The 57,671-nt window shown below is 61.8% G+C and carries 43 protein-coding genes and 11 pseudogenes (2 of these 54 only partly in view); 22 read left to right on the forward strand and 32 right to left on the reverse strand.

Annotated elements, in window-relative coordinates; genetic code table 11:
• Together KZO24_RS29995 and KZO24_RS30000 are read right to left on the reverse strand one after the other, a co-directional pair.
• Window positions 1–205, reverse strand: the 5' end (the start) of a protein-coding gene (locus KZO24_RS29995) for a S41 family peptidase (protein WP_486487990.1). Its footprint begins 860 nt before the window's first position; the window shows 205 of its 1,065 coding nt (coding positions 1–205); the start codon lies at window positions 203–205; its stop codon lies off the left edge, out of view.
• 230 nt (window positions 206–435) lie between these two features.
• Complete coding sequence (locus KZO24_RS30000) at window positions 436–1,362, reverse strand: hypothetical protein (protein WP_486487991.1); 927 nt, start codon at window positions 1,360–1,362, stop codon at window positions 436–438.
• A 153-nt stretch (window positions 1,363–1,515) separates the two neighbouring features.
• Here KZO24_RS30000 and KZO24_RS30005 point away from each other — a divergent pair, with 153 nt between their 5' ends.
• From KZO24_RS30005 to KZO24_RS30025, 5 genes are read left to right on the forward strand one after another with little or no spacing between them, the layout of a single operon-like run.
• A complete protein-coding gene (locus tag KZO24_RS30005) occupies window positions 1,516–2,547 on the forward strand; it encodes a tyrosine-type recombinase/integrase (protein WP_486487992.1) in 1,032 nt (343 codons plus the stop codon).
• Between the two features lie 19 nt (window positions 2,548–2,566).
• Window positions 2,567–2,788 (forward strand): hypothetical protein, encoded by a 222-nt coding sequence (locus KZO24_RS30010; RefSeq protein ID WP_486487993.1) that lies wholly within the window; start codon window positions 2,567–2,569, stop codon window positions 2,786–2,788.
• Window positions 2,789–2,806: 18 nt separating this feature from the next.
• On the forward strand, window positions 2,807–4,975 hold the full coding sequence (locus KZO24_RS30015; protein WP_486487994.1) for an SWIM zinc finger family protein: 2,169 nt from the start codon (window positions 2,807–2,809) through the stop codon (window positions 4,973–4,975).
• The gene (locus KZO24_RS30020; RefSeq protein ID WP_486487995.1) at window positions 4,894–5,529 is read left to right on the forward strand and encodes an SNF2-related protein; all 636 of its coding nucleotides are present in this window, start codon (window positions 4,894–4,896) and stop codon (window positions 5,527–5,529) included. The genes KZO24_RS30015 and KZO24_RS30020 overlap by 82 nt, the downstream gene beginning before the upstream one ends.
• A gap of 26 nt (window positions 5,530–5,555) precedes the next feature.
• Complete coding sequence (locus KZO24_RS30025; RefSeq protein WP_486487996.1) at window positions 5,556–6,203, forward strand: DEAD/DEAH box helicase; 648 nt, start codon at window positions 5,556–5,558, stop codon at window positions 6,201–6,203.
• A 328-nt stretch (window positions 6,204–6,531) separates the two neighbouring features.
• Here the strand turns inward: KZO24_RS30025 and KZO24_RS30030 are convergent, their stop codons facing one another.
• Window positions 6,532–7,011 carry a UPF0149 family protein gene (locus tag KZO24_RS30030; protein WP_486488450.1) on the reverse strand — a complete coding sequence of 160 codons (480 nt, stop codon included), beginning with the start codon at window positions 7,009–7,011 and terminating at the stop codon, window positions 6,532–6,534.
• A 97-nt stretch (window positions 7,012–7,108) separates the two neighbouring features.
• Window positions 7,109–7,342 (reverse strand): annotated as a pseudogene (locus KZO24_RS30035) (transposase domain-containing protein); the annotation flags it as partial.
• Window positions 7,343–7,654: 312 nt separating this feature from the next.
• Between KZO24_RS30035 and KZO24_RS30040 the strand changes: the two are divergent.
• On the forward strand, window positions 7,655–7,837 hold the full coding sequence (locus KZO24_RS30040) for a hypothetical protein (protein WP_271184078.1): 183 nt from the start codon (window positions 7,655–7,657) through the stop codon (window positions 7,835–7,837).
• A pseudogene (locus tag KZO24_RS30045) lies at window positions 7,824–9,892 on the forward strand (recombinase family protein). The gene KZO24_RS30040 and the pseudogene KZO24_RS30045 overlap by 14 nt, the downstream one beginning before the upstream one ends.
• Here KZO24_RS30045 and tnpC read toward each other — a convergent pair.
• The 4 genes from tnpC to KZO24_RS30065 all read right to left on the reverse strand — a co-directional run bounded on the left by tnpC (window position 9,889) and on the right by KZO24_RS30065 (window position 12,300).
• On the reverse strand, window positions 9,889–11,247 hold the full coding sequence (tnpC, locus tag KZO24_RS30050; protein ID WP_486487997.1) for an IS66 family transposase: 1,359 nt from the start codon (window positions 11,245–11,247) through the stop codon (window positions 9,889–9,891). The pseudogene KZO24_RS30045 and the gene tnpC sit on opposite strands and share 4 nt — an antisense overlap.
• A 49-nt stretch (window positions 11,248–11,296) precedes the next feature.
• Window positions 11,297–11,572, reverse strand: a complete 276-nt coding sequence (tnpB, locus tag KZO24_RS30055) for an IS66 family insertion sequence element accessory protein TnpB (protein WP_486487998.1) — start codon at window positions 11,570–11,572, stop codon at window positions 11,297–11,299.
• A 7-nt stretch (window positions 11,573–11,579) separates the two neighbouring features.
• Window positions 11,580–11,924: a hypothetical protein gene (locus KZO24_RS30060; protein ID WP_486487999.1), complete on the reverse strand. Its 345-nt coding sequence runs from the start codon at window positions 11,922–11,924 to the stop codon at window positions 11,580–11,582.
• 73 nt (window positions 11,925–11,997) lie between these two features.
• The gene (locus KZO24_RS30065) at window positions 11,998–12,300 is read right to left on the reverse strand and encodes a hypothetical protein (protein ID WP_486488000.1); all 303 of its coding nucleotides are present in this window, start codon (window positions 12,298–12,300) and stop codon (window positions 11,998–12,000) included.
• 816 nt (window positions 12,301–13,116) lie between these two features.
• Between KZO24_RS30065 and KZO24_RS30070 the strand changes: the two genes are divergently transcribed.
• A complete protein-coding gene (locus KZO24_RS30070) occupies window positions 13,117–14,115 on the forward strand; it encodes an ROK family transcriptional regulator (protein ID WP_486488001.1) in 999 nt (332 codons plus the stop codon).
• 734 nt (window positions 14,116–14,849) lie between these two features.
• Here the strand turns inward: KZO24_RS30070 and KZO24_RS30075 are convergent.
• Window positions 14,850–16,028 (reverse strand): annotated as a pseudogene (locus KZO24_RS30075) (IS256 family transposase).
• Between the two features lie 312 nt (window positions 16,029–16,340).
• Between KZO24_RS30075 and KZO24_RS30080 the strand changes: the two are divergent.
• The 5 genes and pseudogenes from KZO24_RS30080 (at window position 16,341) to KZO24_RS30100 (ending at window position 25,435) form a co-directional block, all read left to right on the forward strand.
• A complete protein-coding gene (locus tag KZO24_RS30080; RefSeq protein ID WP_486488002.1) occupies window positions 16,341–19,211 on the forward strand; it encodes a TonB-dependent receptor in 2,871 nt (956 codons plus the stop codon).
• A 157-nt stretch (window positions 19,212–19,368) separates the two neighbouring features.
• Window positions 19,369–20,257 (forward strand): annotated as a pseudogene (locus KZO24_RS30085) (ROK family protein).
• Window positions 20,258–20,329: 72 nt separating this feature from the next.
• Window positions 20,330–21,601: a sugar porter family MFS transporter gene (locus KZO24_RS30090; protein WP_486488451.1), complete on the forward strand. Its 1,272-nt coding sequence runs from the start codon at window positions 20,330–20,332 to the stop codon at window positions 21,599–21,601.
• Complete coding sequence (locus KZO24_RS30095) at window positions 21,598–23,097, forward strand: glycoside hydrolase family 32 protein (protein WP_486488003.1); 1,500 nt, start codon at window positions 21,598–21,600, stop codon at window positions 23,095–23,097. Before KZO24_RS30090 ends, KZO24_RS30095 begins: the two co-directional genes overlap by 4 nt.
• A gap of 58 nt (window positions 23,098–23,155) precedes the next feature.
• Complete coding sequence (locus tag KZO24_RS30100) at window positions 23,156–25,435, forward strand: LamG-like jellyroll fold domain-containing protein (RefSeq protein ID WP_486488004.1); 2,280 nt, start codon at window positions 23,156–23,158, stop codon at window positions 25,433–25,435.
• Between the two features lie 63 nt (window positions 25,436–25,498).
• Here the strand turns inward: KZO24_RS30100 and KZO24_RS30105 are convergent, their stop codons facing one another.
• From KZO24_RS30105 to KZO24_RS30115, 3 genes are read right to left on the reverse strand one after another with little or no spacing between them, the layout of a single operon-like run.
• Window positions 25,499–26,701, reverse strand: a complete 1,203-nt coding sequence (locus KZO24_RS30105; RefSeq protein WP_486488005.1) for a PepSY-associated TM helix domain-containing protein — start codon at window positions 26,699–26,701, stop codon at window positions 25,499–25,501.
• Between the two features lie 2 nt (window positions 26,702–26,703).
• Window positions 26,704–28,248, reverse strand: coding sequence for a TonB-dependent siderophore receptor (locus KZO24_RS30110; RefSeq protein ID WP_486488006.1), 1,545 nt, complete (start codon window positions 28,246–28,248; stop codon window positions 26,704–26,706).
• Window positions 28,245–28,808: a TonB-dependent receptor plug domain-containing protein gene (locus tag KZO24_RS30115; RefSeq protein ID WP_486488007.1), complete on the reverse strand. Its 564-nt coding sequence runs from the start codon at window positions 28,806–28,808 to the stop codon at window positions 28,245–28,247. The genes KZO24_RS30110 and KZO24_RS30115 overlap by 4 nt, the downstream gene beginning before the upstream one ends.
• A gap of 244 nt (window positions 28,809–29,052) precedes the next feature.
• On the opposite strand from KZO24_RS30115, the pseudogene KZO24_RS30120 reads away from it, so the two are divergent.
• Window positions 29,053–29,290, forward strand: a pseudogene (locus KZO24_RS30120) (hypothetical protein); the annotation flags it as partial.
• Here KZO24_RS30120 and KZO24_RS30125 read toward each other — a convergent pair.
• Entirely contained in the window at window positions 29,277–30,227 is a 951-nt protein-coding gene (locus KZO24_RS30125) for a histone deacetylase family protein (protein ID WP_486488008.1), read from the reverse strand. The pseudogene KZO24_RS30120 and the gene KZO24_RS30125 sit on opposite strands and share 14 nt — an antisense overlap.
• Window positions 30,228–30,458: 231 nt before the next feature.
• Here KZO24_RS30125 and KZO24_RS30130 point away from each other — a divergent pair, with 231 nt between their 5' ends.
• The gene (locus KZO24_RS30130; RefSeq protein WP_486488009.1) at window positions 30,459–31,061 is read left to right on the forward strand and encodes a hypothetical protein; all 603 of its coding nucleotides are present in this window, start codon (window positions 30,459–30,461) and stop codon (window positions 31,059–31,061) included.
• A gap of 80 nt (window positions 31,062–31,141) precedes the next feature.
• Window positions 31,142–32,770, forward strand: coding sequence for a putative bifunctional diguanylate cyclase/phosphodiesterase (locus KZO24_RS30135; protein ID WP_486488010.1), 1,629 nt, complete (start codon window positions 31,142–31,144; stop codon window positions 32,768–32,770).
• Between the two features lie 36 nt (window positions 32,771–32,806).
• Here the strand turns inward: KZO24_RS30135 and fabZ are convergent.
• The 8 genes and pseudogenes from fabZ to KZO24_RS30175 all read right to left on the reverse strand — a co-directional run bounded on the left by fabZ (window position 32,807) and on the right by KZO24_RS30175 (window position 39,990).
• Window positions 32,807–33,246, reverse strand: a pseudogene (fabZ, locus tag KZO24_RS30140) (3-hydroxyacyl-ACP dehydratase FabZ).
• Between the two features lie 13 nt (window positions 33,247–33,259).
• Window positions 33,260–33,556, reverse strand: a complete 297-nt coding sequence (locus tag KZO24_RS30145) for a hypothetical protein (RefSeq protein WP_486488011.1) — start codon at window positions 33,554–33,556, stop codon at window positions 33,260–33,262.
• A 43-nt stretch (window positions 33,557–33,599) separates the two neighbouring features.
• On the reverse strand, window positions 33,600–34,403 hold the full coding sequence (locus KZO24_RS30150; protein WP_486488012.1) for an oxidoreductase: 804 nt from the start codon (window positions 34,401–34,403) through the stop codon (window positions 33,600–33,602).
• Window positions 34,404–34,431: 28 nt separating this feature from the next.
• Window positions 34,432–34,815: a winged helix-turn-helix transcriptional regulator gene (locus tag KZO24_RS30155; protein WP_486488013.1), complete on the reverse strand. Its 384-nt coding sequence runs from the start codon at window positions 34,813–34,815 to the stop codon at window positions 34,432–34,434.
• The gene (locus KZO24_RS30160; RefSeq protein ID WP_486488014.1) at window positions 34,812–35,018 is read right to left on the reverse strand and encodes a hypothetical protein; all 207 of its coding nucleotides are present in this window, start codon (window positions 35,016–35,018) and stop codon (window positions 34,812–34,814) included. Before KZO24_RS30160 ends, KZO24_RS30155 begins: the two co-directional genes overlap by 4 nt.
• Before the next feature lie 34 nt (window positions 35,019–35,052).
• Window positions 35,053–38,217 carry an efflux RND transporter permease subunit gene (locus KZO24_RS30165; RefSeq protein WP_486488015.1) on the reverse strand — a complete coding sequence of 1,055 codons (3,165 nt, stop codon included), beginning with the start codon at window positions 38,215–38,217 and terminating at the stop codon, window positions 35,053–35,055.
• Window positions 38,214–39,302, reverse strand: a complete 1,089-nt coding sequence (locus KZO24_RS30170; RefSeq protein WP_486488016.1) for an efflux RND transporter periplasmic adaptor subunit — start codon at window positions 39,300–39,302, stop codon at window positions 38,214–38,216. Before KZO24_RS30170 ends, KZO24_RS30165 begins: the two co-directional genes overlap by 4 nt.
• A 74-nt stretch (window positions 39,303–39,376) precedes the next feature.
• Window positions 39,377–39,990 (reverse strand): annotated as a pseudogene (locus KZO24_RS30175) (TetR/AcrR family transcriptional regulator).
• A 90-nt stretch (window positions 39,991–40,080) separates the two neighbouring features.
• Here KZO24_RS30175 and KZO24_RS30180 point away from each other — a divergent pair.
• The 4 genes and pseudogenes from KZO24_RS30180 to tnpB (KZO24_RS30195) all read left to right on the forward strand — a co-directional run bounded on the left by KZO24_RS30180 (window position 40,081) and on the right by tnpB (KZO24_RS30195) (window position 42,636).
• The gene (locus tag KZO24_RS30180) at window positions 40,081–41,529 is read left to right on the forward strand and encodes an efflux transporter outer membrane subunit (RefSeq protein ID WP_486488017.1); all 1,449 of its coding nucleotides are present in this window, start codon (window positions 40,081–40,083) and stop codon (window positions 41,527–41,529) included.
• A gap of 259 nt (window positions 41,530–41,788) precedes the next feature.
• Window positions 41,789–41,890 (forward strand): annotated as a pseudogene (locus KZO24_RS30185) (ATP-binding protein); the annotation flags it as partial.
• Between the two features lie 172 nt (window positions 41,891–42,062).
• A complete protein-coding gene (tnpA, locus tag KZO24_RS30190; protein WP_486488018.1) occupies window positions 42,063–42,422 on the forward strand; it encodes an IS66-like element accessory protein TnpA in 360 nt (119 codons plus the stop codon).
• Window positions 42,406–42,636, forward strand: a complete 231-nt coding sequence (tnpB, locus tag KZO24_RS30195; protein ID WP_486488019.1) for an IS66 family insertion sequence element accessory protein TnpB — start codon at window positions 42,406–42,408, stop codon at window positions 42,634–42,636. Before tnpA ends, tnpB (KZO24_RS30195) begins: the two co-directional genes overlap by 17 nt.
• Here tnpB (KZO24_RS30195) and KZO24_RS30200 read toward each other — a convergent pair.
• Complete coding sequence (locus KZO24_RS30200) at window positions 42,540–42,824, reverse strand: hypothetical protein (protein WP_486488459.1); 285 nt, start codon at window positions 42,822–42,824, stop codon at window positions 42,540–42,542. The genes tnpB (KZO24_RS30195) and KZO24_RS30200 overlap by 97 nt on opposite strands.
• A gap of 447 nt (window positions 42,825–43,271) precedes the next feature.
• Window positions 43,272–43,840 (reverse strand): annotated as a pseudogene (locus KZO24_RS30205) (opacity protein).
• 733 nt (window positions 43,841–44,573) lie between these two features.
• On the opposite strand from KZO24_RS30205, the gene KZO24_RS30210 reads away from it, so the two are divergent.
• Window positions 44,574–45,122: a hypothetical protein gene (locus KZO24_RS30210; protein ID WP_486488020.1), complete on the forward strand. Its 549-nt coding sequence runs from the start codon at window positions 44,574–44,576 to the stop codon at window positions 45,120–45,122.
• A 979-nt stretch (window positions 45,123–46,101) separates the two neighbouring features.
• On the opposite strand, the gene KZO24_RS30215 is transcribed toward KZO24_RS30210, so the two are convergent.
• The 4 genes from KZO24_RS30215 to KZO24_RS30230 all read right to left on the reverse strand — a co-directional run bounded on the left by KZO24_RS30215 (window position 46,102) and on the right by KZO24_RS30230 (window position 49,233).
• Window positions 46,102–46,608 carry a hypothetical protein gene (locus KZO24_RS30215; protein WP_486488021.1) on the reverse strand — a complete coding sequence of 169 codons (507 nt, stop codon included), beginning with the start codon at window positions 46,606–46,608 and terminating at the stop codon, window positions 46,102–46,104.
• 202 nt (window positions 46,609–46,810) lie between these two features.
• A complete protein-coding gene (locus tag KZO24_RS30220; RefSeq protein WP_486488022.1) occupies window positions 46,811–47,734 on the reverse strand; it encodes a GNAT family N-acetyltransferase in 924 nt (307 codons plus the stop codon).
• Entirely contained in the window at window positions 47,731–48,654 is a 924-nt protein-coding gene (ku, locus tag KZO24_RS30225; protein ID WP_486488023.1) for a non-homologous end joining protein Ku, read from the reverse strand. The genes KZO24_RS30220 and ku overlap by 4 nt, the downstream gene beginning before the upstream one ends.
• A 294-nt stretch (window positions 48,655–48,948) precedes the next feature.
• On the reverse strand, window positions 48,949–49,233 hold the full coding sequence (locus KZO24_RS30230) for a hypothetical protein (RefSeq protein ID WP_036528601.1): 285 nt from the start codon (window positions 49,231–49,233) through the stop codon (window positions 48,949–48,951).
• 105 nt (window positions 49,234–49,338) lie between these two features.
• Between KZO24_RS30230 and KZO24_RS30235 the strand changes: the two genes are divergently transcribed.
• Entirely contained in the window at window positions 49,339–50,715 is a 1,377-nt protein-coding gene (locus KZO24_RS30235; protein ID WP_486487109.1) for an IS701 family transposase, read from the forward strand.
• Window positions 50,716–50,850: 135 nt separating this feature from the next.
• Here the strand turns inward: KZO24_RS30235 and KZO24_RS30240 are convergent.
• From KZO24_RS30240 to KZO24_RS30260, 5 genes and pseudogenes are all read right to left on the reverse strand, one after another.
• A pseudogene (locus tag KZO24_RS30240) lies at window positions 50,851–53,136 on the reverse strand (FdhF/YdeP family oxidoreductase); the annotation flags it as partial.
• Window positions 53,137–53,323: 187 nt separating this feature from the next.
• Window positions 53,324–53,524 (reverse strand): hypothetical protein, encoded by a 201-nt coding sequence (locus KZO24_RS30245; RefSeq protein WP_486488024.1) that lies wholly within the window; start codon window positions 53,522–53,524, stop codon window positions 53,324–53,326.
• A gap of 714 nt (window positions 53,525–54,238) precedes the next feature.
• On the reverse strand, window positions 54,239–54,952 hold the full coding sequence (locus KZO24_RS30250; RefSeq protein ID WP_486488025.1) for a DUF4336 domain-containing protein: 714 nt from the start codon (window positions 54,950–54,952) through the stop codon (window positions 54,239–54,241).
• Window positions 54,953–55,116: 164 nt separating this feature from the next.
• Window positions 55,117–57,318: pseudogene (locus KZO24_RS30255) on the reverse strand (xanthine dehydrogenase family protein molybdopterin-binding subunit).
• Window positions 57,315–57,671, reverse strand: the 3' end of a protein-coding gene (locus KZO24_RS30260; protein ID WP_486488026.1) for an FAD binding domain-containing protein. Its footprint extends 624 nt past the window's final position; the window shows 357 of its 981 coding nt (coding positions 625–981); the start codon falls outside the window, past its right edge; the stop codon is at window positions 57,315–57,317. The pseudogene KZO24_RS30255 and the gene KZO24_RS30260 overlap by 4 nt, the downstream one beginning before the upstream one ends.

Consider the following 57,671-nt stretch of genomic DNA (forward strand, 5'->3'; position numbering starts at 1 on the left):
CAAGGATGGCGGCTCCATCGACCCCCGGTCGATCGAAGTAGCCGTAATTCTCATGCAGCAATTTTTCGAAGGACGACCAAGCCGCAGAGGCGTCGAAGGATGGACGAGCCGCATCCACCGATTGCGCGTTCGCTTCCGTGGTCGTGAGGAGAGCCAGAGCCAGCACGGCAAAAAGACGATTAAATCCCATGTCTCCGTCATTCAACAGAACAAGCTGCACAGCAAGAGTAGGCCGGTGATGGCGGTATTTAGTTCGAGCCTTCGATGCCCCTTTGGTGGCAAAAGTCTCATCAGTGCTGCCTCCGGAAAGCTGTTGCGGCTCTCGTGATCAGAGCCACATTCGGCTCCTCCTTCCCGATCGGCATTCAACCTACGTAGACTGTTCGATTGCAGTTACCTTGCTGGCTGTCGGAGGCAGAGCGCGGGCTATCGCCCTTAGGAAATGATGACCCGTAAGCCTTCGTGCCGCCCGACCGGAGCGATCAGGCCGACTGCCGCTAACCCCTCGGCTGCTTGTGAGGCAGTGCGTTTGGTCACGCCGAGGGCGCGGGCGATTTCGGCGCGGGTGAGGGGGCCGAGCCCGGCAAGCAGCAACCAGGTGTCGCGCATGCGCGAGGAGCGGTTGGCTTTCGCCAGCCTGGCCTTGCCGAGGTCCACCGCTGCCCGCGAACCGATGATGTCGGTGCGCACGGCGCCCGCGCCGGCGAGCAAGGCCTCGGCGAGGATCGCGGGGATCGAGCGCTCGCGCAGAGCCTGGAAGGCTTCGCGCGGGACCAGGCCGGCAAGCGCGAGCGGCGCAGCCCCCAGCGCGAACAGCTGCGGGCGCAGGGCGACGCCAAGCGAGACCGCCCAGGCGCCGCCGCGCGCAGGCGGGCGGCTGAAGGCGCGTCCGGCGGCGAGGTACGTTTCCGAGCCGCCCTCGAGAAACGCGGTTTCCTGTTCGGTCAGCTGCCCGATGAGGTCGACCAGCGCGCCAAGCGGATCCTCGGCAGGCAGGAGAGTATCGAGCCGGTCGAGGGCAAGGTCGGCAATCGCGTAGGCGCGCGCGAAGGATTGCGGGGCGCCCTTGGCGGCGAGCACCGTGCAGGCCGCCTCGGCAAGGGCCGGCGCGGCGCGGCGACCGATCCACGACAGGAAGGCGTCGCGCTCGGCGGCGTAAGGACTGCGCACCAGCTCGGCCGCGTCCAGCCCCGGGTCGTGATCGCGGCCCAGGTTTTCAAAGGGATAGGCGTGGACGTGGTGCGCCCACAGGCGTCGTAGCGAGCGGCGGGCGAGGAGAGTGGCTTCGGGCTCGGAGAGCAGCGTCAGCGCGCCGTCGATGCGGGCCAGTTCGAGCTGCCAGGGGCGAGGCGCGGATGTCACGCGGGCCAAAGTATAGAAAATCGCAAAAAGGTAAACTCTGCTGTGAGGGTTTGCAGACTGTCCGATAAGTGTCCTTCACGGACAGGTTGAATTGGGCTACTGGAGCCCGGGTTTTCCGTGTGAAAGCACGAATAGGCGGCAGGAGGGATGCGAGTGAACCAGCAGAGCGGCGAGGGGGCAGAGGGCTCAGGAATCTTCGGTCCGACGAGCGTGTTGGTCCTCGCGGGCGACCTTTCTGCGGCTTCAGTCCCCGAACTCGTCGCTGAGGTCGAAGCGGCCCGGGCTTATCGCCTGCGCGCGCGCAGCGCCAACACCCTGCGCGCCTACGCCAGCGACTGGCGCCAGTTCCAGGACTGGTGCTGGGGCAGGGGGCTCGAGCCGCTCCCCGCACTCCCCGCGGTCGTTGCCACCTATCTGGCCTCGCTCGCCCGCGCGGGCCGCGCTGACAGCACCATTACCCGCCACCTCGCGGCGATCACCTGGCAGCACCGCCACGAAGGCCTGCCGCCCCCGAGCGCCCGCGACACCCACCAGCTGATCGCCGATACCCTCTCGGGCATCCGCCGCGAGCAGCGCGCACGGCCCACGCGCAAGAAAGCGGCGATTGGCGCGAAGGATCTCGCGGGCATGATCGCGGGGGCGGACGGGCTGAGCACGCGGGCCGTGCGCGATCGGGCGATCCTGGCGCTGGGGCTCGCCGCGGCGCTACGCCGCTCCGAACTGGTGGCGCTTCAGCTGGCGGACGTCGAACTGGTCGATGCCGGGGTGACGGTGCGCGTGGGCCAATCCAAGACTGATCAGGAAGGCGAGGGGGCCACGATCGCGGTGCCGACAGGAAAGACCCTGAGACCCGTCGCGCATCTCAACGCCTGGCTTGCCATTCGGGGCGGCGAGCCGGGACCGCTGTTCACGCGTATCGGGACGAAGGGGGAATACACTGCGGAGGCGATGTCCGATCGTTCGGTAGCACGCCTGGTCAAGCGCTATGCCAGACTCCAGGGGCTCGATCCGGACAGGATAGCGGGGCATTCGCTGCGTGCAGGGTTTCTCACCGAGGCAGCGCGCACCCGGGCCTCGCTCGCCAAAATGCAGGAGGTCTCGCGGCACAAGTCGCTCAAGGTCCTGCTCGGCTACGTGCGGTCGGCCGAGCGTTTCGATGATCACGCCGGGGCGGGATTTTTATAATGGCGTTCAGGAGGTAGTGATGACGCAGAAGCATCTGGGCGGGTGGATCGTCGATCCGGAGGCCGGGACGGCAACCGCGGGAGACCTCGTCGTCGCCGTCGTTCCGCAAGGCGAGGGCACGTTCTGCCTTTGCTATTCAGGCGACATAGCGCCTGAGGAGCAGCTTGGGATCACGCGCGAGGTCACGCGGGTTTTCGAAAATGCGTCATGCACCGTGCTATCTCTTGCCAACGGGTCGTAAGCGAGGAAAACCGGCGACATGATCCCCGCATTCTCGGAAGACATCCTGTATTTTACCGTTCAGTCCGACCGGATGGTCGAGGCAGGCAAGCGCTATTTCCAACAAGGGCGCGTGTCGGATCTGCGGATCGACCAGCAGTTCGACATGGTCTCGGCGCTGGTGCGCGGCAGCGGCAAGAACCACTATGTCACCTCGATTATTTTCGATGAGGACGAGGAATTCGGTGGTCTCCCCGCCAGCGAATGCACATGCCCGGTCGGTATCGGATGCAAGCACGTCGCAGCTGTACTCTTCGCGTTGCAGGCATCGGGAGCAGCTGGACATCCTGAGCGAGAAAAGCCTCGCTTGCGCATTCAGGCGCAGAGCGAGCGCGCTCCGGCTGTTGCGGGCCCCTTGGCCGAGTGGATCGAAGCGGCCATCGTCGACGATCTCGCCATGCGAGCCAAGTACGAAGATCTGTGCTTCAGTCTCGAACCAGTCCGCCTCTTCAAGCCGGGCAAGCGTCCGGGCAAGGGGATGCCTTCGCCGGCGCTCCCCGAGCGCTATTGCCTTCAGGTGCGTGCCTGGAGGCGATGGCCTCACGAAACCAACTGGCGCCCCGCCCATCCATGGGAGGTGCAGCACGCACGTGGTAGCCTGCGACCGGAGACAGGTCGCCTGCTGTCGCGCATGACCCATGCCGCTGGCGGCGATTTCACGGCGAACCGCAGTCCCGCGGGTCCCACCGGTTGGAGCTGGCTGTGGGAAGCCAGCGTCGCAGGGCTGCTGGGCTGGAAACAGCCAGATGGTCCTGCAGTTACCGTCAGGCGCGAGCCTTTAGGGTGCAAGCTGCGCTGGGAAACGTTGCCCGACGGACGCCAGGTCGTGGGCCTCGACATGGATCATCGCGAGCCTGCCGAGCACATGATCTTTGCGGGCGATCCACCGCTCCATTTCGATGTGACAGTAAACGAACTCAGGCTCATCGACGCTGGCAATGCAATGATTGTCGGACGCCTCCTTGCCATGCCACCGGTCGCCTCCCACGAGATCGCAGCCCTGGCACCTCGCTGGAGGGACATCGCCTACGATATGCTGCCGGCACCGGAACCGGTATCGTCTGCATCGCTCATGGACATGGCTCCGCAGCCAGTGCTGCGCTGCCTGGTGGATAAGGTCGGGCTTCCCTATTACGATCGGGGGTGGCGAGGACGCTCGGCGTCGCAAAGTCTCGAAGTCGCCCGGCTTGAGTTCGACTACGGCGGGCACAGGGTTGGTCCGCTCTATACCGCGAGCGAGGTTATCGCGACCGGCGCCGAAGGCGTCGTACGTATCGCGCGCGATATCGAAGCCGAGCAGGCCGCAGTTGACCGGCTGGCGCAGACAACACTGGTGCCTCTTGCACTGTCCGGGCGTTATGAAACCAAACCCTTGCAAGGCTGGGATCATGCTTTTGCCGATGAGGACGATGAGCATGACCGGCGCTTCTGCGAGTTCCTCGTCAATGATGCCCAGGCCTTGCGCGACGAGGGTTGGCTTATCGAATTCGCGCCTAAGTGGCCCCACGTTCTCCTCCAACCTGAAGATGGCGGTTTGCAGGCGCCGGGTATCGAGGTTTCGCAAGCGTCATCGGCGGCCGTAAACGGGAACGCAATCGACTGGTTCGATGTCAAGCTCGCCGCGCGCATCGAGGGCGACCAGCGCATCGATGTGTTGCCGGCACTGCGCCGACTGCTTGCGGGCGGCGTTGATCATATTCTCGAGCGAGACGACGAATACCGCATCCCGCTGCCGCTGGGCGGCGGCAGGTTCACAGCACTCCGTCTCGGCGCCGTGCGTCCGCTCATAGAAACGATCGTGCGCATGGCGCTGGTCGATCGCGGTGCGACCACCCTGAAGCTGAGCAAGTTCGATCTTGGGGCCGTTCATGACCTGGCCCACGCGGGATTGCCGTGGACATCGAAAGATAGTCTGCGCGCCCTGGCGGCCCGGCTGAATTCGCCCGGGGACGAACCCTTCGTGGCACCGGCAGGTCTCGATGCCCAGCTGCGTGCCTACCAGGCCACCGGCTGTGGATGGCTTGCAGCGTTGCGCGAAGCGGGCATGGGGGCATCCTCGCCGACGACATGGGTCTGGGCAAGACACTCCAGGCGATCACGCATATCCTGGCCATCCGCGGCGGCGCCTCTGCGCCTCGCCCTGTGCTGATCGTGGCGCCGACTTCGGTGTTGCCGAACTGGCAGGCCGAGATCGCCCGCTTCGCGCCCGGTTTGGCTTGCCTTCTGTGGCATGGTGCCGACCGACGCCACATTCACGGCGATGACTTTACAGGCGCCGATATCGTGCTCACCAGCTATACGCTGCTGGCCCGCGACAGCGGGTTGTTTGCCGCGCGCGATTTTGCGCTGGCCATCCTGGATGAAGCGCATGGACTCAAGAATCCCAAGACTGCAGGGTTCAAGGCAGCGGCGATGCTGAAGGCCGACCAGGTCGTCGCCCTGACCGGCACGCCGGTCGAGAACCGTCTCACCGACTTGTGGTCGCTGGCAAGCCTCACCAATCCGGGCCTGCTCGGCACCTACGAAGGGTTTCGTACGAGCTATCGCACGCCGATCGAAAAGCACGGCGATCCGACTGCCCGCGCGGCGCTGGCGCGCCGGATCAGGCCATTCATGCTGCGCCGGACCAAGGATGCAGTCGCCGCTGATCTTCCCCCAAGACCATCATCCCCGAGCGCATCGATCTGGCGCCCCCGCAACTGAGGCTCTACGAAAGCCAGCGTCTATTGATGCACAAGCGCGTCCGCGAAGAGATCGACCGGGTCGGGCTGATGCGCTCGCAGATCATCGTGCTCGACGCGATGCTCAAGCTGCGCCAGATTTGCTGCGATCCCGTACTGCTGCCGAATGATCTTGGCGCCGAGGTCGCATCCGCCAAGCGCGAAAGGCTGAGGGAGATGGTCCCCGAACTGATCGAGGAGGGGCGCCGGATCATTATCTTCAGCCAGTTCACCGCAATGCTCGATCTCATAGCCGGCGATCTCGAGCGTATCGGCATCCCGTTCGCGCAACTGCGCGGCGCGACCCGGGACCGGGGACGGCCGGTCCGGCGCTTTCAGGAAGGCGGTGTGCCGATTATCCTTGTCAGTCTCAAGGCCGGGGGCGCTGGGGTGAACCTTACCGCGGCCGACACCGTGATCCTTTATGACCCTTGGTGGAATCCGGCCGTCGAGGCACAGGCGATCGATCGGGCTCATCGGATCGGCCAATCAAAGCCTGTATTCGTTCACCGTCTTATCGCGACCGGAACGATCGAAGAGAAAATTCTTGCGCTTCAGGAGAGGAAGCGGGGACTTGCCGACATGCTTTGGGATGCAGAGGCCAGGCCGGGCTCAACGAGTTTGACAGATGCCGACATCGATTTCCTGCTCGGGTAGGTTTTACAGAACCGCCAGTTCGGCAGCTTCCGCCCTCTTGCGGACATGAGTTGCGCCCGCCAGGATTAGGTTATGACAATACCCAGCCCTGCCGTCTCATGCCTCCTTATCGGCGTTCTGGTCGGGGCGTTGCTCTGGATATTAGGTGAGAGAACCACGGGCATCTTGATCTTCGCCGCAGAGGGGATCGGTTGGGCCGCGCTCTATGCGGTCACTGCAAGCAAGAGGGACTGACCGCTTCCCATCTGTGGACGCCCCAAAAGACGCAAGCGGTAATTGGCGGTAACCGCTGATCCTATCCCACGCATTGGTGGTGGCGGGATTTATATCAGGCAGCTGGCGTCATGCGCGCGAAGGCGCACTGGTCATGGATCAGCGAGATGATTTGCGGGACCATGCGCCACGTATCGGCAAGTGCCAGATTGGCGCTCGGATCACCCAGTTGTTCGATCCATGACGGGCCACCTGTGATGGTGCTGCGTCCAAGCAGTGCCGCGAGCGGGTAGCCGAACTCCGGGTCGGCGATGAAGGGCTTCCACGCCTCCATGTCGAGATGCATGGCTGTGAAGAACCCGTTGGCGAAGTCCTCGAGCAGTACCTCGCCTTCCTCGGTGCGCATGTAGATCGGCGCGTACGCCTCGGGCTTCTCGGCAAGCTCGATGCAGATGCGGTTGTAACGCTTGAGGATCGTCCGCCGCGCAGGCGCCGAGCGCGCTTTGTGAGCGTGCTCGCGCAGGATGCTTTTGATCCATACGTCAGGGTCAATGACGCTGGGACCTGCGGCGACTGCGGCCAGGAAGCCGTCGATCGATGAGACGCCAGCTACGGGGGATCAAGCTCGTCGAGCCATATCTCGAGCTGTTCGAGCGAGAGGGTCCGGCCCTGCGATGTGCGAGGTTTGAAGTTCATGCCGCCAGCGCTTTTACCGGTTCTGCCGCCGGCCGCCAGTTCCAAGGGAGCAGGATGTCCAGTTCGTTGATCTTCACAGCGCCCGTGACGATGCGCTCCAGCACGTCATTGAGCCAGGTATAGGGATCCAGGCCGCCCAGGCGAGCCGTCTGCAGAAGGGATGCCATGACAGCCCATGTCTGGGCTCCTTCCTCGCTACCAGCGAAGAGACTCGACTTGCGGCCCTGGGCCATCTCGCAGACATTCTGCCCATGTCGGGCAAGACGTCGTCATCTGGTACCGGTGGCACCCATATTTCGGGCGCACGGTGCAGTGCGAGTATATGGAGGATCGGGCGACCGGGAGGGCCGCCCACATTGTCGTGCGTCCGGGCGAAGTCATCGTCGTCCCTGCATGGATGTTGGACCGCAAGGTCTGCGAGGCATTCAGCTTGGGTAGCCCTCAGGTTACCGTAGACGCGTTGACCAATCTCCATAGGCTCTTGATCGACTCGAGCCTTCGTAATGCCCTGCTGAGCGGTTTGAATGCTCAGGAGGTAATCGATGAAGGCTTTGCCCCCACCGCCGCGGCTACCGGCACTCCGTCAGTTAATCATGCCGCTCGACTCGCAAGCTCTGGACGGCCTGGCGAGCGGCCAACGCGCTGCCGCAGTGGCCAGCCTCGCCAAGCTGTTGATAGCGGCCTCGGGCATCCCGGACGAGGAGATGACCGATGACGGGCGGTAACCTTCTTCCGACTGCGTTGCTGAGGCGCAAGGCGGTTGTTTACGTTCGACAGTCCACAGGACAGCAGGTTACCGGGAACCTGGAGAGCCAGCGCCGGCAATACGAACTCGTTGATCTTGCACGGCACTGGGGGTTCCGTGACGTCGAGGTGATTGATGAGGATCTTGGACGCAGCGCGAGCGGTGCAGTGGATCGCCCTGGCTTCGAGCGTCTGGTGGAGGATCTATGCACGGGCGGCGTCGGCGCGGTATTGTGCCTCGAGGCATCTCGCCTTTCTCGCAACGGGCCTGACTGGCACCGACTTCTTGAACTTTGCGGTCAAGTCGATGCCCGTGTCATCGACGTTGATGGTATCTACGATCCGGCCAGGCCAAACGACCGGCTGCTGCTCGGTATGAAGGGTAACATCAGCGAGTTTGAGCTTTCTGTCATCCGTGGCCGCATGTACGAGGCTGCACGACAGAAGGCTGAGCGTGGCGAACTGCGCATCAGCGTTCCGATCGGCTACATCTGGCATCGTGACTATGGGCTGGGTCTTGACCCCGACATTCGCGTTCAGGAGGCTATTCGGCACATATTTGCGCGGTTCCGCGAGATCGGCAGCGCACGCCAGGTGCTGATTGCCTTGAGCGCCGAAGGCCTGCATTTTCCGCGCCCGTCAGACGGCAAGAGGATGGTCTCCTTTGATTGGGTTCCGATCCGTTATCGCAACGTAATCAGCGTGCTCAAAAACCCGTTCTACGCCGGCGCCTATGTCTACGGTAAAACCGAGAAGCGCACAGAGATCGTCGGTGGCCGGGTGCGCAAGAGCTATGGCCATCGCAAGTCGTATGACGACTGGGGTGTTATACTCAAGCAGCATCATGACGGTTATGTCAGCTGGGATGAGTTTGAGCGGAACCAGAAGGCCCTGGCGACCAATGCCTACGGCAAGGGCGGCGGGGTAAAGTCCGGCCGGGGCGGCAAAGCTCTCCTGCCGGGCATGCTTACCTGCGGACATTGCGGCGGAAGGCTAAGCGTCGTTTATGTCGGCCGCCGCATCGGCTACCATATCTACCGTTGCGACCGTTCGACCTTCATGCTGGCCGGGCCCCGATGCATGACCACCAATGGCGCTCGAACGGACGCCGCGGTTACGGAGGAACTGCTGCGCGCCGTCGCCCCCTGGCGATCGACGCGGCTTTGGAGGCAGAGAGCATGTATCTCGAAGGCGAAGCGCAGAGACGACAGATGGTCGAGCTGGATTTGCAGCAAGCCCGCTACGAAGCCTCACTTGCAGAGCGGCGTTACGCTGCCTGCGATCCTGATAACCGTCTGATCGCCGCTCAGCTCGAGAAGAGTTGGGAAGCCGCGCTCCGCCGTGTCGAGGTCTGCGAAGCGCGGCTCAACGAGCGCGACGTACGTGATGAAGCTGCCAGGCCGGATTTCGCTGGGCTGGCTCACGACCTCAAGGCGGCATGGAACAACCCAGACGTTGATATGCGATTTCGCCAGCGCCTGATGCGGGCGCTGGTCAAGGACATAGTCGTAACCGAGGACAAGGTTAGACGCGAAGTAGAACTCACCATCCACTGGCAAGGCGGGCAGCACTCCCAGGTTCGCATTCGAAAACCCAGGACAGGCGAACATACCAAAAGCACACCTGCAGAAGCGATGGCGATCATCCGATCAATGGCGACGCGTTGGTCCGATGCCGATGTCGCCGCTACACTCAATCGCATGGGTATGCGAACGGGTCAGGGCAAGACATGGACTGGGCATCGTGTCAGCTCGCTGCGCCACGTCCATAAGATCGAGGGCTATCGCGCAGCCGGCAACACTGACGGTGAATGGCTCACCATGTCGCAAGCCGCTACAAAGTTCGGTGTCACCAATCACAAGATACGCCGTGTCGTCGAAGCCGGCCTGCTCCACACCGAGCAAATTATGCCCGGCGCGCCTCATCAAATCCGCGCCAAAGACCTCGAAAGGCCCGATGTCAGAGCGGCGATCTCGCAAAAAGGCCCGTGTCGCACTCAGGACCAGAACCAGGAATCCCTGTTTTCCGCCATTTAAAAGGAGCAGCATAATGACTCAGGCATTGCCACATTTCTCATGCCGCGCTCGACGGTGTTGGTATCGACCTCGATCCGGCCGTCTTCCAGGAACAGCGTCAGCCCCTTCCAATGGTTGAGCGTGTAGCGCATCGCCTTGGCCAGATCGGACTTCGGCGACAGACGTGGAAGCATGGTGTCGATCTGCGCCTTGATCTTCGCCATGACGTCGGCGGTTTCGGCGAGACGAGCCTGGAGGCGCTGTGCGGCGGTGCCTTTGCGCACACGCGCCTCGACCACGTAGACCTGACTGATCAGGGCGATGATTGCCGCGGCCACCGGCGATGGCGATTTGCGGTAGGCATCGACGAACTTGCGCCGGGCGTGGGCAAGACAGAAGGCGAGTGTGATCTTACCTCGGCCCGGACCACTGCGCACAAGCGCCTTGTAGGCACCATAGCCGTCGACCTGGATAACGCCCTGGTAGCGGGCGAGTTGTTCGAACGCCTCGGCATGCCGCCGTCCGCGAGCATGGATATACACCACAGCCGGATGGGCCGGGCCTGACCACGGTCCGTCGTCACAAGCGTGCGCCCAGAACTGTGTCGTGCGGGTTCGTCTTCGCCCCTTCTCGAAGACCGGCATGCGAGTTTCATCGCAGAAGATCCGGGACTGGCTGTGGATGTAGGCAAGCAGGCGATCATAGAGCGCCTTCACCCACCATGCGACCTTACGCATCCAGCGGCTCGGTAATGCCCGGTCGAGGATGACGCCCTGGCCTGCGAGCATCTGCAACTGCCGATTGAGCGGGATCGACCAGGCGAAGCGCGCCGTCGCCATCCAGGCCAGCGTCGAGGTGGTGACCATCGAGCCCGGGATCGCGCGGCGCGGTGCCGGCGCCTGAACGACGCCCTCCCGGCATTCCCGGCAGGCATAGCGAGGACGCACTGTGCGGATGACGCGAACGATGGCCGGCACCCAGTCGAGTGCTTCGCTGGCATCTTCGCCGATCCTGTGGAGTTTGCCGGCGCAGCAGGGGCAATCCAGCGTGTCGGGATCGATCACGCGCTCGACGCGCTCGATATGGGCCGGCAGTGCCATCACGCCTCGCTTGCGCCGTGGGCGAGCGACGGCAGGCTTGTCTTCGGCGTCGCCATCGTCGTTAGCTGCTGCAGCCGGCGTGGCGACCAGGTCGCCGAGATCAAGAATTCCCTGGTCGCCCAGGATCGCGCTGGCGCGTTCCGAACGGCTGCCGAAGGCCTGATGGGCCATGCCTTTGAGCAGCGCGCGCAGCTGGGCGTTTTCTGCCTGGAGCTCACGCACCAGAGCCGCCATTTGCTCCATATCTTCAGGGAGATCGTCGGCTTGGGCGGGCATGGCTGACTATACCACATCGGCTCTTTGCCGCTACAGAAAACCGCAGATATCAGCCAAAAATCAGCGGCCTGCGCGCCTCCTGAGCGGGCAGTTTCTTCCAGTCCAGGCCCGACAGCAATGCTGTGCATTGCGGTCCGCTCAGGACCATCGTGCCGCTTTGCATGGGCGGCCAGAAAAACCTCCCACGGTCGAGCCATTTCGTCGCCAGGACCGCGCCTGACCCGTCGTGACGGAGCAACTTCACCTTGTCCGCGCCCTTGTTGCGGAACACGAACACATCGCCCGCACAGGCATCATGCCCAAGCACGTGCGTCACCAGTCCCATCAATCGGTTATCCGAAGATGTCTTTCAATGTCACTTTGCCTGCAGTGAACGTTGTCTTGTTAGTGATCCCCCAGTTCTTGATCCGGAGGTAGGGTGTGCCTCTGGTTCCATCAGGCGGGGCCGTGCCGGCTTCGCCAAAGTCCGCCTTGTAGCGGCCGAGCGCCTGTGCGCGCGCAAGCATTGCCGGAAGATCCTGCAGAGGTTGGCCGGCGTCGATCGCAAAGAAGCCCGAAGCCGTAGCGCCAATCTGTTGTCCGATGACGGTGGGCGAGCCATTCAGCGGATCGACGGTGGTATAGCCAATCAGTCGCAGGGCCGATCCGTGCTCGCGCTCGTTCAGGTAATCAAACACGGTGTAGCTGGTGAACCGCCCCGGTTTCAGCTCGACCGAAGGGCGCAGGGCGTGATAGTTCTGGTCGTCGTAGTCACGACCCGTGCAGACGTCTCTCGTGAAGCCGTCGCGATTTCGGTACTTTCCGGCCAGGCGCAGCGCGAGGACGCCGTCGATCAGCGGGATCGTTTACCGCGCCGTAGATGTCCTTCAAGTCGTAATTGCCGTACTGTATGGCGCCCTCGGCTTCAAACTTGGTAAGGTCGGGATGCTTCGCTTCGACGAGCGCGGCACCGCCGGTCATATTGCGGCTAAACAAGGTACCCCGGGCGCCCTTCAGCACCTGCACGTCCTTGATATCATAAAAGGCGGTGCCGAACCCGTACGTGCGCGGCATTACGACTTCAGCGAAGTGAGCGCCCACTGGCGGATCGGTCAGCAGCTGCGCCTCGTTGGCCGCGGATGGCGTAGGAGACGCTGGTGCGGCTGGCACTGTTGCGGGTCACCGCAAGCGAGGGGCCTGATACTGCAGGTCGTAGGCATCGCGAACGCCACGTTGGATGCTGACCCGATGCTTTGGCGGTCCTGCTTGGCTGGATCACGTGCGGAGGTCCCGGGGCGGGAGTATTGATTAACCACTGCTGCAAAGTGCGCCCGAGGGAAGCGGCAGTAGCGATTAAAAACCAGAGGTTCGCAGGATAAATGCGTCTAAGCGCGGGGGCGGGGCAAGACAACCGGAAGAAACGCCACCTGTAGCCCGGCGGCGCTGTAAGCAGGTGCCCGCAGCCAGTGCCGTTGAGAGGAGGGGCATCAGCTGCGGGCGCGCACCGACGTTTTGCGATAACGGGATTGTGTTCCGTTAATCGTCCACCGACGCTACCTACCGACTAAATCTACAATTGTTATTTAGTTCGTCAAGGGAAGAATCGGACCCTCTATCGTTTGCGGGTCGCGATTGTGTGCCAGTCTGCCTGTGGTCCGCACACGCTCCGGCGTTGAGCGGAGGCTCGCGGCTATCCTCTGACGATCCCCGGCACGAAATGTGGGGCAAGATCACACGCTGCTCATGCTCGTTCACAGCACTCCGTAGATGCGGTCAAGGTGACCTGACTTTGGGCGACGCGGCACCAGTTCATCTTGCCGGGTGAAGTCATCGTGACGTCGTGTGACACATCGGCTAGAGCCTCGGCCGGGGCATGCCAGGGCGAAGGAGTTGACGATCACCATGTTACTTGGAAGCAACGTTAATGGGGTGCGCCGCTATAATGAACGCCTGATGCTCTCGATCATACGCCGCCGTAATGGCGCTTCCAAGGCCGATCTTGCGAAAGCTACCGGGCTTTCTCCGCAGGCGGCAGTTCGCATTGTCGAGGATCTCGAGTCCTCGGGGTTGCTTGTCCGATCCGGAAAGCGAAAAGGCGGCATGGGCCAGCCATCCACGATCTACAAGATCAATGGCGATAACGGTTATACCATTGGCATCGAGATCGGCCGAACAAAACTGGTCTGCGCTTTGCTTAACTTCAATGGAGACGTCCTGGCCATCCGAAATAAAAGCGTCGATTTCCCCGATCCAAGCGCCGTGTTACGGGAAATCCAGGAGTTTTCGGCAGAAGCGCTTGGCATGATGAGTCCTCAACAGCAGGCTTCCTTTGTTGGCTTCGGCATCGCGATGCCATGGTTCATCGGTGAGTGGCGGAACGAAATCGGCGTTACACCGGAGCAGGGACGTGCATGGGAAGATCTCGATTTGGAGACCTTCTTCACATCCAACCTGAATGCGCCGGTCATGTTTGAAAACGACGGCAATTCGGCGGCACTCGCCGAGATGCTCTGCGGTCAGGGCGCTGGAATCGACAACTTCCTCTACGTTAACATCGGTACCTTTATCGGCGGCGGGTTGGTCTTGCGCGGACAGCTTGAAGATGGCCGCAATGGAAATTCAGCCGCGTTGGCCTCTATACCGGTACCAAAAAGAGCCGGTGCCGGGCATGATTTTCTACTTCACCGAGCGTCGCTTTACGAGTTTGAGCAGGGCGCGAAAGAAAGAGAATTGGTCATACCCGACGCCTGGCTCGATGAATGCGCCGATGCACTCGCATTTGCTATAGTAGGCGCAAACAGTTTGCTTGATCTGGACGCTATCATAGTCGGGGGGCTTTACCTCCTCCGAGCCTCGAGTCGCTGCTTTCCAGGCTTGAAGCTCGAATAGATGAAGATAGTCCACCGGACTTTTTCAAACCACAAATCATTCAAGGTCATATTGGCGGTGATGCTGCTGCCATCGGCGCGGGATTACTGCCGCTCCATGCAACATACCTGCCAAATCTCAAGTCGCTTTTGAAAAGCAATAAAGCGTAAACCGTCCGTCGCCGATACAGATGCTGCCTACGCTCGCAGCTTAGGCGATTCCATGTGGTTGCACGAACAGGTGGCCGGACGTCGAGGCGACATGGTCGAATGCAGTAGACACAATTTTCCATTGATCATGGTTGGGTCGCCCCCCGCATCGCCCGGCGGCAATGCCGGCGCAGATTTTGACCCCGGTGCAGGCGCGTCGAAAGCGTGGTGCCTGAGCGGTGGGGCATTTTCCCTTCCCGGTGAAAATATTCCGTCCCGGACGGCAGTCACGGTCGACTGCCCGCACCGGCGTCCCCATCGGCCCTGAGTTTGCGTCGCCCTCCGGCCGCTGACAAAGTCCCGCTCTGACCCGCCGGTATGAGCGTCCGGGTCCAGATCAGGGGTATCGACCCCAGATCGGGTCCCGACACGCGTGTCTTGCTGCCCACCGTGGGCTCGCCCTCCGCAAGTATCTTGTTTTGAGGTAGCGCGTTGATCTGCGCGACACCTGTGTATGCGCTTCGTCCACTTGTAGATCACAAGAGCACACCCGGCATATCCCCTCGATTGAGCAACCTCACGTATTGAAATTGAATCGGGTCGGGATCATGCGTCCCGGCATTCCCATTTGATGTAGGCCTTGTTATCGCAGGCCCATATTTCGTCGATTTCGACGAGAACGGGGGACGAGGCGCAGGAGCGCCTGTTCGTTGGGGAAGACCCTGACCTTGACGGTACGGCGCTTGAGCTCCTGCTGGAGAGCGCGCTCGATCGGGTTAGAGGTGCGCAGTCGCCGGCGATGGGGCTCAGGCAGGGTGAAGACAGCCAGGCCTTCGGGAATGGCGTTTTCGAGCCACGCGGCGAGCTTGGGCGCGGTTTCGCTATAGCCAGAGACGAGCTCTTCGAGCGCGGTCTGTGCCTTTGCCAGCGAGCTGGCATTCCAGACGCTGCGCAGTTCGGAACCGATGCGGGCCCGGATGGCGACGTTGGGAGCATGATGGATGGCATTAGCGGCAAGGTGGAACTGGCAGCGCTGCCAGGTGGCCGACCCGAGTACCGCCCGGCGAGCGGCGCGCAGGCCTGCATGATCATCCGACACGATGAATTCGACGCCTCGCATGCCGCGGGCGACCAGGTCATCGGGGAAGCCGCGCCAGTGGACCTCAGCCTCCGACAGGGCGACACCGACACCGAGCACCCGGCGGCGCTCGTCAGTTCCGATCCCGATTGCAGAGAACACCGCAGCATCGCGCACAACGCCGCCCTGACGCATTTTCTCGTACCGCGCGTCGAGGATGAGGTAACGGATCTCGCCCAGTGGGCGGGTCCGCCACGCCTCCAGTTCCTCGTCAAGCAGGGCCGCAGCCCGGCTGACCTGCGAGGAGGACATGCCTTCGATGCCAAATTCGCGCAGCACCGCCTCGGTCTGACGGGTGGAAACACCCTTCACGTACATCTCCGCCACCGCCAGCATGACCGCGCGCACGGAGCGGCACCCACGCTCCAGCGATTGCGGGTAGAAAGGCTGCCCGTCATGACCGGCGGTCTTGGGGACTGCCACATGCACCGTGCCGGCTGGCGTATCGATCCGCTTGGGCTTGTAGCCGTTCGCATAGCCACGCCGGTCGGGCGTTCGCTCATAGCGCTGCGCGCCCAGAAAGCGTTCACGCTCGATGCGCATCGCCATCTCGATGGTGCGCGCGAACACGGCCGCAATCCCTTCGGGCCGTGTTCGATCAACTGTTCCAGTACCGCCTCGATCGCTGTATCGTCGCGTTTGTCCATTCGTCTGCTCCATGGTTGGGTAGTGACTCCATGGAATGCTGAAGATGGGCAGCCGGTGCCGGGGCATGCCCCGGCACCGGCTTAACGGTCCCCACCCGAATGAATTTCCATACCTCTGGTTACACAACCATCCCCTCTTCGATGGTTGCGAAGGGCTCGTCTCTTCTCGCTGCAGAAGCTGCGCATAGATCCAGCCGAGTTTTCTTCCCGGCCCGACAGCCGCGATTGACACGACTAAATCACCTTTATAGATATAGTCACGTTACGCCAAATATGGCGGGTCGGCGCGCACTGCGCGGGAGGAGAGTAGGCATGAAGGTTAGATCCATTTTCCTGGTGTCAGGTTCGGCGATGGCGCTTGCGGTTTGTGGGACCGCGCAGGCGCAAAATGTCGGTAGCGCGCGCAATGAACAACGCACTGCTGCACCAAGTGAGGTTGGAAAGGCCGGCGAGCCAGCCACCTCACTTGATGGCGCTGATAGCGTTGACAGCTCAGAGATCGTGGTCACCGGCGTCACCGAAGGCACGAAGAAGCTGGACGCGACCTTTTCCATCAATACCATCAGCGCGAGCGACATCACCCGTCTGGCGCCGATCAGCACGGCTGATCTTCTCGCGAATATTCCGGGCATCTACACCGAAGGCAGCACCGCAGGTGAGGCGAGCAACAACATCACCGTGCGCGGACTTCCGGTGACGGGCGGCTACCGCTACGCGCCGCAGCTGATCGATGGGCTGCCGGTGTATGAAGAACCCGAAGTTCCGTTCATGAACAATGACGTGTTCATCCGAACCGACCTCATGACCGATCGCGTGGAAGTGGTGAAAGGCGGACCAGGCGGCATTCTTTACTCAAACGGACTGGGCGCGACCGTCAACTATGTCACGCGTGAAGGTACGCAGGAGCTGAAGGGGGGATATAAGCTCGAACTGGCCGACTACGGGTTTGTTCGCAACGACGCCTTCATTTCCGGCCCCATCACGCCAAATACCACTTTTGCGGTGGGCGGTTTCTACCGCTTTTCCCAAGGCATTCGCGATACCGGCTACACTGCCGACAAGGGAGGGCAGATCCGCGCCAATCTTGTTTATCGCAGCGATGACGACACCACCGTGATTCAGCTGCAAGGTCTCTATCTCAACGATCGCACGGCGTTCTATCAGAATATACCTTTCACGGTGCCTCGGGTCGATGGGCCGGGAACCGCACAGAACCCCATCAAGCTCGATCAAAAGACCATCGAGCCGCTGGGGATCGATTTCGGAAGCGGCACGTTCGCCTCCAAATACAATCGCCGGTTCACGCAGATCGGCGAATATGGCTCGCGTGACGTGGATTTCGCAGACGGTATCCATCCCGAGTTTGGCATTTTCACCCTGAAGGGTTCAAAAGAGCTGGATTCCGGGTGGAAGTTCTCTGCGGGCCTGCGCTATACCCAAGGAACCAATGGGTTCAACGGCCTGTTCACCGGCAACGACACGTCCACTGCCGCGAACTTCCTGAATGTGCGTCTGCAGAATGACGTCATCAACCCGGCCTATAACGCCGCCAGGTCCTGCAACCTGCAGAACGCCAAGCTGGTCGGATATTTCAATGTGCCGTCGAATGCCTGCGCGGCATTCGCCGATATCAGCCAGCAAGACTTCATCAGCCGTTACGGCAAGTTCTCGCGCGTTGCCGCGATCCGGACCAACGATGGCAGCGAGGTCTCAGGATCGGAGTACCTGAACTTCCTCATACCCTTCATCGCCCGAACCAAGGCGAAAAGCGGGTCGCTCGATCTACAGGCCAAGAAATCCGTCGACCTAATTGGCACTCATCAGCTCACTGCGGGTCTGTACGGCGCGCGGTACAACTGGGACGTCAATTTCCAGCAAAGCCTGCTCGTTTCAGACGTCGGTGCAGAGCCTCATCTCGTGGACCTCAGCGTTGTCGATGCGGCAGGCAACCAGGTTGGCCCGTCGCTGACCAGTGGCGGCGCAATCGCCCAGAGCCTGGGCGGTTTCGTTACGAAATCCAGATCGCGTAATCTTGCCGCCTATGTCCTCGACCACTGGGAAACCCTGGGCGGAAAGCTCAAGCTCGATTTCGGGGCCCGCTACGAAAGCCGCAGGATCAATCTGGTTCGCCGCGACCGAAACGTCATCACCAACCTGACGCCGGTCGGAACGATCGTGGGGTCAACCGGTGACACGACTGCCGATGACGAGGTAGCATTGCCGGGGGCAGACCGCCTGTTCGCGGGAACCTACGACGCCTTTGGCTGGTCCGTTGGCGGCAATTACTCGCTGACAAACGCCTTCGCTGTCTACGGGCTCGTCTCGAATTCGTTCCGGCTCCCGAGCCTGCAGGACGCGAATGACCTTGGTCTGAGCAACAATGTCGTCGTCAACGGTGCGGCCGTCGATGCGGATCCAGTCGAACGCATACTCCAGCTGGAAGGGGGACTGCGGTATTTTGACCGGGAGTTCGATGCTTCGGTGGCGCTGTTCTACAACAATTTCAAACCGCGCGAATTCGTCAACGTTTATCGTGATTTCGAGGCCTCCAGCTGTGCCGCGGCACCGGGCGGCGTCGTCCAGATCAATCAGTGTCCGGAAGTAGCGGAACGCTACCGCCGGGGGATCCGCAACTTCGGCACCGAGATCGAGCTTGCGTGGCGCCCTGCCGCGCTCGAAGGTCTGGAACTGCGTGGCAACTTCGTCGTCCAGGACCCGAAGATCCGGGATGCCAACTACACGATCACGCAGGAGGTGAGGGATGCCCAGAACGTCCTGACCGGCTATCGCTTCGTCAACGTCGGCGAAGATGGTCGCCGGCCCCGCCGCCTGCCCACGATCATGATGAATTTCCGGCCCTCTTTCGACTTCAAGCCGACCACCGGCATTCCCGTTTCGATATTCGCTCAGGGTTTCTACTATGGAAAGCGGTATTCGGAATCGACCGATTTCAACGTGACCCAGTTGCAGTCCTATTACATCATCAATGCCGGCGCAGCCGTGGCGATCACTGACAGGATTTTCGCGCAGCTCAATGTTGCCAACCTCACCAACCAGTTGTCGTTCACCGAAAGCGATCCTGTGTTCTTCGATCTCTATTCGCCCGATGGTACCCGCAACCGCGGACTGGGACGGCCTCTGTTCGGCAGGACCGTGCGGTGCAGCATCAACGTCAGCTTCTAAGACTGCCGCGTTTGTTCCCCGATCGGACGGCGCATCCGTGGACGGCACCGCTTATTCAGGAAAGGCCCAATCGATGAACCAGTCACGCATGCTGCTTGCCGGCATCGAAGCGGGAGGTACCAAGTTTCTATGCGGGGTGACCGACATGGAGGGCAATATGGTTGCCCAGGCTCGCGTGCCGACCACCACTCCCGCAGAGACGCTGGCAGCGGTGGATCATTTCTTCGCCGAAGCCGCAAAGGCGAACGGTCCGATCGCCGTCCTGTCGATCGGGAGTTTCGGGCCGCTCTCGCTTCAGGCAACTGCAAAGGACTTCGGCGCTATCACGTCCACGCCCAAGGTCGCTTGGGAGAACGTCAACCTGTTGCAGCATTTCGAAAGCACCATGGGTGTACCCATGGCGCTCGACACCGACGTGAATTGCGCCGCCGTCGGTGAACACCTGTTCGGCAGCGGCCGTGGGCGCGACACCTTCTGTTACGTCACGGTTGGCACCGGGATCGGTGTCGGCTTGCTCGTCAACGGATCGCCTCACGGGGGCCAACCACCCCGAGGCTGGGCACATCCGGCTGCCGCGCGCGCGAGGAGATGACAGCTTCTCCGGTATCTGCCCGTACCATGGTGATTGCCTCGAAGGCATGGCCAGTGGGCCGGCGATGCTCAAGCGGTGGGGCGTACCGGCTGAAGCGCTGCCCGCAGGACACGCAGGTTGGGCGATCGAAGCCGATTACATCGCTGGCTTGTGTGCTACACTGACGTACATCGTCAGGCCCGATCGCATCATCCTGGGCGGAGGGGTCATGGAGCGACATGGCATGCACGAGTTGGTACAGGAAGCATTGTTCGCCAAACTTGCCGGATACGATGCCAGCATGCGCGACGTCGACATGGCAGGTTACGTGGTTGCGCCGAGCGCGGGCTCGTCCGCCGGTCTGGTGGGTGCCCTCGCACTCGCCTACCGCAAGGTCACGCGCCAATGGCCCGCGCACTGGCCGATAGGTCTGCAAACATCATCCACTTCTACCGAAAGCGCCGTCCATGCATGATGCCTACCGACCGCAAAGTCGCGTGACGACGGCCATCGTCGTCAGTGCCGCGGGCGCCGCCCTGGGGGGCTGCTGTTTGGCTTCGATACAGCCGTTATCTCGGGAGCGACCTCCGCTCTGCAGCAACAATTCGCGCTCACCGACGCAGCCTTGGGGTTCACGGTGGCCTCCGCGCTCATCGGAACGGTCGTCGGTTCACTGATCGCGGGGGCGCCTGCAGACCGCTATGGCCGCAAGCCGATGTTGCTGATCGTCGCAGTGGCCTATGTTCTATCGTCCCTGGGGTCAGGTTTGGCGTCCGCCTGGCTGCCGCTTCTTGCTTTTCGTTTCCTGGGCGGCCTTGCGATCGGTGCCGCTTCGGTGGTTACGCCGATCTATATCGCGGAAGTCTCTCCGGCTGAATTTCGCGGGCGGCTGGTGGCCCTCAACCAGCTCAACATCGTGCTGGGCATCGTCCTGGCCTTCCTTTCCAACTACCTCATCGCCTCGCTCATACCGGCCGATACCGCGTGGCGCTGGATGTTCGGCATCGTGGCCGTACCGTCGGCACTTTTTCTCCTCGTCACGCTCGTCCTTCCCGAAAGCCCTCGCTGGCTGGCAGTGAAGAAGATGGAGGACCAGGCCCTGGTCGTAATGTCCAGGCTGGGCTTTGCCGATCCCGCCGCCGAACTGGTGCACATGCGGCAGGCGTCGACCACGGGCTCGGCTGGAGCCGCGCCTCGGTTGTTTCAGGCGGCCTATTCGGTTCCTGTAACCTGCGCAATTGCGATCGCGATGTTCAACCAGCTCTCGGGCATCAATGCGCTTCTCTATTACGCCCCGCGCATCTTCGAACTCGCTGGCGCCGGTGCCGATACCGCGCTTCTGCAATCCATCGCCGTGGGCGGGACCAACGTTGCCTTTACCATCCTCGCGCTGTTTCTGATCGATCGTTTCGGACGCAAACCATTACTTTATCTGGGATCCTTTGTCATGGCCGCGGCGCTGATCCTGGTTGGTGTTCAGCTTGAAAGCGCTGCTCCTGACGGCACGCTTGTTCTGGTTGGATTGCTGGGTTTCATTGCTGCGTTCGCCGTCTCCCAAGGAGCGGTCATATGGGTGTTCATCTCCGAAGTGTTCCCCAGCGCCGTTCGAGGCAAGGGGCAAGCGCTTGGAAGCACCACGCACTGGGTCATGGCCGCGGCAATCACCTGGGCGTTCCCGGTTTTCGCGGCCCGGCTCGGCGGCTGGGTATTCGGCTTCTTCGGCGCGATGATGCTGCTGCAGTTCCTGTGGGTCTGGAAGTTCATGCCGGAAACGAATGGCATCGCCCTTGAGGACATGGATTTGAGGATCGCACATTGAAAAAGGCAATCACAATGATGATGGCGGCAGCTCTACTTGCATCAGGCGCCGGCGCGCAAGGTGCGGGCTCGAAGCCGGGCTTCCATTTTGCACCGGCACGCAACTGGATGAACGATCCGAACGGCCTTGTGTACTACGATGGCGAATATCATCTTTTCTACCAGTACAACCCTTATGGCGATCGATGGGGACATATGAGCTGGGGACATGCGGTCAGCCGTGACCTCATCAGCTGGACCGAATTGCCAGTGGCGCTTCCCGAAACGGACGTCATGGCATTTTCCGGCAGCGCCGTGATCGACTGGAAAAACGCCAGCGGGCTGGGGCAGGGCGGCAAGCCGGCCATGCTGGCCTTTTACACCGGCTTCGACCCGAAGACCAAAAACCAGTCCCAGTACCTTGCCTATAGCAATGATCGCGGGCGGACTTTCTCGTCATATGGGAAGATACTCGATATCGGATCGACTGAGTTCCGCGACCCGAAGGTGTTCTGGCACGGGCCGAGCAAGCGCTGGGTAATGCTCACGGTGCGCGCCGTCGAGAACAAGCTTTCGATCTATACCTCGACCGATCTGAAACACTGGGTTCACGCGAGCGATTTCGGTCCGGCTGGCGCCCGTGGGAAGAACTGGGAGTGCCCTGATCTCTTCGAGCTTCCGGTAAAGGGCGGCCGGGCGGGGGAGAAGCGCTGGGTCCTGGGTATCAACCTCGGGGACAGCGGCGTGGCCGGTGGTTCGGGCGGGCAGTACTTTGTTGGCAATTTCGACGGCGCCACCTTCAGCCTCGATCCCTCGTGGGGAGATGAGGCGCAGTGGATGGATTACGGTGCAGACTTCTACGCGGCGGTTTCCTGGAATGATCTGCCCAAAGATGATCCGCGCCGGATATGGATCGGCTGGGCCAACGACTGGCGATACGCGAATGCCATTCCGACGTATCCTTCGCGCGGCCTCATGTCCCTGCCGCGAACGGTAGAACTGGTAAGGACCAGTGCCGGATACCGTATCGCCCAGGCTCCAGTGCGCGAGCTGGAGAGGCTGCGAACGGCGCACCGGACTGTGACAGATCTGGCGCTGGGCGCAGAACCCGTTGCGTTACCCGTAAAGGGCGATCGGGCAGAAGCTCTCTTCGACATCGATACCCGGTCGGCGGAGCAGATCGTCATCGCCTTGACCGATGAAAAAGGGTACCAAACTCTCCTTGGCATAAATCCGCCGGTGGGCGAGGTCTTCATCGACAGGACGCGGTCCGGACCGCATTTCCATGATGCTTTCTCCGATCGTCATGTCGCGCCTGTCGACCTCACCTCAGGGAAAGTCACGCTGCGCGTGATCGTCGATCAGTCGATCATCGAGCTCTATATCAACGATGGGACCAAAGTGATCACCGATCGCTTTTTCCCCGGCGGGATCGATCTGAACTGGTCCGCCTCTGTCAGGGGCGAGGCAACGATCCGCAAGCTGGACAGCTGGGAGTTGAACCCGCCTCCCGGATAACGCGCCATGCAGACCGATGCTCTGCCCGAATATCAATTGTTCTCGCGAGGAGAGGTCTGTGCGCCATCGCGCCAGCATCAGCCTTGTCCTGCTGGCTGCGGGTTGCCTGCCCGGTGCATCGATTGCGCCGTCACGCCCGTCCGCGGCTGAGGATCGAGCCGGCAATGATGTTGCTGTGCGATGGAGCTTCGATCCGGGGCTCGTGTCTCCTGTCGGGCACGCCGGCGCTACCATCCATACGCAGTTCGCTCGGCCTGAGGAGGTGCCTGGTGTGGAGGGAGTGGCCTGGCGTTCCGACGGGTTTTCAAGCTGGATATCCGCGCCGCTTCGCCTTGATGAACGCTCTGGTTTCACCGTTGCGGGTTGGGTCGCGCTTGAAAGCTATCCCTCGGACCGGGAAGTGCCGGCAGACGAGTTGGCGCCGGCCTCCTTCTTCAATCAGGCTGATGCCAGTTCCGGCTTCGATCTGTTCATCGATACGTTCGGAAGGTGGGGGCTGCGCCTCTCCACCGATAATGGTGAAAGGACAATCTCGAGCCCGGATTTTCCGCTCTCAAGATGGGTGCACATCGCCGCTACTTATGATCCACGTGCCGGCAGCGCCTCATTGTATCTCGATGGTAAGGCTGTCGCACGCCTATCGCTCCGGCCCGGCTCGATCGTCAAACTGGCCCATACTGACTTGCGTGTAGGGCGCAGTTGGCGCGATGCGATGTCCGGCCCGTTTCGGCTCAATGGGCTGAACGCGGCCTTCGATGACATACTCGTGCTGCGGCGCCCGCTATCGGCTGCCCAGGTTGATCATGAGGCGCACCGCATCGCGCCGCCGCCGGCCTCGCGCTCATTGGTGGTTTCGGCCTCGCGCTTTGCTGGCGATATCCATCGCCCGGTATATCATGCGATGCCTCCGGCAAACTGGACCAATGAGCCTCACGGCTTGATTCTCCGGGACGGCTGGTGGCACCTGTTCTACCAGCGCACGCCGAACGGGCCTTTCAAGACGCAGATGAATTGGGGCCACATGATGAGCCGCGATCTCGTGGGTTGGACACATCTTCCCGACGCCTTGCGACCGACGTTGCAGAGCGATCGGTTTGGATACGATATGAAGGGGATCTGGTCCGGGACGGTCGTGAGCGCGTCCGACGAAGCCGCATACGCCTTTTATACCAGCGTCAATCACTCCCGCGACTATTACAACCCCGGCATCTCGATGGCGGTCAGCAGGGACCCGGATTTGCGATCCTGGCGAAAGCTGGGACCGCTGCTCGGTACGGCTGGCCTGCGCGATATGCGAGACCCTGTCGTCTGGTTCCAGGACGGCGAATGGCGGATGCTGGTGGGCGCCGCACTGCCTGGAGGCGGTGGGCTGGCCTATTATCGATGTGCCGACATAACCCGTTCGGGATGCTGGACGAGACAACCGCCAATCGCGCCTTTTACCGAAATGGACGTCGGATCCGAGATCTGGGAAATGCCGGTCTTTGAACGTATCGGCGGGGACAAATATGTCCTGCTGGTGAACCCGATCGGGAGAACTGTCAGCAAGTATGGCAGCCCTGGTACGCGCGCCGTGTACTGGATTGGCTCTTGGGACGGTATGGCCTTCCGGCCGCATGATGTACGGCCGAAGAATCTCGACGTCATTCCTGGCCACCTCAGCCCTACTGTCGCCCGGGAGAAGGAAGGCAGGCTCATCGGGATGGGGATCGTCGACGAGCGTCGTTCCGCCTTATCTCAAAAGGCCGCGGGCTGGGCGCATGCTTTCAGCCTGCCGAGGATCTGGCGGCTGCTGCCTGACGGACATACCCTTGGGCAAGCGCCAAACCCGGCTGTTGCCGGTCTGCGGCTAGCACAGGGCGCAATCGATCGCACACTTCGTGACGTGTCCGGTTATCAGGAAGTCGGTGACCTGGGGCGAGCGATTGAGATAGAGGCGGACTTCGGAGCAGCCCCTCCTGCCGCGCCTTACGGTCTGATGTTCGCCAGGTCGCCGGACGGGTCCGAAGCAACCCGCTTGATGTATGATCCCCGGCGGCAGGTCGTCACCCTCGACACGCGTACAGCCAATCTGGAATGCAGCGGCGAGGGTCCGCGAGAGATCAAAGGTGAGTACGATGAACGCGCATTTGGCAAGCCCAGCACCTTCCGCGTCTTCATTGACCATTCAATAGTCGATGTATTCATTAATAATGCTGCTGCCTTTTCTTTCAGGGTATATCTCTGCGACAAAAAGGCTGCGCTCTTCGGTGTTGCGGCCAAAGCAAAGGGTAGCATTCGAGTTCAGGCGTGGTCGTTGAGACCAGCCAGAGCAGCTTACGACTTGAATCTGAAATAAATAATTCGAGTATTTGAGATTATTCTGCCGTATCTGAACGGAGGCGGTGGATGCCTCCCTTCCTTAGCTAGCCCCGCTAATCGCGCCCGGCGTCAATACCAGCGCTAGGACGACCAGAGCGGTGCAAACATAGCCCCACGCGCCCATCCCTGCCCAGGCGATCCGACCCGCCGTCCGCTGGTGTCGTTCGGCTTTCTCGAGACGTTTGGCGTAGATAATGACACCAGTGACTGACATTCCCGTCAGCACCGTGCCAAACAGGAACCAGATGACCTTCGTCGCCAGCCCGCCGAAAGTCCCGAAGTGCAGCGGATCGGCCATTTCCGAGATCCGTTGGTGAACGTCGAGGTCGACGCCATCGAGCGTAGTCAGCACATGGCCGTCGGCAGGGTCTACCGCCAGACCGTTGGCGCGGTCGCGAACCAGCCAGGCGCTGTCCTGCCCCAGCATCACGATGCCGTTGTCCTCGGTGAAGCGGATCTCGCGAATGTCGAGTTCTGGACGGATATGCCGCGCCGCCGCGATGAGACGGTCAAGCGCCGCGCCGGTCGGCGCAGGAACCACCGTCTCGACTTTCGCCAGCTTCGGCACCGCCGCATTGGCGCCGAGCGTCTCGACCAGGTACCACACGCCCGTCAGCGCGATGAGGGCGACGAACCAGAGGCTCCACAGCCCGCCAAGCCGGTGCAGGTCGCCGCTCAGCCGGCGCGCATCGCCGCCCCGGGGCAGCCGGAAGAAGCCGCGCCACCACTTCTTGTAGGTGACGATGCCGGTCACCAGCGAGGCGAGCAAAAGCAGCGCCAGCGAACTTACCAGTGGAATGCCGATCTTCGTTGGCAGCATCAGGTGGCGATGCACCTGTCGCAGGAAGCGGTGCACGTTGGCCCAGCCATGCGTGCCGGCCACCTTCCCGCTCCAGGGGTCGATATAGACGCGGCGGGGCGCGCCCTTTCCCATGTCGACCCACGCCTCGGCGGTGAACCAGGGGTCGATCGGTGCGTAGAGCGTCTGCAACCGGCCTTGCGGCTCGGCCTTTGCCGCAGCCGCGGCAAGCGCTCCCCAACTAGCGCGGGGGCCATCTTGCGGAGAGACCCGCATGGCCGGCGTCACCAGCCAGTCGATCTCGTGCGCGAAGACGGCAAGCGTGCCGGTCGCCAGCACGAAGGTCATGAAGATCGCCAGCTTCAGCCCCGCCCAGCTGTGGACCCGCCACCAGAGCGAGCGGCCTTTCTCGCCGCCCACTTTCTTGCTGCGCGCCTTCGCCACGGTCAGAACCTGAAGCGCAATTCGGCAAGGAACGTGCGCGGCTCGCCCGGGAAGTGCCCGCTTTGCGCGGAGAAACCCGATGCCGCGTAGACCTTGTCGAAGATGTTATCGACACGCAGCAGCAGTTCGGCAAAGCCGAGGCCCTTGGTGATCGAGGCATCGAAGATCGTGTAGGTCTTCACGGTTTGTCCGGAAAGGCTGATACGGCGAGACACGTGCTCGCCGCCAAAGGCGAAGGCGGTGCCGATCGCCGGAACCTGATAACGGGTCCAGAAGCCCACCTTGTGCTTGGGCGCATTGGCGAAGCGGTCGCCCACGGCATTGGTGATCGCCTGCCCCTCTGCGGTGCCGGTGATCTTCGTGTCGTTGTAGCCATAGTTCACCAGCAGCACCCAGTCCGGCATGATGTCGGTGGTCAGGTCGATCTCGAAGCCCTTGCTCGTCACTTCACCGATGGGTGCGAGCTGGTCCACGCCATTGACCGGTTCCTGCGCGGGATCGACCTGCAGGATGTTCTTGCGCACGATCCGGTAAACCGCGGCATTGGCCTGAAGGCGCCCGTCGAACAGCTGCGTCTTCACACCGCCCTCCAACTGGTTGCCGGTGACCGGTGAGAACGGGCCGCCCGCATCACTGTTCTGGTCGGCGGCTGCCTGTGGCTCGAAGCTCTGCGACCAGCTGGCGTAGAGCGAGACGTCGGGACGTGGTTTGAAGATCGCGCCTCCCCGGAAGGTCACGTCGCTGTCGGTATAGGTGGACCGCCCCGAGACGGTCCCGCCGCTGCTGGTGGTCACGCCGTCGTCGAACTTGTCGTAGCGCACGCCTGCCACCAGTAGCAGGGCGTCAGTCACGCTGATCTGATCCTGAAGATAAGCACCCTTGCGCTTGGTCCGCGTGTCGGTGGTGGTGAAGGGCAGCAGCGCCGCGCGCGCCGCGTCACCCGCGCCGCTGCCGTAGACCGGATTGCTGAGGCTGAGCGAGGTCACGCCGCTGCGCAGGATGCGTGAGTGCAGCAAGCTCTTTTCGTCATACCAATCCGCACCGGTCTGGAACTTGTGCTCCATGCCAAGCACGTCGACCCGCGCCGTCAGGTTGGCCATGAACGACAGGCCGTGGACAGGACGGATCTGGTCGCGGAACTCCCTGCGGACAAGATCTGGATTGGCGGGATCGAGGCCGCGTGGCTCGTGGTACTGCTGCTTTTCGGTGGCCTTGAAGTAGCGCACACCCGCATCGAAGGTGACGCGATCACCGATCGTCGTCGCGTAGCGGGCCTGGTAGGCCTGCGAGCGCAAGTTGAGGAAGTCGGTCTTCTCGTTGGCATTCCAACGGATGCTGGTCAGGAAGTTCCCGTCATCGTCGACCAGCACGCCGCGCAGACGGTTGGCCTGAAGCTCACTGTCGTAGATCGTCGCCTGCAGCGTCAGCTTGCCGCCTTCGTTGGTCTTGATGGCGATCCCGGCGTCACCAATCCGCGACTTGTTCTGCGTGTTGCGGCGATAGGGGTCCATCGATTCATAAAAGCCGCCAAGCCGGTAGGTGATCACGCCGGCGCCGTCGACCGGGCCGGTGGCTTCGGCCGACAGGCCGACGCGATCGTACGTGCCGCCGGTAAGGACCGCACGCAGGCCGGTCTCGTCCGAGGGGTCTTCGAGACATAGTTGATGATGCCGCCCGGCGATCCGGGACCGAAGAACAGGCCCGCCGGACCTTTCAGCACTTCGACCCGCTCGATGTTGAACAGTTGCGGGACCGAGAAGCCGATGAACGGATTGCCGCGCTGCCCATCGTAGAACGACTGGTCCTGCCGGAACCCGCGGAACGTGACGCCCGCATAGCTGAAGAAGCTGACGCCCGAGATATTGCGGTAGATGTCCGTCGCATCGCGCGCGCCCTGATCTGCGAAAAGCTCGGCGTTGATCACCTGAACCGCCTGCGGGATGTTCATCGGGTCTTCGGCGACCTTACCGACCGTCGCCTGCTCCACCCGGTAAAGCCGTTGGGCGCGGCCTGTGACGATGATTTCACTGCCAGTGGCCGACGCTTCGTCCGGAGCCATTTCTTGCGCGTAAGCCGGGATGGCGACGCACGACACGGACGCGATCAACGCTACCTTCAAAGCTTGCAAGATGTATCTTCCCCGTTACCATAGTGCGAATTGCTCGCAATATGGTCCGGCGCATAAACACCGCGGCCGCCAAAGCAAGTGCTATTGCGACGTAATCGCATAATATCCCCCTTGCTGAGGGCGTGCACCGGACCGGAAAGGGATCGATTGCCCGACGGCCTCAGAGCCATGCGAGCTGAGGCATTCAGCTTGCATTCGTCATGACCCGCGATAGGCGCACGCCATGATGAACATTCCGAGGGACCAGCCGCAACGCTGTTCGATCTGGATGGCAAAACGCCGGTGATCGGATCGATGCGCGAATGCGTGATGCGCTTCTCGCTTTTTCAAACCGTTCGCCAAAGAGCCGGCGCGCATCCTGCTGACACGACCTGTGTTCCGCGAAGGCCGCCGAGACCCGCACCTGGATTCTCAGTCCCGATGAGATTGAAAGGGTTGTTGAGCGGCTCAATGCTGAAAAGGGAAGCGGCAAGATAGCCTCGCGCAATCAGGCTGGATCCCCGCACTGGTCGCGGCGGAAAGGGCGAGGATGGTGCGCGCGTGCCGCCAGGCCACAGCTTCACGGTCCGCGCCATAGCCACCGCCTAGCGTACTCGCCAATGGAATAGCGCGCCGCTTCGCCTCGTGCGCAACATACCGATCGCGGTCCGCTAGGCCTTCATCGGTCAGGGACAGCCGCCCAAGCCTGTCGTCCACATGGGCGTCGACACCTGCCTGCAGCAGGATCAGGTCCGGCACGAAATGATCCAGGACCATGGGCAGCGATCCGGCCAGAGCTTCGAGATAAGCCGCATCGCCCGTTCCATCGGGCAGCCCGATATCCAGCGACGAGCGCGCCTTGCGGGTGGGGAAGTTCTTCTCGGCATGAATGGAAAGCGTGAAGATGTCGCCGTGCCCTGCGGTGAGGGCGGCAGTGCCATCGCCCTGGTGCACGTCGAGATCGAGGATCAGGATGCGCGAGGCGTCACCTTCCTTGATCAGTCTGTTGGCGGCCGGCGCCAGATCATTGAACACGCAATAGCCCGCGCCGGTATCGGCCAAGGCATGGTGGCTGCCGCCGGCGGAATTTGCGGCATACCCATATTGCAGCGCCAGCTTCGCCGCGAGCCATGTTCCTCCGGGGGAAAGCTGCGATCGCCGGGAAATCCGCTCGTCGATCGCAAAGCCGATGCGGCGCTGCTTGGTCGCCGGAATCGAGCAGCTGATGACTTCGCCGACATAAGCAGGATCGTGGACGGCTTCGAGCCATTTTCGCGACATGACGTCGGGTGCATGGACCGTCATCTTTATCCCGCTTTCGCTCAGCGGGCGCATGACCAGCGCGTACTTGTCATGCGGGAAAGTACCCCTACACTCGGTCTCGACCACAAAACCGGCGTGATGGACGACATGCAGCATGGCCTTGCAGGTATAGAGCCAGCGCTCACAGGTCGAGCAGCATCGCGGGGCGTAGGGAGCTGGCGACTTTGCCGAAGGCCTGTCGGCTTCCTCACTTTGGGCGCCGAAGCGGAGCGATCGTCATCGGTCATTTGCGGACTGAGGCGAGCAACGACGTGATGCATCTTAACAGAAACGAAGTCCTTACAATCCAGCGTCAAGTGCTCGATTTCGGAAAGATAGATATGCGAGGTGTGCCTGATCTCAGCTAAGCAATTGGGATGGAAATTTTACCGCACGTTAATGCGTTTCATCCAATTTAGATCAATGGCACCCTTCCACGCCACGCTCGGTAAAGCGTATCATGTCGCACTACGCGCTTCGCGAGCCAGCAGCACGTCTAACACCGCACTGCTGACTGTCCTGGTGTGCCTTTCGGTCCTCACCTCAGTCCTTATCGTGAGCTTCCTTGTGTCTCACGCGGATGAACACGCTGATCGGCTGGCAGCGGTTTCGATATCTGGTGCCATCGATCGCGAACGTTCTCGGATCAGCAACGAAGCTTACATCAATGCACATTGGGACGATGCATTTGCTCATGCTTATGGCTCAATGCAGGACCCGTGGATCGTGTCGCAATGGGGAACGCCCATCGGCTTGGCTTACGTAATTGATGCGCATGGACGTACGCTATTCGCGCATCTGCCGGAAGGGCACGAGCCACCACTTACTGAGTTGATCGGCTCACGAACGCTGGAGGCCTTGCTGGCCAGAGTTCCCAGTGACGAAGCCGCCGTGAGGCGACGGGGCGACGCAGTCGTCCTCCTCGGAAAGGCGGGGGGACGCCGGCACTGATTGCGTTTTCGCCGATTGTTCGGGAAAGAGGCCCGTCAACGCTCGACAAGTCGATCTACCGCATTTTCGTCGACATACGCTTGCTTGACCACAAATTGCTGGACGAGTGGGGAAAAGGCTTTGGTCTTAAGAATCTTCGATGGCTATCTGAGGGTAAAGGCTCCCGAGACGAAGCCTGGACAGATGTGCGCGATTGGTCGGGAGCGTACATTGGCACGATCGTCTGGAAACGTCTTGCTCCGGGATCATTGGCTGTCCGCGAGGTGCTACCGGTAATCTGTTTGTGCATCGCGTTGTTTCTGGCAGTTGCAACGGTTATCGTGCGCCGGGTGCGAAGTCTCAATCGAGAATTGTCGGCACAGTCCCACACCGCAGCACAAGCGAGCCGGCAGGAGCGCGAGGCACGCTTACTCGCTGACAGCGACGAACTTACGGGGCTCTACAACCGACGGCGCTTTTACGCCGATTTAGAGAATGCAGCGACCCCGGCCAATGTCAATACGATGACCGTCGGATTGATTGATCTAGATCGCTTCAAGCACGTGAACGATACGTTTGGCCATTGGGTCGGCGACGCCCTCCTCAAGGAAGTCGCCCGTTTGTTTCGCGATGCGGCCGGAGGCGCTGCCACGCTCTATCGCATCGGCGGGGATGAATTCGCCATGATCCTATGGCTGGATGGTAATGCGGCGCTGCGGCTCGCCGAGCGGATGTGCGTGCTTGTGGAAGCCCCGATGCGGATTAACGACCGTCAGGTGAGCATCGGGGCGTCGATAGGGCTCGCAGCTTTTGTCGACGCTGAACTGAGCCCGGTAGAGCTTGCAAAGCGAGCAGACCATGCCCTTTACCACGCAAAGCGTGAGAAGCCCGGCACTGCCCTCCAATTCAGCCCGGAACTCGAACGACGGATAACTGACGACCGTACAATCGAGGCCGCATTACTTTCGAGCGAATTTGAAAGCGAGCTGCAGTTTGATGTACAACCCATCATTTCGATGAGAACTGGCACTGTCGTGGGCGGCGAACTTTTGGCGCGGTGGACAAGCGAGAGACTTGGCGTTGTCGATCCGCAGCGCTTTGTCGAAATAGCGGAACGTAGCTCTCTGATACATACGCTAACGCGACGCGCGATGGGTCAAGCCTTGGAGCTCCTCGAAGTCCTGCCGGTCGGCCGAACCCTGTCAGTAAACGTCTCGGCGTGCGATCTAAACAGCGCTGAGACGGTCAATACGATTCTCGACATGGTCAGCCGCTCGCCCATCGATCCCCGCCGCCTCTGTATTGAAGTGACAGAGACCGCAGTAATGCGAAACCTCGACGCTGCGATCAATGCACTTAGCCGGTTTCGGGCGATGGGCATGGAGGTGGCGCTCGACGATTTCGGGACCGGATACTCCAGTTTAAGCAATCTTCACCGCCTGCCACTCGACAAAGTCAAGATTGATCGCAGCTTCGCCCTGGCCCTTGACAACGCATACAGCAAGCCGATCGTTCACGCGGTAATCGGCCTATGCACTTCGCTTGGATTGGTAAGCGTCGTAGAAGGCGTTGAGACTGTTGCGCAGGCGACCCAGCTGCAAAACATCGGTTGCGATCTGATGCAGGGATATCTCTTCAGTTATCCGCTTAGTTCTGCCGTTTTTCTAGAATTTTCATCATGTTGGTCTTCCCAGCTTGCCGAGCGGCCCTTGCCCGAGCAGTCTATGTGAACGGACCACGCCGTCGGCGTTCATCGAAGGGGCCAGCTATGAGGCCTTATCAGCGATCATCGTGGTAAAATTCGCATCTAACGTCATCTTGCCGTCGATGCTGGCCCCGCTGCGAAACTTGCTGACGCGAGCGCGGCTCTGGACGAAGCGCACCTTGAGATCGAGTAGAATACCGGGCTCCACCGGGTCACGAAACGTCGCCCCCTCGATACCCATGAAATACTGCCCACGAGGCCGAGCGTTTCCACCGCGAGGATCCCCGCCGCCTGCGCGAGCGCCTCATTCTACAGGACGGCCGGCATGATCGGGCGGCCAGGAAAATGTCGCTGGAAGAAACCTTCGTTCATGCTGACGGCCTTGATCGCATGGACGGCCTCGCCTGGCACAAGACTCTTTACGCAGTCCACCAGCAGCATGGGGTAGCGGTGCGGCAAGGCAGCCAGTATCTGCGCGATGTCGCGCGCGCGTTCGCTCATGCTTGCGAGGCTATTAATTCCGTCCGGTGATCGCGCGCACGATCGCGGCTTGCGGATCGCCAACCCGGTCTGTGCGGCCCGACGGCGCTGGATAAGTCACATTCCGACCGGTAATCCCGTTCACAATCGCGGTCTGCGGATCGAAGGGCTTGCGGATCTCCATCGGCACCCTTTGGGCGACAGCGGTGTGGCGCGATGTGCCGGTGATCGTGTCGATCGCGACCTGCTGGATGTCGCGCGCCGCCTCAGCCGCGTCAGCCGGCACGCCCGCGTTCCCGCTAATCGCGCTCGCCAGAAACAGGATAAACATGACAGGCTCCTTCTTAAGTGATGGGGTCGCTCGCAGCGCTTGCTTAGGGCTTGAGGCCAAAGGTTTTCCGGATGCCCTTGTCGACCGGAGCGGCAGGCGCGAAGCGCCGCAGGATGTTCAGCAGCTTGGCGCCGCGGTCCGCCGGGTGGCGCATCTGGTATCTGCCCTCTATTGCAGCCAAGATCCGTGCCGCGACCGCCGATGGCGCGGTGCCGCCGGCAACCTGCTTCTGGATTGCATCGAGAGTGCCCTGGAGTGCCTCGGCATAGGCAGGGATATGGTCCTCTGACTGCCAGGCACTGGTGTCGAGGCTCGTGCTGGTGAAATTGGGCTCGACCAACATGACGCGCACGCCGAAGTCGCGCACTTCGTGATCGAGGGATTCCGAAAGGCCCTCGAGCGCGTGCTTGCTGCTCGCATAAAGGCCCATGAACGGCGCTGGGAGGAAGCCGAGCACCGAACTCACATTGACGATCAGGCCGGCGCGCTGGGCCCGCATGACTGGCAGGACGCCGCGCATAACCCGCAGGGCTCCGAACAGGTTGGTGTCGAACAGCGCCTGTGCTTCGCTGTCGCTCGCCGCCTCGACGGGGCCGACCAGCGACACGCCGGCATTGTTGACGACGATATCGATGCGCCCGGCTTTCCCGAACACATAAGCGACGGCTTCGCGTACCTGCGGGTCATTGCACACGTCCATCGCGACCAGTTCGATGCCGGGGACGGGACGCACCTTGTCCGGGCTGCGCGCACCGCCGAAGACGCGGTAGCCCGCCTCGGCCAGCGCCTTGGCGGTCGCCTCGCCAATCCCTGAGGATACGCCGGTAATCAGCACAGTCTTTTGCATGGCCTGCTCCTTTGGGGCGGAAAGGGTTTCAAGAGGATGAGTGAGGTCCTTGCGTGGCCTTGCGGGCGGTCCGCTGTGGTCGGTCGGCTGTCCGCTCAGCATCAGCGATCCGCGATGCCCATTGCTCGATCGCGAGCAGGACAGGGCGACCCGCTTCGCCAAGACCGGTCAGTGCATACACCTGACAGTCGGCCGGAGGCGGGAGCATATCCTTGCGAATGACACCCGCCGCTTCGAGATCGCGCAAGCGCGCCGACAATATCTTGGCCGATACCGCCGGAATGGCAGCCCTGATCCCCGAGAACCGCGCAGGCCCGTTGCTGAGCACATGCATGATTTGCAGCGTCCATTTGGCGGACAAAATGCCCACGGCGACAAGCAGCGGATCGCCAGCATATTCCCAACGCTTCATGTCTGGATTGGCCGGTGAGCGGGCCGGTCCTGCGCCGGCAGCGCTGCCGACAATCCCGCCTCGATCCGCCTGATGCGGTCCTCAAGGTCCGCGATCCGGCGCTGCTGCTCCTCGAACGGATCATAATCCGGCGCCCAAACCAACGCGTCCACATAGCGTTTCGTGCCGAGCAACAGGCGGCGCAGCCAGTCTGCTAATGCCATGGGCCATCTTCCGATCGATTGGACATGCTTTTTCTCATGCCGGGCGCTCCTGAGGCGCCGTGCCGAGCGCCGGGCCATGTGCGGGGACCGGTGTTGCTGCCTGATCGTCGTGGGACGGGGGCGTGATGCGATACCAGAGCGCGTATAGGGCCGGCAGGAACAGCAGCGTCATGATCGTGCCGCCCAGCGTGCCGCCAATGAGCGTCACCGCCATGGATCCCCAGAATACCGAGCTTATCAATGGGACGAAGGCCAGCACTGCGGCGAGCGCCGTCAGGATGACGGGCCGCGAACGCTGCACCGTCGCCTCCACCACTGCGTCGAAGGGAGAGAGCCCGGCACGCTCATTGTCATGGATTTGGCCCATCAGGATGAGCGTGTTGCGCATCAGGATGCCGGCAAGCGAAATGAGCCCTAGGATGGCGTTGAACCCGAAAGGTTGGCCGGTGACGAGAAGCGTAGGCACGACCCCAATAAGCCCGAGCGGCGCGGTCAACAGGACGATCCACATCGCCGAGAGGCTGCGCACCTGCAGGATGATGACGATCATCATCAGCACGATCATGATCGGAAAGATCGGGGCGAGCGCGGCATTGGCCTTGCCCGCTTCCTCGATCGAGCCGGCCATGTCGATATGGTAACCCTCGGGCAGCCGCGCGATGATCGGCTCCAGCTTTTTCATCATCGCGGTCGAGACATCGGGCGGTTGCAGCCCGTCGGCGATGTCGCCGCGCACGGTGATGGTCGGAACCCGGTCCCGGCGCTGGAGGATCGGGTCCTCCATGCGTACGTCCACGCGGCCAATCTGGCTGACCGGGATGCGCTGCCCACCGGCGCCGGTGAGCGTGTAGTCGCCGATACGCGCCGGATCGAGACGAGTGGGGCCCGCCGAGCGCACGACGACATCAACGGTGCGGATATCCTCTCGGGCCTGGCTGACAGTGACGCCGGTCAGCAGGAACTGCAATTGCTGGGCGACGTCGCTGGAGGTGAGGCCCATGGCGCGCAGGCGATCCTGGTCGAGCACGAAGTGGAGTGCCGGCGCGCGTTCGCCCCAGTCGCTGTTGACCGTGCGCATCATCGGATCGGACTGCATGACGTCCTTCACTTGTCTTGCAATGCTACGGACGACGGCAAGGTCAGGGCCGTTGACACGAAACGCAACCGGGAAGGGCGAATAGGGACCGAACACCAACTGCGTCGCGCGAACGCGTGCGGCCGGTGCGAGCCCATCGGCCGCAGCGCGGCGCAGCCGGGCCTTCAAGCCATCGCGTTCCGCCTCGTCGGACGTGCGCACGATGATCTTCGCGAAGGAAGGATCAGGCAGTTCGGGCGAGAGGGACATGAAGAAACGCGGCGCGCCCTGGCCAACATAGGTGGTGACGACCTTGGCCTCGGGCTGCTTGCGCAGCCACGCTTCGACTTGCTCGGCCGCCTTCTCGGTCTGTGCGAGCGCGGTGCCCTTGGGCATCTGTACCTCGACCAATACCTCGGGACGGTCGGACGCAGGGAAGAACTGTTTCTTGACCAGCGGCATTCCTGCACCCGCAACGAGGAACGCGCCGAGCGTCACCAGTGCCACCAGCTTCTTGCGATGCACCGCCCAACCGATGGCCTTGCGCACCTTCTGATAACGCCGCGTCTGGTAGATCGCGTCGTGCCCACCCTCCACCGCCTTGATGTCGGGCAGCAGCTTGACGCCCATATAGGGAGTGAAGATGACCGCCACGAACCAGGAGGCGATAAGCGCGAAGCCCACCACCCAGAAGATGTTGCCGGCATATTCGCCCGCCGACGACTGCGCGAACCCGACCGGCATCAGACCGATCACCGTCAGCAGGGTGCCCGCGAGCATGGGCGCGGCGGTATGACTCCAGGCATAGGCCGAAGCCGTTATGCGATCATAGCCTTCCTCCATCTTCACCACCATCATCTCGATGGCGATGATGGCGTCGTCGACCAGCAGGCCGAGCGCGAGAATAAGTGCGCCCAGGGTGATGCGGTCGAGTACACGCCCCGTCGCCCACATGATGACCAGGACTACCGCGAGCGTCAGCGGCACGGCGGCCGCCACGACGATGCCGACCCGCCAGCCCAGACTGATGAGGCTGACGATCATCACGATCGCGAGCGCCTCGAGGAAGGTGTGCATGAACTGGTCGACGGCGCTGCTGATGTTCACGGCCTGATCCGTCACCGGCGTCAGGCTGATGCCGACGGGCAACTCCGCCGTTATCTTCTCGATCTCAGCCCTGAGCGATTTGCCAAGGTCCAGACCGTTCCAACCCTCGCGCATGATGACGCCGAGCAGGATGGCGGGCTCGCCTTCGCTGCGGACCAGGAAGGTCGCCGGATCCTCATAGCCGCGTGTTACATCGGCGATGTCGGAAAGGCGCAACGTCCGCCCATTGGCGACGATCGGGACATCCCGTATCTTCGAGAGGTCGTCGAATGCGCCGTCGAGACGCACCACCGTCTGCTGGGCCTTGGTCTCGATCGCACCGGCAGGCGTAATCAGGTTCTGGCTGGCCAGTGCCGTGAAGATATCGCGTGGCGATACCCCGAGCGTGGCGAGGCGCTCCTGGCTGAACTCGACATAGATGCGCTGCGGGCGTTCGCCGACGATGTTGATCTTGTTGACGCCTGGGACATGGAGCAGGCGCTGGCGCAGGCTCTCCGCCTCGCGTGCGAGCAGGCGCTGTGGCTCGCCCTTCGCCTTCAATGCATAGAGCGCAAAGGTCACGTCGCCATATTCGTCGTTGACGAAAGGACCCATGACCCCTTGCGGCAGCTTCGAAGCCTCGTCTCCGAGCTTCTTGCGCGCCTGATAGAACTGCTCCTGTACTTCCTTGGGCGGGGTCTGGTCGCGCAAGGTGAGCGTGGTGAAGGCAAGGCCGGGCCGCGTAAAGGTCTCGCTGCGGTCGTAATAGCGCAGCTCCTGCAATCGCTTCTCCAGCGGTTCCGCGACCTGATCCTGCATTTCCTGCGCGGTCGCGCCGGGCCATGCGGTAACCACAGTCATGACCTTGATGGTGAAGCTGGGATCTTCTGCGCGGCCCAGGCTCAGGAAGGAGAAGATGCCGGCGCCGACGATCGCAACGAGGAAGAACAGCGTGACGGACTTCTCGCGCACCGCGAGTGCGGAAAGGTTGAAGCGGTGCTTTTCAGGTGCCGCTGTCTCAGAGGAATGGTCGCTCATCGCGTCGCTCCCGCCACGGGCTGGGCAATACGGACGGCCTGACCCTGATGCAGCATATGCGCGCCCATCGCCACGAAGCGCTCATTCGCCTTCAAACCTGACGCGATGGTGGCGGTCTCCTCGCCCACAGCGGTGATACGCACAGGACGCCATGCGATTTTCGCGGGCGAGCCGGAGCGGACGATCCAGATCCCCGGGCCCTTGCCATCGTCGCGGATTGCGCCGAGCGGCACCACGGTCGCTCCCGCTTTTCCGGGCTGCAAGAGGGAAACGGTGACCGTCGATCCCAGCGGCGCTCGTGCTGGCGCGCCTTCGAGCACATAACGTGCTTCGAACGTGCGCGTCGCCGGATCCGCGGCATCGGAAAGCTGCCGCAGGTGCGCAGGTCCCGCTTCGCCGCCATACGTGCTGGCACGCGCCGCGGAGCCGACAGCGGGGCGGATCGTCTCGGGCAACTGCACGAGTGCCTCGCGCGGACCTGACCGGGCCAACCTGACGACGATCTGGCCGGCAGACACCACCTGCCCGGGCTCGGCGAGTGTTTCAACGACGGTCCCGTCGGCATCGGCCACAAGAACGCTGTAATCGGCTTCGTTGCGTGAAACCCGGGCCTGTGCCTCTGCCGCCGAGAGCTGGGCGCGGGCAGAGTCAGCAGCCGCCTTTGCCTGGTCATAGGTAGACGCCGAGACCGCGCCCGCACTCACCAGGTCGCGCAGGCGCCGTTCGTCGGCTGCGGTCTGCACCGCGCGGGCCCATGCCGCCCTAACCGTTTCCTGCGACGCCTGGGTCGCGAGCCCGAGATCGGTCCGGTCGATGCGCATCAGAGGCTGACCGCGCCGTACGGCCTGCCCGGCGTCGACGAGACGTTCGATGACCTTGCCGCCGACGCGGAAGCCAAGATCGCTCTGCACCCGTGCGGCTACGACGCCGGTAAATTCGCGATTGGCCGCGCCAGCAGTCGTGGGTGCCATGACCCGCACCAACGGCGGCTCGATGCGAGGATCGCCTTGTGCCTTCTGGCAGGCCCCCAGGGGCAGGGCGAGGACAAATGCGGATAATCCCGCTGTGATGAACCGACTCGACAAGGCTGATCCTCCAAGCTTCGGGGATCATTTGTTGCCTTGTGACTATTATGTCAATAGGTCACTAGTCGTTTCTCTTAAGGTGCGAGACTGCGCAGGATCAGACCTGTGACTTCCTGCGGCGCATCGGGAAGGAGGTCGAGATTGCGCTCGAGATGAAGCGGATCGATAAACGGCATCATCGCGTAAAGAATGGCGCGACAGGTCTCATCGAGCGGCGTCTTGCGCTCGAACTCGCCGCTTTCGCGGCCCGTCCTGATGATCTCCGCCAACATCTCCCGGATGGTTACCTTGTAGGCTTCCGACGAACCCCACCGCTCGGCCGCCGAATGCGCAGTGATGTCATAGATCTTGCGATCGTGAAAAAGAGCTCGACACTATAGGTCGTAAGGCTCTTGAACATCCGACGCAGTTGATCCGTTGCGCTACTGCCCACAGCGACCGATGCGCGCGTCTCGGTGACGATCTGTTCGAGTCGAGACCCGCAGATTTCCTCGCCGATCGCCTGCTTAGACTCGAAGAACCGGTAGATGTAAGCTTTCGAGAAGCCGATTTCCTTGGCAAGGTCGGCTACGGTTGTCTTCGCATACCCATAGCGGGCAAAACATTCGTGCGCCGCCGTGATGATCTGGTCGCGCACGATATGCTCTGCGGGGCCGCGGGCAGGGGTGTCTGTGGTGCTGTTGCTCATTGTTCAAGCATAGTGACGCATGACCTGATTGACAACAAGTGACCAGGAGATATATCGGTCACATCTCGTCATTCTGTTTCCGAGGAAGCGATGCGTACGTTAAGCCCGATCCTCAGTGCCCTTGGTGGCCCAGTTCTTCTTGCCGGCTGCGCGGTCGGGCCTCGCTATGTCCCGCCGGTATCCACGCAGCCAGCGGCCTTTGAGGGCGGTGCAGCGGTCGAAGCGCGGATCGCGGAGCCTCGGGTCACGGATCTGGTTTCATGGTGGCGCGCCTTCGACGATCCACTGCTCACCAGTCTCGTCGAACGGGGGCTCGCGCAAAATCTCGATCTGCAGCAGGCGAGCGCACGGGTTGCCCAGGCGCGCGCTGCATTGAAGGGCGCCAATGCGGCGCTGATGCCCTCGGGGCAGGTGAGCGGACAGGCGGGCGAGGTCTATCAGTCGCTCGAGACTCCGATCGGACGGATCGGCCGTGCCTTTCCGCAGTTCGAGCGCTCGACCGAAAGCTATGAGCTGAACCTCGGTGCCAGCTGGGAGATCGATCTGTTCGGCGGGCGCGATGCCGCCCGCGACGCGGCGCGGGCCGAGTGGCAGGCCTCGCAGGCCGGGGCGGTCGCGGCGCGCCTTGCTATCGCGGCGCAGGTCGCCGACACCTATGTCGCGATCCGCATGTGGCAGGCGCGGCTCGATGTCGCCCGGGCGCAGCTCGATACCCAGAACAAGCTGGTCGATCTCGTAGGGCTCCAGTATCGCAAGGGCGTCGCGGCGGAATTGCAACTGCGGCAGGCCGAAGGCGCATTAGCGCAGGTCCGGGCCTCGGTCCCTGCGTTGCAGAACGAACTCGACATGGCAATGAACGCGCTCGATGTGCTGATCGGCGTTCAGCCTGGCACTATGCGTGCCGAACTGGCGGTCCCTGCCCCGATACCGCATGCCCCCGCGATATCGGCGGCGGGCGGGCCGGCCGCGCTGCTGCGTCGCCGGCCCGACATCATCGCGGCCGAGCGCACGCTGGCAGCCTCCAACGCGCGCATCGCGGCCGCGGTCTCGGAATACTATCCGAAGTTCTCATTGAGCGGGCTGCTCGGGACGGCGTCTACCGCTACAGGCGGTCTCTTCACCGGCAATGCGACGCAGGCCAACGGCATCCTCGGATTGCGCTGGCGACTGTTCGACTTCGGTAGAGTGGACGCCGAAATCAAGGCCGCCGAGGGACGCAATGCCGAAGCGCTGGCCGCTTACCGATTGACAGTTCTGCGCGCCTCGCAGGATGTCGAAGACGCCTTCTCCACTCTGGTGCAGCAGGAAGCGCGCGCGGCAGCGCTGGTCGAGGGCGAGGGGGCGTTGTCGCGCGCCCGCGTTTCCTCCGCGGCTGCCTACAAGGGCGGGATGGCGAGCCTGATTGAGGTCCTCGACGCCGATCGCCGCCTGCTTGAAACCCGCGATGGCGCCATTCAGGCCAGAGCTGCAGCAGCGCGCGGCGCGATCGCATCGTTCCGCGCACTGGGCGGCGGATGGAAGGGCGACAGCACAACATAAGGGCAATCAAAAGCTGCCAGATCCGCCATTTTATTGAGTGGTATGACGGGACTGGTTAGCCTCACACCCCGTCGCGTTCAGGAGAGAAACACATCTGCTGGTGAGTTTTGGTGAGTCTTCTAGACCCGCTCCAGCAAGGTGCATATGTCAAACCTGACGAAAACCGTCGTCGACAAAGCCGAGCCGCGCGATCGGCACCCACCTGAAGGCGCATTTCAATGTTGCGCTTGTATTCCATTGCGATACTCTTGTGACGCGCTTCGTGCCGCTCTCCAAGACCGGGGCCGAATTGCTGTTCGAGCTGATCTCACAGCGCTACGAACGCGGCTCGACTTTCATCGCCAACAACCTGCCCTTTGACGTAAGCGCGAAATTCGGCGCACTTGTACGGTTGAGTGACGGGGCATGAAGGATGTGTCCACCAAGGAAGAGGTGGACACATGGAGATGGCACCGATGGGCTCTTATGGGCTCGAGGTTGTAAGGGTAACGCGGAACGGCCGGCGCTATTATGGTCGGGCAGGGAAGGCACGGTTGATCGAGGCGTGCCTCGAGCCTGGCATATCGGTTGCGAGGCTTGCGCTGGAGCACGGTGTCAACGCCAACCAGCTTCGCAAATGGGTCAGCAAGTTTCAGGAGCGGCAGAGTGCGAAGGGGCAGCGGAGCACGGGGCAGTTGCCGGATCCGTCGGCGTTTATCCGGGTGGAGACGTCTCCGGCGCCTGCGGAGCGACACACTGGTGGGATAGCGAGCCGGCCTGCGGGATTGGTACTGTCAGCGCGGCTGCAGGCGTCGATGCCAAATGGCGTATCGCTGACGCTGGAGGGGTGTGACGCGCAGTTGCTGGCGGTGATGATTGATGCGCTGGGGCATTGCCATGTTCCGGCTCGCTGAAGATCTGCGCGTCTATCTCCACCGGGATCCGATCGACTTTCGCTGTGGGATCAACAGCCTTGCGATCCTGGTCGAGCAGTCGATGGGCCTCAATCCGTTCGAGCGCGCGGCTGCGGCTTATTCGCGCGGAAGGGGACGCCGAGCACCCGGAACAGGTTTTTGGCGAGAAAGGGGACGCCGTCCGGCGACCGCCCCATCGTCCCGGGAACCATAAAAGTAGGGGCCGAGAAGTTTGGCCGACAGGTTTGCAGCTTCCTTGGCGTTCAGGATCGGCCTGAGGTGGGCGCCGGACGACAGCTTGAATCCGTCCGGCGCACTGGAGAACAGCACATCATCGGATAGCTCTTGGTTGATGGTTGGCGAACCGATCGAGAACCCGTTCGCCTTCGCATCGGCTGCCAATTTCGCGGACAAACGCGATGAACGTCTCAAAAAAGCCCCGGTCCAGCGTTTTGGACAAGAAGGATAATATCGAGATACTTGGTACCTCGAAAATCAGGACCGTCTTCTTCCACTATCAACTCGCATGCCGCGTGGCTGTCGGGACGTATTGTTGGGTACAAGCGGAGAAGCCTGGTTCGAAGCGGTCGACGCAATTCGCGTCTTAATTTTCCTGAGAATGATCGCCTGCCTGCGCGTTTCGCTCTTCTTCGCCGTGCAAATCGTCAAGTAGGGGGCAGACCATCAAAGAGCGATGGCCCCAACGTCGCTGCGGCCGGATCGAGCCGGTCTTAGCACGCCATCCGGCTCAGGGGGCGAAGCAGAATTGTCGGCGATCCGCCTTAGACGTCTGCGCCATATGCAGCAAAAAAGGGACCGGCCTGTCCAACCGCCGGTCCCTTCCCCTGCTTAGAAGTGCGCGATCACGCCTGCCATCGGCCGAATACTGTCGAAATCGTAAGTTTCCGCTGAGAAGCGCAGGCGAATACCGCTGTTCCCGGTGACGCCGCCAAGGCCGATATCCTTGGGCCCGACCTCGACGCCGACGCCGTAGATCCAGTCTTTCTGGTCGCTGTAGCCGCGCTTGCCGTTTACCCATTGATAGCCGGCCGAGGCGTAGATCATCCCGCTCTCGCCGGCGCGACCGCCAATGCGTCCCTTCACGCCGTATTCCCAATCGATGTCGCCGAAGCCTTTCGTGGCATTGCCCTCGGCGCCGACGAACACGGGTCCGAGCGGCACATTGACGCCGGCGACACCGCTGATCAGAGCGCCGTTCATCTTGCCGCCGCGGGGCGAGCCGAATTCGCTGTTACGATCGAATTCGTGGTATCCGCCCAGGACACCGATATACGGCTCGATGCCAAACGCCTTGGTTCCGTCCGGAGCCGTAGGTCGTTCGCGTCTACGGCGTCCTGGGCAAGTGCTGCCGCCGGACAGGTGGCGGCCAGCACGGCCGCGAAAAGGACTTTCTTCATGACGTAGCTCCGAAATTCAGGACCGCGATCTGTCGGTTCAAATGTTTAACCAGAACCTTCCCTCGAGGTTTCAGCGTGATAAGCGATCCATTCAACTGTGTGACATTTTTGTATCGGGCGAGCGACGATGGTTCCTTGCAATCTCGGGCGCTTTTCAATCACAAACCTATCCGACCCATTGCTCGTTCGAAGTCTTGCGGCTGATGTGCGCGCCGCTTGCTCGATACTGGACTTTTAACCATGCCTCGCGCCAGCTTGGCGATGGATTATCGAAGCAGATGCCGGTCGGATTGCAAGTGATGTACGATCGCGAGGCGATACAGAGCGAAGCCAAATACTGCGCGAAAGCTAAGTGGATTGCGCCTTGTGGCATCCACGATGAAGGTTCGAGGTGGAGACCAGTAGGAAAGCAACGACGACGCTCATCGTGGGCTTGTCCGCAAAAACATATCGCAGGCAACCGCAACCAACCATTCTTCGTCGCGATGGTGCGAACTGTCCCATGGTTACGGGGTCGCGACATATTTGAACGGGCAGTTTGACGAGGAGGTATCTGCGACTTCAACCGTGAATTTGATCGGGCGCATTCTTGGTCCAGCTCCGCTCGGCTGCCTGTAAGGTTCCGCAGATGGCACTTTACCGACCTTTCCGGGTAAAGTGCCATCTGCGGTAAATGAACGCCGCGAAAAGAAAGGGGATTCACACGGAGTCACGGGTGTGCTTGATTCATGGTATGTTCCAGCTCGATCTCTTCGCCATTGAAAACGCTACCCGTCGCCTTCCCGGTCACCAGGGCCGCGCAGGCGTACCCGGAATTCTCGACCGCTTGACGGAGGTCTGCGAGCGACCGCGCTACGCCTACATGGTTTTGAACCTTATTGCCCAGGCGAGTGGAGTGAATGGCTCGGCCGGGCCCTACGTCGTGACGAACGACCGGCGGATGACCATTCGCGAGTGGTTGTGCGATGCCCTGGCCCCGATTGGTCGACGGGATCCCAACGGCATTCGAATATCCGAGCGCGTCAGGAGGGAGCTTGCCGACAAGGGCGAATTGCCGAACGATGAAGCGCAGGCGGACCGGCTGATCGAGGATGTCGTTCGTGAGCGTCTTCGAGCCTCAGGTCTGACAAACGTCAGCCGCGCGGTTTCTGAGCTCGTCCGCGCAGGTCTCGTGCACCGACACTATCAGGGCTATCGCATTGATCATCAGAACCGCGGGGCGCAGCGGCTGGCGGTCTATACGCTCACGGATGAGACGCGGCAGGCGCTCAAGCTCACCTGATGAGCTTCTGGCGCAACCCTCGCGTGTAACTATCGTGGCTTGTGTTGATCGAGCCATCGATCCTTTCAACCCTTCAGATTGGGCGGGCGTCGACCCCAAAGCCGGCTATGTTTTTTACTACCCATTTCCTTGCCCCATCTGCGATCCGCTCGTGCATGCAGCCGGGGCATAAGCGCCCCTGCGCCGGATCGATAAACGTGAAGCACTATATATTGCCCTGACATCAATGGTGATTTCGCCGGCGAAATGTTGCGCGACGCCGGTCATCTATCTTTCCGGCCAAAGCGTTCTGTGCCGCCAACGAGCGATCGCGCTCCTGACACGATCGACCCTGCCGACATCGGCTTGCAACCTTGTCGAGCCGCGAGGTAAATCTTGTTCGCAGCGGCCGCGCTGGGGTTAAAGTAGAGCCTCTTCCTTCGTCGAGCAGGCCGGTTGGTCGGTTGAGCGAGCGTCTGCCACGTCGAGAACGCCAAGACCGCCGGCACTTGGCTGCCGGAACGCAGCCCACGGCGTCAACGTTCGGAACCGGTGGGAGCTGTTGTGTTGTTTTCGCCGTCATCTCGACCAGGCGTGCGGCGTTCAGAGACGAGGCCTCCATCTTGTGAGCCGTTCTTCGCTGCATCACTACCATCCCGCGAGGGGTCTGCCTTCGGCGGTTCTGGGGTAGCAGGCGAAAACGGCCTTTGCCTCAGCGCCGGCAAGTCCACGCGTGAGGTCGCGTTCGCTGGCATTTTGAGCATCGACCTGCTCATTCGACGTGCGCCCATCGTGCCCATCGCCTCGGCAGGGCGCATCTGGTCCCACAGATGTAGTGTGTTCCATGTCTATCTCCTTTCGCAAAAGGAAAGCCGGTAAAGAGACGAGGTTCCACGCCTGACCTCCCGCACTGCCACGGGTGACCGAGCCACGGGGACAAGTGCTGGCAGCACAACCGCCACTTTTCTAATTTCGGATTTTTCGATCACCGGACAAAGGATTATCGGTGGGCGGAAACGCGGCGGTTGCTCGCTTCGGCGCCATCGAAATGATGGGCCTGCGGGAACCCATTGCTGCGCCGACAGGGAGAAGCTTTCTGGATACGGCAGCCGCGTTGCAGGAATGAAACCTGTAAACGGGTCGGCACATCGACCCGCAAGGAAGCACCGCTCACTTGAAAGTTCAGGTCCCCGCGGGATATTTCCGGTCTGAGGGGACCTTCTCCCCACAGGCGTTCCATCGCCGCTATCCGAGGGCTCATGGAGAGCAGCGTCTTCAGCGCTTGCCGGGTTGCTGTCCGGCACGCCTTTGGGGGATTTTCGTTATGATTGGGCCGGCGCCCATCGGGGGTCTGACCGGTTCCCGTTACGTTGCGCGAAGCCCCTGGTTCATGCTCTCCGCCGTGATCGTCCACCTTCGCGTCGCCACTACGACGGCCATCGGCCGCCCTGGCCTTGCCGGTAATGTTGCCGGGGACGTTGGGCTCGTATCTGCTATCGCTGTTCATGGCATTTCTCCGGCCAAGTGTTTACGCAGCTATCTTCCGGCGGACATTGCGCCAGAATTCTGGAGGAAGCGTGCGCCTCGCACGCTCGCAAGCCGGCTCATGAAGCCGCTGCCTCGCTGCTTCGCGCCGTTCGCCAGCGCAGTAGCGCTCGAAAGCAAACCGCCGGTATGGCAGCCGGTTCCCGTTCCTTTTCCGGCCCTGCTTACTTCCGTCTGGTGCGCGCCTTGCCTGGCTTTTCGATGGCGCGCCTAAAGCGGTAACTTGTCTGGTCGAAGCTCTCCGACCGGAAGAAGTTATGGGAATTGCGGATCTCGATGTCGCTCATGGCTTCGAGCGCGGTGCATCCCTTACTTGCCAGGGCGGCGTTGGCAACCGCTAGCAGTTGAGTGCCGAATCCGCGACGACGGTAGGCCTCGTCAACGAGCAGGACCGTGATACGGCCGATCTTGCCACGATGCGGCGTGGCGATCACCGACCATGCGATGCAACCCACGACGATGCCGCATTCGGCAAGATGCATGTCGCCACCGGCCCTGCGCAGGTCCGCCAGATTTAATGCCACCGCCTTTGCCCCGGGGACAACGCCGGATAGTTGCGATAACAGTCTCGCAACCCCCGCCGCATCATCCGGCGTCGCGCGCCGAAGGGCAAGCACGGGTTCGCTTCGGACGATTTTCAACTTCGGCCTGGCAACAGGGGGCACTGGCTTGCGCGTCTCGCTGCTCCTCGAAACCGGCAGATCCTTGCCATTTGCCGTCCTTACGGAAGGGCTTTCATCGCGAACGGGAGCGGGTGCAACACCGCGCTTCGAACGGGGGCGGATCGCAGCTGTGGGATCCTCATCAGCCACTGAAGGACGGCGTGGACGGGGGAGCCGCTCGGGCGTAGCGCTTGCGGACTCTTTCCAGGTACGCGTGGCGCCCGCGCGCAGATAGTCCTCAACCTCTTTCGCACTGGCGGTCAGGAGCCCGTCCTGACCGAACCCGATGAGTTCCTCGCCTTCCTCGTCGACCAATCCGAACTTTCCGAAATCGCCCGTTCCGGGTTTGCGGCGCCGGGATTTGACGAGTTTGAGCCCGCGGTGCCGGGCCATCTCCTTCAGTTTGTTGGCGACCTCGTCCGTCATGCGCGCTTGCGGGCAGCGGACTTTGGACGCGGCTTCTCCTCAGTCTCTTTTGCAGCAGTCTTCTTCGAAGCTGTCTTGCCGGTGCTTTTGGATGCGGGCTTTCTGCGGGCACTCTTCGCACCGCGGCCTTTGTCGCTGGCACCGAGCGAACTTTTAAGCGCCGCCATGAGATCGATCACATTATCCCCTCGCGTCTCCTTTTCGCCGCCGTCTCCACCGATATTGAGCGTCTTGCCTTTCTTTTTGCGCTCGATGAGATTTTTCAGCGCGTCGATATAGCGGTCGTGGAATTCACTTGCGTCGAATTTGCCGGCTTTCTTGTCGATCAGGGTTGTCGCAAGGTCGAGCAGTTCCTCATCGGGATCGCTATCGGCGATATCACGAAAATAGCTCGCAGCCTTATGCACCTCATCGGCATAGCGCAGCGTTTCCATGACGAGACCGCGGCCGCAGGCCTTGATCGACACAACATATTCGCGACCGCGCATCGCGAGTTGGCCGAGACCGATCTTGCGGCTGCGAAGAAGGGCTTCGCGCAAGACAATGAACGCTTCCTCGGCAAGGTCGTCGGCTGGAACGACATAGTACGGTTTCTCGAAATAGATCATGTCGATGTCCTGGGCATCGACAAACTGTGTGAGCTCTAGCGTCTTTTTGCTTTCGAGCTTGACGCCCTCGATTTCACTTTCATCGAGGAGGACATATTCGCCCTTGGAATATTCGAACCCCTTGACGATCTCATCAACATTGACCGGGCCGATACCGGGGACAACCTTCTCGTACCTGATCCGCTTGCCGGACGGCTCGTGGATCTGATTGAAGGCGATGGTCGCGCCGCTCTTGGTCGCAGAGTAGACTTCCACGGGGATCGAAACGAGAGCCAGTCGGATCTGACCCTTCCAATAGGGGCGAGCTGCCATAAGCGTCTCCTCGGAACGAGTCGATAATCGCTGGAAGGAGCGCTCGTTCCCACACGCCATGCCTTGCAGGTCGTTGACCGGGTATTTATCGAGCAGCTCGCCGCCGCCCGCAGGCCGACGCAGCTGTATAGGCGCGGTTCTGGACGCGCTCGCCTACTCGTCGTGTTCACGTATTCGCTCAGTCGTGAGCGTAGAGATAGGCTGCCATATCGCGAGCCTTTCGCGCTTCGATCCTCTGCTCGGGCATGCCGCTGCCGGGACGCAGCTTCTGAGCTCGACTTTGTACGTTTTTGGTCAGGTCCAGGTCCAGAAGATGCTGTTTTCAGCAACGTGGTCGAGTGCTTGATCGAGGGGCAAGACGCATCCGCCCATATCATCGATATTTTCCCATTTTCGCTGGTGTGACCAGTAGCCGAGCCTGACTTCGTCACGCGTGCCGACAGGCTTGAGGCGGGCGATCGGTGCCTCGGTTGCCAGCAGATAGAGATGGTAAGCGCCTTTGTTCTCATACCATCCGACGCCGCCGCCGTTGGCCGCGTCGAACGTTTCGATGCGCAGAATGATTTCCTCGTCTTTCATGGTGCATCCATTGCCGCCGTCAGGTCACAGCATATCCGAGTCATCTCACCGCATGGCAACAGCCTAAGCGTTGCAACGTGCTTCAGTCAGGACTCGAAGCATGGGATGTTGGACCAGAACAAGGCCGTGATCGGCGATCCCGTCCCCCAGATCCTGCGCCAATGGCTGCAGGCATGGCGTCCCTGCTTTACGGCTCCCAGTTGGGAGCATGTACTTGTTCTTGTGATGGGGGGCGTGCTGGCCACGGGCAAACGGACCGTCACGTCTTGCCTGCGCGTGACCGGCCGGGGCGATGCTGCCAACTTTGCAACCTATCACCAGATCCTCAACCGCGCCCGCTGGAGCTCCCGTGCCGTTGCCAGGCGTTTACTGGGCATTGTGGTCGAACGGCTCGTGCCCGATGGTCCTGTGGTCATCGGTATGGACGACACCATTGAGCGGCGATGGGGGCGCCGGATCACCGCACGGGGTATCTACCGCGACCCGGTCCGCTCCAGTCACGGCCATTTCGTCAAAGCTAGCGGACTGCGCTGGCTCAGCTTTATGGTGCTCACCCCGGTGTCATGGACCCGCCTGATCAAAGCGCTGCCAGTCTTGACGTTGCTCGCTCCTTCGGAACGATCGAACCGTCAACGCGGCTGTCGTCATAAATTGCTGACGGACTGGGCGCGGCAGGGCGCGCTACAGCTGTCTCGCTGGCTGCCGGGTCGGCGGATCATCTTCATTGGCGACAGCAGCTTTGCTGTCCACGAACTGGCACATGCAATTGTCCGCCGGGCCACACTCATCAGCCGACTGCGGCTCGATGCCAACTTGTTTGCACAGCCTGCGGGGCGAACGGCACGCACGATGGGGCGCCCCGCACAGAAAGGGCGAGCATTACCAAAACTCAAGACCCTGCTCGCCAACCCGGCGACACGCTGGACCAGCATTCTCGTCTCTGCCTGGTATGGCCATGCGGGCGGCAAGACGCTCGAGATCACATCTGACATCGCCCTATGGTACAGGCCCGGCACCCCGGTCTTGCCGGTCCGCTGGGTCCTGGTTCGCGATCCTGACGCAAAGCGCGACCCGCAGGCCTTCTTCAGTACCGACATCACCCTCGAGCCCGCCGAGATAATCGCCCTCTACGTCCGCCGATGGCAGATCGAGGTCACCTTTGCAGAAACCCGCGCTCACCTTGGTGTCGAAACACAGCGCCAGTGGACCGACAAAGCCATAGCGCGAACCACGCCGGCGCTGCTGGGTCTCTACAGCCTAATATCGCTATGGGCCTGCGATCTGTTGACCATTAAAAGCACCCCTTATTCCGCCGCCTGGTATCGAAAAACCAACCTGACATTCAGTGACGCCATCGGAGCTGCCCGTCTCCAACTCTGGGTCGGCGACATTAATCAACACTCCCCGCCGCACCCAGAACCGAACTATATTCCCACAACCCGCCTAAAACGTATGGCTCAGGCACTATGCTTCGCTACCTGATCGTACAAAGTCGAGCTGAGGATGCATGATCCAGGCCGTCAGGCTGCCGGCATTGTTGCCGAACGACCCAGCCAGCGCCGGGCGCTTCCCGAGACCGGTGAGTTCAGGGCGCATCGCTAGGCCACAATACGCACCCGGCACCCCTTTCGACGCCGGGGTCTTTGACTGTTCGTCATGATACCACAGCGGGATGAGCGCGTTCATTTCAGGGTAGTAACCGCCGAGGTAGCCGCGCGGCAGCAGAAACGGGAGGACGGTAAGGTCATCAGCCTGGCGATGAACACCGTCGCTCGCATCGCTCGCGAGTGCCACGACCTGTCCGTTTTTGAGGCCCGCCGCAGCGATGTCCTCGGGATTCATCAGCACCACATCGCGCGTGCCCTCGATCCCGCGCAAGCGATCGGAATGACCGTAGATCGTGGTGTTGAACTGGTCATTGGACCGCAGCGTCACCAGACGGTAGCGACCCACGGCAGGTTCGAACCCCACCGAAGTCATCGACCCGGGGGCGGTGAACTCCGCTTTGCCGCTTTTCGTTTTCCAGACCCGTTCCCGCGCGCGCAATTCCCGCGGTAAAAGCAACACCCGCGCATTGAAGGCGCGGAACTGCTCGGGATAGGTCTCCTCGATCGCATCGCGTATTCTTGCGTAGTCGGCCGTCCAATCGTCCCACGGGACCCGGGGGTTGGAAGGCAATGTCGCCTTCGCAATGCCGGCGACGATCGCCACCTCGCTCTTGAGAGGCGTGGAGGCCGGCGTGTTCTTTCCCAGCGACCCGTGGATGCACGAAAGCGAGTCCTCCGTCGTCACCGCCTGCACGCCGCTTTCCTGCTTGTCCTCTTCCGATCGGCCAAGACACGGAAGCAGGTAGGCGACCTCGCCGTCGATGAGATGACTGCGATTTAGTCTGGTCGCGATCTGCACGGTGAGACGCAGCTTTTGCCAGGCGGCTTCCATCTTCTCGCGCTCGGGAATGGCGCGTACGAAATTGCCGCCGAGCCCGATGAACGCCTTTACGTCCCCCGAAAGCATCTTTTCGCAGGCCCTGACCGTGTTCATTCCCTCCTCGCGCGGAGGGCGAAGCCGTACTGCTCAGCGAGCCTGTCGAGCGGCACGAGCTCGGGCTTTTCAGATATTCCGACCGTGCGTCGGCCCTGGACGTTCGAATGGCCGCGCACTGGCGAGATGCCTGTGCCCTCACAGCCGATATTGCCCTTGAGGAGCCAAAGATTTGTAAGCGCTGCGAGATTGTCGAAGCCGTGGACATGCTGGGTGAGACCCATGCCGTACATGGCGATCGACCGGTTTGCCTCGACATAGACCTGCGCCGCTTCTTCGATATCGGCGCGGGCAAGACCGCTTTCGCGTTCGATCTCGTCCCAACTCGTCGCATCGACATGCGACTTCATCTCCTCGAAGCCGTTCGTGTGCTGCTGCTGGATGAAGTCGACATCGAGGAGATGCCGGTTTTGCGCCGTCCATTTGCTCTCCTCGGCCGCAAGCACATGCTTGATGAGGCCTGTGATCGCCGCGATGTCTCCTCCAGCCCTTACCTGCAAGTAGAGCGTCGATATCCGCGTTTCCCTGGGGGTCAGCATCTCGACGGGGCTCTGCGGATTTTTGAAGACCTCCAGTCCTTTCTCGCGGATCGGATTAAACGCGACGATCTTGACGCCCCGCTTTACCGCTTCCTGCAAGGGATGGAGCAGTCGCGGGCTGTTTGAACCAGTGTTCTGACCGAAGAAAAAGATCGCGTCGCAATGATGGAAATCGTCGAGCACGCAGGTGCCGACAGGCGATCCGATCAGCTTCTTTAGCGCGACGGAAGTTGTTTCATGGCACATATTCGAGCTGTCGGGCAGATTGTTGTGCCCATAGAGGCGGGCGAACAGGCCGCAGAGATAGCTCGCTTCGAGACTTGCGCGACCCGAGGCGTAGAAGACCGCAGATCCTGGATCGATCGCTGTGAGCTCCTGCCCAATGGCCGTGAAGGCCTCGTCCCAGCTGCATGGTACGTAAGTATCCGATGCGCGGTCGTACCGCACAGGGTGCGTAAGGCGGCCGAGCTGCTCGAGGTCATGGTCCTTCCACGTTTTGAGCTCGCTGATCTTGTGTTTTGCCGGGATTTCCGGCGTGCAGCGTCTGGAGGCAGCTCCCAGAACGTGGCCTTGGCGCCGTTCTCGCAAAATTCCGCAGCGTGGGGCTGGGCCGGCTTGGTCCACGCGCATGAGACGCACATGACCCCCCGACCTTGTTCTGACGTCGCAGGGTGTTGAGAACGGCGGGTGTCGGCTTCTTGCGCCAGGCGACCTGTGCCATGCCCCTGACTGAACCCCAGCCGCCTTCGGTGCCCTCGTAATGGACGGTGTCCTCCTCGCTAGCAGGGGTCGAGCTGCCGCTTGCCTCCGTGGCCTTGTCCAATGATGATCTCCCCGGTGCCCTGCGGAACGCTGCCTCCGGCTGGAAGCTGAAACCTGAATGCGTATTCGCTGGCCCGGGCGACAATACGTCTCGCGCGTTGAAGGCGCTCCTGAGGGAATACAACAAACGCACTATCCTCGATCAAGGTCCGGCCGAAACACCGTTGAGCCTTTATCGCGGCGCTCTGTCAAACCCTGCGTCGGCGGAAAATTCGCCACGCGTCCTTGTAGAGCGGTTGGCACGAGAACGAATATACGCCGTTTTCGAACACATCGGCCTCACCCAGGCGATCCTCATCGATCCGCATCAGCGCGAGCGCCGGATCGCAAGTCTCGACCTCAACCATTTTGCCCGAGCCGTCTATCGGGACGATGCTGAAAATAGACATCTTGGCTCTCCTGTTCCAGGAAGGGCGAGAAAAGATAACGACCGGCTGTCTTTCAGTCGCCAGCATTCCCGCGAGGGACGGGCAACGCCCGAAGTTACTCGAGCAGCGTGATCGACGCGAAGCATTTTTCCTTAACCTCGATCAACCCTCGCTCGAGAGGTCCCGGAGACGATCTTGCAATTCCCTCTGGGCAAGCGAGTGCTTGCAGCCACAGTAAACCGCGCCGCAGTCTTCAGACCGGGCTTCATGCGGCAAATCAGGAATGCTCTTTTTCTGTCCTTCTTCGCGATGTGATCAGTGGCATGTCTTGCCGTGGCGTGAAACCAGTTGGGCAGGCGCGGTGTTGCCTGGAACGAGAGGCGGAAAACAAGGAGCCCGAGCATGCCCTCGACACCCAAGACTACTGATGGCCCTGGCCAGACCGGAGCAGGCGAGAACACCAACTGCAAGGCCTCCGAGAAGGTCTCACCCGGAGATACCAGCGCGACGATCGCGGGTCAGGGCCATGGTATGGCTGCGATAGTGACCACGGATGTCGATGAGCCGGGCGCTCCAAAGCCGACCTCCGACCGCCCGCAGCGCGGTCCCGGCGGTGCCGCGACAGCGGGCAGATTCCCCGACCATGGAAGCGAAAAAATACCGGACGATGGGTGATGCCACGCCGTCATCGACATTGCCGGTATCGCCGCCGCGCACCGAGCGGTCACTTGGGCTTCAAGATGCAGCCGGGCTCGTCGGCCTCCTGAAATCTCCTGCCCACCGGAATGCATCAGCCAGGTTCCTGGCAGCGTCTTTCTCAAACGTAACGCCGTGGGCGAGGAGGACGCGATCGGGATCGAGTTCTATCATTCGCAGGACGCCGGCACGGGTTCCCTCTCCACCAAGCAGCAGGGCAGCGCGAACGTGATGTGCGGTAGTGGCGTGCGTTCCGCCCGCTAAGCTCGCAATGACGCGGGTGACCGGCGGCAGCTTTGCCGGTTCCAGATTCTGGATCGCGTCGCACAGGATGAGCGTCCGGCTAGACCTGTGAAACATGTAGCATTCGCAAAAGACCGAGCCGCCACGCAGCAGGCCCTGATCGACCTCGCCCCGCCAGTCCGCTGGTGGGACATCTCCCAGCTCTCGATCGATGCGCACCCTCGATACGCGCACCTGCAGGCGATCGGACAGACCCGGCACGGCCCATGTTGTCGCCTCGGGAAAGGCGTGCTGCCAGTCGGCGAGGTGGGTCCAATGTGCGGTGGTGGGCGCCACGAGATGGCGAACAGATCCCAGCAGCGCCAGCGCGGATTTCAGTTCCGGTGTGAAAGCAACTGGGGAATGAAGAATCAGCGCCCCGTCCTCGAGCCGGACAATCGTCATTCGTATCGGCAAGGACATCCCGGCCACGACCATGGTATCATCGACGATCCAGAGATCCTTCGCCACCGACTTGGGAATGCCGAGGGAGGGTAACCCACATGTTGGGGCTCTTCGACGCCTGCGCGCGACGCCCATAATCGGTATAGGGCCAAAAGCGCCGCGCCGCCAAGCGCCACACTCGCGGCTATTGTGAAGCTTCGTTCGCGACGCATCACGGCTTCCTCTTCCGCTTAAATTTCCGGTAAACCAACCAGCACCTTGTCCGGCGTGATCGGAAAGCTGCGGACCCGTACGCCGCTCGCGTTGTAGACGGCGTTCGCAATGGCACCGGCGGCGCCGCAGATGCCGAGCTCGCCGACGCCCTTTGCTTGCAGCGGGCTGCCGGCGGGATCACGCTCTTCGACCAGAAGCACGTCGAGGTGCGGGACGTCGAGGTTCACCGGAATGTGATACTCGGCGAGATCTGGATTGACGATGTGTCCATCTCGCGGATCGAAGGTCAGCCCTTCGGTCAAGGCGCTGCCGATACCCCAAACCATGCCGCCCATGCACTGCGACGTGGCAGTCTTCGCATTCAGCACACGGCCAAGGGAGAACGCTCCCGTAAATCGGCGCAGCCGCACCTCTCCCGAATAAGCATTCACTCCGACTTCGGCAAAGAACGCGCCATACATGGCAGCGGAGAACGCTTCGGTAATCTTGCCCGGTTTGAAATGGCCGAGCTGGACCACATCCACGCCGCCCAGCAGATCAGAAAGCGCGACCTTGTCGGTTCCTGAGAAAGCATGTCCATCCTTCAGTTTGAGGGTTGCCTCCTCGCAGCCCAGCTTCGCTGCCAGCGCAGCGCGAACGCCTTCGCATGCCTCGAGGACTGCCGAGCCGGTGGAGCACGCCCCCAACTTCCCCGGAGCCGGAGCCTGGCGGAAAGCGGGTATCACCAAGCCGCACCGTGACAGCGGCAGGATCGAGCCCGAGCATTTCGCCGGCAATCTGGCCAAGAATCGCATACGTGCCGGTGCCGATGTCGGTCATGTCGCTGGCGACTTCGGCGGTCCCATCTGACCGCAGGGTGACGCGGGCATGGGCCTCGTTGAGATTATGCACGCGTGTTGCCGTCGCCATGCCGGTGCCGACCCACCATTCGCCCTCGCGCCGAAGACCAGGTTTACGGGCGCTAGGATCCCATCCGAAGCGCTCCGCGCCGCGGCGCAGGCATTCCTCCAGTTTGCGAGAGCTATAGGGGGTTCCCTCGCTGGGATGCTTGTCGGGAATGTTGCGCAGTCTGAGTTCAACGGGATCGATCCCGATCGCCTCCGCCAGCTCATCCATCGCCGCTTCCAGCACCTGCATGCCGACCGCTTCACCAGGCGCGCGCACGGAGCCTGCCGTCACGCGGTGGATGCGGCCAAGTTGCAAATCAAGCACCCGGTTCTCGCCAGCGTAGAGGAACTCGCTCGCCTGCAACACCGGTTCAGCGAACTCCTCGCCCGGCAGGTTGGTAACCCAGGCCTCGTGCCCAAAGCCATTCAGTCGGCCTTGTGCATCAGCGGCAAGGCGCACGCGCTGCCGTGTTTCGGAGCGGCGCATCACGCATTGGAAAACCTGCTGGCGCAGCATGACCACACGGACAGGTCGCTTCAGGCGGATCGCCGCCACCGCTGCAGCGACACCCTCCGGGCTGATGCCAAGCTTTGAGCCAAAACCGCCGCCGACGTACGGCGAAACGAGCCGAACCTGTTCCGGATCGATGCCCAGGGCGTCGGCCAGCTCCTTGCGATTGAAGCGCAGCATCTGCAAGCTGGAATGGAGCGTGAGTATCTTGCCGTCCCAATCGGCGATGCTCGCGTGCGGTTCCATCGCGGCGCTGTTGTGGCATTCCGTCGTGTGCGTCACATCGACACTATGCGCTGCTTCGTTGAGGGCCTTGTCGAGGTCGCCCTGGATGATGGGCTCCTCGAACGGCTCGAAGGCAATCGCGTCATCTTGCGCGTCCACCAGTGCAGCGGCATCTTCGCGATATTCGATCCGCAGCGCCTTGGCGGCGTGGCGTGCCTGCTCGAATGTCTCGGCCACCACCAGCGCGACTGGCTGGCCGTAGTACCGGACCTCCCGCACCTTGCGCACCGGGGACTTGCCTGCGCCCCCTGGGCTGCCCGGGCAGTCATGCGATCGTCGCTGATGACCGCGATGACGCCCGGCAAATCACGCACAGATGCCTCATCGAGGACAGTTACTTCTCCCTTGGCAATGGTCGCAGTGACCAGAACGCCCTCGATGCGGCCGTTCATACGGTATTCCGCAGCGTATGTGGCCGTGCCCGACGTCTTGAGCGGACCTTCGGGCCGGTCAAGGGGGCGGCCGATAACCCCTTGCGCCATGGCGTCGAGGCGATTGCGCTCGTCGGGTTCATCCATGATGTAGGAGCGCGTCATGCCTGCATCCCCGTTGCTTCGCGCAGTACTGCCTTGAGCACCCGGCGCGTCATGGCGATCTTGAAATCGTTCTGGCCGTAACCGCGGGCACCATCGAGCAGCAGATCGGCGGCCGCTTCGAACAGCGTGTCGGATGGCGCCTTGCCGGTAAGCAGTTCGTCCATGTCGGAGTCGTGCCAAGGCTTGTGGGCCAAACCGCCGAAGGCGAGGGCGGCGCTGGCGATCCGTCCTTCGTCCATCTTCAGCACGCAGGCAACAGACACGAGCGCGAAGGCGTAGGAGGCCCGGTCGCGCACCTTGCGATAGATTTGCGTGCCGCCGACCGGGGCGGGAAGCGTTACTGCGGTGATGAC

The organism is Novosphingobium sp. NFX11 (assembly GCF_057376415.1).

Bases quoted from the DNA above. Each gene is read 5' to 3' on its own strand.
- KZO24_RS30010 (WP_486487993.1), top strand. From the start codon at position 2,567: ATGACGCAGAAGCATCTGGGCGGGTGGATCGTCGATCCGGAGGCCGGG.
- KZO24_RS30015 (WP_486487994.1), top strand. From the start codon at position 2,807: ATGATCCCCGCATTCTCGGAAGACATCCTGTATTTTACCGTTCAGTCC.
- KZO24_RS30020 (WP_486487995.1), top strand. From the start codon at position 4,894: ATGGGTCTGGGCAAGACACTCCAGGCGATCACGCATATCCTGGCCATC.
- KZO24_RS30025 (WP_486487996.1), top strand. From the start codon at position 5,556: ATGCACAAGCGCGTCCGCGAAGAGATCGACCGGGTCGGGCTGATGCGC.
- KZO24_RS30040 (WP_271184078.1), top strand. From the start codon at position 7,655: ATGAAGGCTTTGCCCCCACCGCCGCGGCTACCGGCACTCCGTCAGTTA.
- tnpC (WP_486487997.1), bottom strand. From the start codon at position 11,247: ATGCCCGCCCAAGCCGACGATCTCCCTGAAGATATGGAGCAAATGGCG.
- tnpB (WP_486487998.1), bottom strand. From the start codon at position 11,572: ATGGGACTGGTGACGCACGTGCTTGGGCATGATGCCTGTGCGGGCGAT.
- KZO24_RS30065 (WP_486488000.1), bottom strand. From the start codon at position 12,300: ATGCCGCGCACGTACGGGTTCGGCACCGCCTTTTATGATATCAAGGAC.
- KZO24_RS30080 (WP_486488002.1), top strand. From the start codon at position 16,341: ATGAAGGTTAGATCCATTTTCCTGGTGTCAGGTTCGGCGATGGCGCTT.
- KZO24_RS30125 (WP_486488008.1), bottom strand. From the start codon at position 30,227: ATGCTGCATGTCGTCCATCACGCCGGTTTTGTGGTCGAGACCGAGTGT.
- KZO24_RS30145 (WP_486488011.1), bottom strand. From the start codon at position 33,556: ATGTTTATCCTGTTTCTGGCGAGCGCGATTAGCGGGAACGCGGGCGTG.
- KZO24_RS30150 (WP_486488012.1), bottom strand. From the start codon at position 34,403: ATGCAAAAGACTGTGCTGATTACCGGCGTATCCTCAGGGATTGGCGAG.
- KZO24_RS30155 (WP_486488013.1), bottom strand. From the start codon at position 34,815: ATGAAGCGTTGGGAATATGCTGGCGATCCGCTGCTTGTCGCCGTGGGC.
- KZO24_RS30160 (WP_486488014.1), bottom strand. From the start codon at position 35,018: ATGGCATTAGCAGACTGGCTGCGCCGCCTGTTGCTCGGCACGAAACGC.
- KZO24_RS30165 (WP_486488015.1), bottom strand. From the start codon at position 38,217: ATGAGCGACCATTCCTCTGAGACAGCGGCACCTGAAAAGCACCGCTTC.
- KZO24_RS30180 (WP_486488017.1), top strand. From the start codon at position 40,081: ATGCGTACGTTAAGCCCGATCCTCAGTGCCCTTGGTGGCCCAGTTCTT.
- tnpB (WP_486488019.1), top strand. From the start codon at position 42,406: ATGTTCCGGCTCGCTGAAGATCTGCGCGTCTATCTCCACCGGGATCCG.
- KZO24_RS30210 (WP_486488020.1), top strand. From the start codon at position 44,574: ATGTTCCAGCTCGATCTCTTCGCCATTGAAAACGCTACCCGTCGCCTT.
- KZO24_RS30215 (WP_486488021.1), bottom strand. From the start codon at position 46,608: ATGAACAGCGATAGCAGATACGAGCCCAACGTCCCCGGCAACATTACC.
- KZO24_RS30220 (WP_486488022.1), bottom strand. From the start codon at position 47,734: ATGACGGACGAGGTCGCCAACAAACTGAAGGAGATGGCCCGGCACCGC.
- ku (WP_486488023.1), bottom strand. From the start codon at position 48,654: ATGGCAGCTCGCCCCTATTGGAAGGGTCAGATCCGACTGGCTCTCGTT.
- KZO24_RS30230 (WP_036528601.1), bottom strand. From the start codon at position 49,233: ATGAAAGACGAGGAAATCATTCTGCGCATCGAAACGTTCGACGCGGCC.
- KZO24_RS30235 (WP_486487109.1), top strand. From the start codon at position 49,339: ATGTTGGACCAGAACAAGGCCGTGATCGGCGATCCCGTCCCCCAGATC.
- KZO24_RS30245 (WP_486488024.1), bottom strand. From the start codon at position 53,524: ATGTCTATTTTCAGCATCGTCCCGATAGACGGCTCGGGCAAAATGGTT.